Annotated in this window: 56 protein-coding genes (2 of these 56 running past the window's edge); 28 read left to right on the top strand and 28 right to left on the bottom strand. The window is 62.2% G+C overall.

From position 1 onward, the window contains the following. The 15 genes from napA to ACRCYW_RS09495 all read left to right on the top strand — a co-directional run. Positions 1-954, top strand: the final stretch of a protein-coding gene (gene napA, locus ACRCYW_RS09565; protein WP_438549887.1) for a nitrate reductase catalytic subunit NapA. It extends 1,536 nt beyond the left edge of the window; 954 of the gene's 2,490 nt are visible here — the last part of the coding sequence; its start codon lies beyond the left edge, outside the window; its stop codon occupies positions 952-954. 13 nt (positions 955-967) lie between these two features. Then, positions 968-1,702, top strand: coding sequence for a ferredoxin-type protein NapG (gene napG / locus ACRCYW_RS09560; protein ID WP_438549886.1), 735 nt, complete (start codon positions 968-970; stop codon positions 1,700-1,702). Next, positions 1,699-2,574, top strand: a complete 876-nt coding sequence (gene napH / locus ACRCYW_RS09555; protein ID WP_438549885.1) for a quinol dehydrogenase ferredoxin subunit NapH — start codon at positions 1,699-1,701, stop codon at positions 2,572-2,574. The genes napG and napH overlap by 4 nt, the downstream gene beginning before the upstream one ends. Next, positions 2,574-3,029: a nitrate reductase cytochrome c-type subunit gene (locus tag ACRCYW_RS09550; RefSeq protein WP_438549884.1), complete on the top strand. Its 456-nt coding sequence runs from the start codon at positions 2,574-2,576 to the stop codon at positions 3,027-3,029. Before napH ends, ACRCYW_RS09550 begins: the two co-directional genes overlap by 1 nt. Positions 3,030-3,040: 11 nt before the next feature. Further along, entirely contained in the window at positions 3,041-3,631 is a 591-nt protein-coding gene (locus ACRCYW_RS09545) for a cytochrome c3 family protein (RefSeq protein WP_438549883.1), read from the top strand. Between the two features lie 177 nt (positions 3,632-3,808). Continuing rightward, positions 3,809-4,315, top strand: coding sequence for a molybdenum cofactor biosynthesis protein B (gene moaB / locus ACRCYW_RS09540; RefSeq protein WP_438549882.1), 507 nt, complete (start codon positions 3,809-3,811; stop codon positions 4,313-4,315). A 47-nt stretch (positions 4,316-4,362) separates the two neighbouring features. After that, the gene (gene moaC / locus ACRCYW_RS09535; RefSeq protein WP_438549881.1) at positions 4,363-4,857 is read left to right on the top strand and encodes a cyclic pyranopterin monophosphate synthase MoaC; all 495 of its coding nucleotides are present in this window, start codon (positions 4,363-4,365) and stop codon (positions 4,855-4,857) included. Further along, the gene (gene moaD, locus ACRCYW_RS09530; RefSeq protein ID WP_438549880.1) at positions 4,854-5,099 is read left to right on the top strand and encodes a molybdopterin synthase sulfur carrier subunit; all 246 of its coding nucleotides are present in this window, start codon (positions 4,854-4,856) and stop codon (positions 5,097-5,099) included. The genes moaC and moaD overlap by 4 nt, the downstream gene beginning before the upstream one ends. A gap of 2 nt (positions 5,100-5,101) precedes the next feature. Further along, a complete protein-coding gene (gene moaE / locus ACRCYW_RS09525) occupies positions 5,102-5,581 on the top strand; it encodes a molybdopterin synthase catalytic subunit MoaE (RefSeq protein ID WP_438549879.1) in 480 nt (159 codons plus the stop codon). A gap of 62 nt (positions 5,582-5,643) precedes the next feature. Beyond that, entirely contained in the window at positions 5,644-6,357 is a 714-nt protein-coding gene (gene modA, locus ACRCYW_RS09520; protein ID WP_438549878.1) for a molybdate ABC transporter substrate-binding protein, read from the top strand. A 204-nt stretch (positions 6,358-6,561) separates the two neighbouring features. After that, entirely contained in the window at positions 6,562-7,242 is a 681-nt protein-coding gene (gene modB / locus ACRCYW_RS09515) for a molybdate ABC transporter permease subunit (protein WP_438549877.1), read from the top strand. Continuing rightward, the gene (gene modC / locus ACRCYW_RS09510; RefSeq protein ID WP_438549876.1) at positions 7,239-8,294 is read left to right on the top strand and encodes a molybdenum ABC transporter ATP-binding protein; all 1,056 of its coding nucleotides are present in this window, start codon (positions 7,239-7,241) and stop codon (positions 8,292-8,294) included. The genes modB and modC overlap by 4 nt, the downstream gene beginning before the upstream one ends. A 105-nt stretch (positions 8,295-8,399) precedes the next feature. Then, complete coding sequence (locus tag ACRCYW_RS09505; RefSeq protein ID WP_438549875.1) at positions 8,400-9,179, top strand: alpha/beta fold hydrolase; 780 nt, start codon at positions 8,400-8,402, stop codon at positions 9,177-9,179. Between the two features lie 128 nt (positions 9,180-9,307). After that, positions 9,308-10,333 carry a plasmid segregation protein ParM domain-containing protein gene (parM, locus tag ACRCYW_RS09500; RefSeq protein ID WP_438550482.1) on the top strand — a complete coding sequence of 342 codons (1,026 nt, stop codon included), beginning with the start codon at positions 9,308-9,310 and terminating at the stop codon, positions 10,331-10,333. Beyond that, entirely contained in the window at positions 10,326-11,147 is an 822-nt protein-coding gene (locus ACRCYW_RS09495; protein WP_438549874.1) for a hypothetical protein, read from the top strand. Before parM ends, ACRCYW_RS09495 begins: the two co-directional genes overlap by 8 nt. A gap of 80 nt (positions 11,148-11,227) precedes the next feature. Here the strand turns inward: ACRCYW_RS09495 and moeB are convergent, their stop codons facing one another. Both moeB and moeA read right to left on the bottom strand, forming a co-directional pair. Continuing rightward, positions 11,228-11,983 (bottom strand): molybdopterin-synthase adenylyltransferase MoeB, encoded by a 756-nt coding sequence (gene moeB, locus ACRCYW_RS09490; RefSeq protein WP_438549873.1) that lies wholly within the window; start codon positions 11,981-11,983, stop codon positions 11,228-11,230. After that, positions 11,980-13,206, bottom strand: coding sequence for a molybdopterin molybdotransferase MoeA (gene moeA, locus ACRCYW_RS09485; RefSeq protein WP_438550481.1), 1,227 nt, complete (start codon positions 13,204-13,206; stop codon positions 11,980-11,982). Before moeA ends, moeB begins: the two co-directional genes overlap by 4 nt. A 318-nt stretch (positions 13,207-13,524) precedes the next feature. Between moeA and folE the strand changes: the two genes are divergently transcribed. The 3 genes from folE (at position 13,525) to ACRCYW_RS09470 (ending at position 18,516) form a co-directional block, all read left to right on the top strand. Beyond that, positions 13,525-14,181, top strand: coding sequence for a GTP cyclohydrolase I FolE (gene folE / locus ACRCYW_RS09480; protein ID WP_438549872.1), 657 nt, complete (start codon positions 13,525-13,527; stop codon positions 14,179-14,181). A gap of 328 nt (positions 14,182-14,509) precedes the next feature. Next, complete coding sequence (locus tag ACRCYW_RS09475; protein WP_438549871.1) at positions 14,510-16,165, top strand: methyl-accepting chemotaxis protein; 1,656 nt, start codon at positions 14,510-14,512, stop codon at positions 16,163-16,165. Between the two features lie 263 nt (positions 16,166-16,428). Beyond that, positions 16,429-18,516: a methyl-accepting chemotaxis protein gene (locus ACRCYW_RS09470; RefSeq protein ID WP_438549870.1), complete on the top strand. Its 2,088-nt coding sequence runs from the start codon at positions 16,429-16,431 to the stop codon at positions 18,514-18,516. Between the two features lie 310 nt (positions 18,517-18,826). Here the strand turns inward: ACRCYW_RS09470 and ACRCYW_RS09465 are convergent, their stop codons facing one another. Further along, positions 18,827-20,557 carry a formate--tetrahydrofolate ligase gene (locus tag ACRCYW_RS09465; RefSeq protein ID WP_438549869.1) on the bottom strand — a complete coding sequence of 577 codons (1,731 nt, stop codon included), beginning with the start codon at positions 20,555-20,557 and terminating at the stop codon, positions 18,827-18,829. Between the two features lie 66 nt (positions 20,558-20,623). On the opposite strand from ACRCYW_RS09465, the gene ACRCYW_RS09460 reads away from it, so the two are divergent. After that, positions 20,624-21,055: a hypothetical protein gene (locus tag ACRCYW_RS09460; RefSeq protein ID WP_438549868.1), complete on the top strand. Its 432-nt coding sequence runs from the start codon at positions 20,624-20,626 to the stop codon at positions 21,053-21,055. Between the two features lie 27 nt (positions 21,056-21,082). Here the strand turns inward: ACRCYW_RS09460 and ACRCYW_RS09455 are convergent, their stop codons facing one another. Further along, on the bottom strand, positions 21,083-21,985 hold the full coding sequence (locus ACRCYW_RS09455) for a LysR family transcriptional regulator (RefSeq protein ID WP_438549867.1): 903 nt from the start codon (positions 21,983-21,985) through the stop codon (positions 21,083-21,085). A 109-nt stretch (positions 21,986-22,094) separates the two neighbouring features. Here ACRCYW_RS09455 and ACRCYW_RS09450 point away from each other — a divergent pair, with 109 nt between their 5' ends. The 4 genes from ACRCYW_RS09450 (at position 22,095) to ACRCYW_RS09435 (ending at position 25,001) form a co-directional block, all read left to right on the top strand. Continuing rightward, entirely contained in the window at positions 22,095-22,655 is a 561-nt protein-coding gene (locus ACRCYW_RS09450) for a YceI family protein (RefSeq protein WP_438549866.1), read from the top strand. Then, entirely contained in the window at positions 22,655-23,392 is a 738-nt protein-coding gene (locus ACRCYW_RS09445) for a hypothetical protein (protein ID WP_438549865.1), read from the top strand. Before ACRCYW_RS09450 ends, ACRCYW_RS09445 begins: the two co-directional genes overlap by 1 nt. A 185-nt stretch (positions 23,393-23,577) precedes the next feature. Next, entirely contained in the window at positions 23,578-24,699 is a 1,122-nt protein-coding gene (locus ACRCYW_RS09440; RefSeq protein WP_438549864.1) for an adenosylhomocysteinase, read from the top strand. Further along, the gene (locus ACRCYW_RS09435) at positions 24,696-25,001 is read left to right on the top strand and encodes a SelT/SelW/SelH family protein (protein WP_438549863.1); all 306 of its coding nucleotides are present in this window, start codon (positions 24,696-24,698) and stop codon (positions 24,999-25,001) included. The genes ACRCYW_RS09440 and ACRCYW_RS09435 overlap by 4 nt, the downstream gene beginning before the upstream one ends. Before the next feature lie 83 nt (positions 25,002-25,084). Here the strand turns inward: ACRCYW_RS09435 and ACRCYW_RS09430 are convergent, their stop codons facing one another. Beyond that, on the bottom strand, positions 25,085-26,788 hold the full coding sequence (locus ACRCYW_RS09430) for a lysophospholipid acyltransferase family protein (protein ID WP_438549862.1): 1,704 nt from the start codon (positions 26,786-26,788) through the stop codon (positions 25,085-25,087). A gap of 118 nt (positions 26,789-26,906) precedes the next feature. After that, on the bottom strand, positions 26,907-28,130 hold the full coding sequence (gene pepT, locus ACRCYW_RS09425) for a peptidase T (RefSeq protein WP_438549861.1): 1,224 nt from the start codon (positions 28,128-28,130) through the stop codon (positions 26,907-26,909). Positions 28,131-29,198: 1,068 nt separating this feature from the next. Between pepT and speA the strand changes: the two genes are divergently transcribed. After that, on the top strand, positions 29,199-31,100 hold the full coding sequence (gene speA, locus ACRCYW_RS09420; RefSeq protein ID WP_438549860.1) for a biosynthetic arginine decarboxylase: 1,902 nt from the start codon (positions 29,199-29,201) through the stop codon (positions 31,098-31,100). A 112-nt stretch (positions 31,101-31,212) separates the two neighbouring features. Here the strand turns inward: speA and ACRCYW_RS09415 are convergent, their stop codons facing one another. Then, a complete protein-coding gene (locus ACRCYW_RS09415; RefSeq protein ID WP_438549859.1) occupies positions 31,213-32,319 on the bottom strand; it encodes an LPS O-antigen chain length determinant protein WzzB in 1,107 nt (368 codons plus the stop codon). Between the two features lie 564 nt (positions 32,320-32,883). Between ACRCYW_RS09415 and ACRCYW_RS09410 the strand changes: the two genes are divergently transcribed. Beyond that, positions 32,884-33,471 carry a histidine phosphatase family protein gene (locus ACRCYW_RS09410; RefSeq protein WP_438549858.1) on the top strand — a complete coding sequence of 196 codons (588 nt, stop codon included), beginning with the start codon at positions 32,884-32,886 and terminating at the stop codon, positions 33,469-33,471. Positions 33,472-33,568: 97 nt separating this feature from the next. Here the strand turns inward: ACRCYW_RS09410 and ACRCYW_RS09405 are convergent, their stop codons facing one another. Both ACRCYW_RS09405 and ACRCYW_RS09400 read right to left on the bottom strand, forming a co-directional pair. Continuing rightward, entirely contained in the window at positions 33,569-35,662 is a 2,094-nt protein-coding gene (locus ACRCYW_RS09405) for a putative bifunctional diguanylate cyclase/phosphodiesterase (protein ID WP_438549857.1), read from the bottom strand. 375 nt (positions 35,663-36,037) lie between these two features. Next, complete coding sequence (locus ACRCYW_RS09400; RefSeq protein WP_438549856.1) at positions 36,038-36,721, bottom strand: HNH endonuclease; 684 nt, start codon at positions 36,719-36,721, stop codon at positions 36,038-36,040. Positions 36,722-36,980: 259 nt separating this feature from the next. On the opposite strand from ACRCYW_RS09400, the gene ACRCYW_RS09395 reads away from it, so the two are divergent. Next, positions 36,981-37,349, top strand: coding sequence for a VOC family protein (locus tag ACRCYW_RS09395; protein ID WP_438549855.1), 369 nt, complete (start codon positions 36,981-36,983; stop codon positions 37,347-37,349). Positions 37,350-37,458: 109 nt separating this feature from the next. Here the strand turns inward: ACRCYW_RS09395 and ACRCYW_RS09390 are convergent, their stop codons facing one another. Both ACRCYW_RS09390 and gdhA read right to left on the bottom strand, forming a co-directional pair. After that, on the bottom strand, positions 37,459-37,674 hold the full coding sequence (locus ACRCYW_RS09390) for a DUF3955 domain-containing protein (protein WP_438549854.1): 216 nt from the start codon (positions 37,672-37,674) through the stop codon (positions 37,459-37,461). 175 nt (positions 37,675-37,849) lie between these two features. Further along, positions 37,850-39,196, bottom strand: a complete 1,347-nt coding sequence (gdhA, locus tag ACRCYW_RS09385) for an NADP-specific glutamate dehydrogenase (protein ID WP_438549853.1) — start codon at positions 39,194-39,196, stop codon at positions 37,850-37,852. A gap of 594 nt (positions 39,197-39,790) precedes the next feature. Between gdhA and rluF the strand changes: the two genes are divergently transcribed. Then, complete coding sequence (gene rluF / locus ACRCYW_RS09380; protein ID WP_438549852.1) at positions 39,791-40,822, top strand: 23S rRNA pseudouridine(2604) synthase RluF; 1,032 nt, start codon at positions 39,791-39,793, stop codon at positions 40,820-40,822. 43 nt (positions 40,823-40,865) lie between these two features. Here the strand turns inward: rluF and ACRCYW_RS09375 are convergent, their stop codons facing one another. Both ACRCYW_RS09375 and ACRCYW_RS09370 read right to left on the bottom strand, forming a co-directional pair. Then, the gene (locus ACRCYW_RS09375) at positions 40,866-42,092 is read right to left on the bottom strand and encodes an MFS transporter (RefSeq protein WP_438549851.1); all 1,227 of its coding nucleotides are present in this window, start codon (positions 42,090-42,092) and stop codon (positions 40,866-40,868) included. Then, positions 42,085-42,585, bottom strand: coding sequence for a nucleoside deaminase (locus tag ACRCYW_RS09370; RefSeq protein ID WP_438549850.1), 501 nt, complete (start codon positions 42,583-42,585; stop codon positions 42,085-42,087). Before ACRCYW_RS09370 ends, ACRCYW_RS09375 begins: the two co-directional genes overlap by 8 nt. Positions 42,586-42,711: 126 nt before the next feature. Here ACRCYW_RS09370 and ACRCYW_RS09365 point away from each other — a divergent pair, with 126 nt between their 5' ends. Next, the gene (locus ACRCYW_RS09365) at positions 42,712-43,551 is read left to right on the top strand and encodes a LysR family transcriptional regulator (RefSeq protein ID WP_438550480.1); all 840 of its coding nucleotides are present in this window, start codon (positions 42,712-42,714) and stop codon (positions 43,549-43,551) included. 25 nt (positions 43,552-43,576) lie between these two features. On the opposite strand, the gene ACRCYW_RS09360 is transcribed toward ACRCYW_RS09365, so the two are convergent. The 15 genes from ACRCYW_RS09360 to ACRCYW_RS09290 all read right to left on the bottom strand — a co-directional run. Then, entirely contained in the window at positions 43,577-44,044 is a 468-nt protein-coding gene (locus tag ACRCYW_RS09360) for a GyrI-like domain-containing protein (RefSeq protein WP_438549849.1), read from the bottom strand. Between the two features lie 84 nt (positions 44,045-44,128). Continuing rightward, positions 44,129-44,308 carry a pleiotropic regulatory protein RsmS gene (rsmS, locus tag ACRCYW_RS09355; RefSeq protein ID WP_438549848.1) on the bottom strand — a complete coding sequence of 60 codons (180 nt, stop codon included), beginning with the start codon at positions 44,306-44,308 and terminating at the stop codon, positions 44,129-44,131. 70 nt (positions 44,309-44,378) lie between these two features. Then, positions 44,379-44,849 (bottom strand): acyl-CoA thioesterase, encoded by a 471-nt coding sequence (locus ACRCYW_RS09350; protein WP_438549847.1) that lies wholly within the window; start codon positions 44,847-44,849, stop codon positions 44,379-44,381. Positions 44,850-44,869: 20 nt separating this feature from the next. Then, on the bottom strand, positions 44,870-45,172 hold the full coding sequence (locus tag ACRCYW_RS09345; RefSeq protein ID WP_438549846.1) for a hypothetical protein: 303 nt from the start codon (positions 45,170-45,172) through the stop codon (positions 44,870-44,872). Between the two features lie 179 nt (positions 45,173-45,351). Further along, a complete protein-coding gene (locus ACRCYW_RS09340; RefSeq protein WP_438549845.1) occupies positions 45,352-47,664 on the bottom strand; it encodes an SGNH/GDSL hydrolase family protein in 2,313 nt (770 codons plus the stop codon). A gap of 2 nt (positions 47,665-47,666) precedes the next feature. After that, positions 47,667-48,248: a YmfQ family protein gene (locus tag ACRCYW_RS09335; protein WP_438549844.1), complete on the bottom strand. Its 582-nt coding sequence runs from the start codon at positions 48,246-48,248 to the stop codon at positions 47,667-47,669. Continuing rightward, positions 48,233-49,300 (bottom strand): baseplate J/gp47 family protein, encoded by a 1,068-nt coding sequence (locus ACRCYW_RS09330; RefSeq protein WP_438549843.1) that lies wholly within the window; start codon positions 49,298-49,300, stop codon positions 48,233-48,235. The genes ACRCYW_RS09335 and ACRCYW_RS09330 overlap by 16 nt, the downstream gene beginning before the upstream one ends. Then, positions 49,290-49,742 carry a phage GP46 family protein gene (locus ACRCYW_RS09325; RefSeq protein ID WP_438549842.1) on the bottom strand — a complete coding sequence of 151 codons (453 nt, stop codon included), beginning with the start codon at positions 49,740-49,742 and terminating at the stop codon, positions 49,290-49,292. Before ACRCYW_RS09325 ends, ACRCYW_RS09330 begins: the two co-directional genes overlap by 11 nt. A gap of 6 nt (positions 49,743-49,748) precedes the next feature. Beyond that, on the bottom strand, positions 49,749-50,306 hold the full coding sequence (locus tag ACRCYW_RS09320) for a phage baseplate assembly protein V (RefSeq protein ID WP_438549841.1): 558 nt from the start codon (positions 50,304-50,306) through the stop codon (positions 49,749-49,751). After that, on the bottom strand, positions 50,297-51,379 hold the full coding sequence (locus tag ACRCYW_RS09315) for a phage baseplate assembly protein (protein ID WP_438549840.1): 1,083 nt from the start codon (positions 51,377-51,379) through the stop codon (positions 50,297-50,299). The genes ACRCYW_RS09320 and ACRCYW_RS09315 overlap by 10 nt, the downstream gene beginning before the upstream one ends. Further along, positions 51,372-52,766, bottom strand: a complete 1,395-nt coding sequence (locus ACRCYW_RS09310) for a DNA circularization protein (RefSeq protein WP_438549839.1) — start codon at positions 52,764-52,766, stop codon at positions 51,372-51,374. The genes ACRCYW_RS09315 and ACRCYW_RS09310 overlap by 8 nt, the downstream gene beginning before the upstream one ends. Positions 52,767-52,791: 25 nt before the next feature. Beyond that, positions 52,792-54,549 (bottom strand): hypothetical protein, encoded by a 1,758-nt coding sequence (locus ACRCYW_RS09305; RefSeq protein WP_438549838.1) that lies wholly within the window; start codon positions 54,547-54,549, stop codon positions 52,792-52,794. Between the two features lie 138 nt (positions 54,550-54,687). Continuing rightward, positions 54,688-55,059, bottom strand: coding sequence for a phage tail assembly protein (locus ACRCYW_RS09300; protein WP_438549837.1), 372 nt, complete (start codon positions 55,057-55,059; stop codon positions 54,688-54,690). A gap of 2 nt (positions 55,060-55,061) precedes the next feature. Further along, entirely contained in the window at positions 55,062-55,418 is a 357-nt protein-coding gene (locus ACRCYW_RS09295) for a phage tail tube protein (RefSeq protein WP_438549836.1), read from the bottom strand. A 10-nt stretch (positions 55,419-55,428) separates the two neighbouring features. Beyond that, positions 55,429-56,189, bottom strand: partial view of a phage tail sheath subtilisin-like domain-containing protein gene (locus ACRCYW_RS09290; protein WP_438549835.1) — the 3' portion only. The gene runs 730 nt beyond the window's last position; the window shows 761 of its 1,491 coding nt (coding positions 731-1,491); its start codon lies beyond the right edge, outside the window; it ends in the stop codon at positions 55,429-55,431.

Raw genomic sequence — 56,189 nt, 5'->3', positions numbered from 1 at the left:
TACCCGACCGTCACCGCCCAGGCTGCCGACCTTATCCTTCCCACCGCCATGTGGGTGGAAAAGGAGGGGGCCTACGGCAACGCCGAGCGCCGCACCCAGTTCTGGCACCAGCAGGTCAAGGCGCCGGAAGGGGCCAAGTCCGATCTGTGGCAGCTGATGGAGTTCTCCAAGCGCTTCACCGTGGAAGAGGTGTGGCCGGCTGAGCTTATCGCCAAGATGCCGGAAGTGAAGGGCAAGACCCTCTACGAGGTGCTCTACAAGAACGGCCAAGTCGACCAGTTCCCGAAAGAGCAGAGCAAGGGCGCCCTGAACGACGAGGCGGAGCACTTCGGCTTCTACGTCCAGAAGGGGCTGTTCGAGGAGTACGCGAGCTTTGGCCGCGGTCATGGCCACGATCTGGCCCCCTTCGATCAATACCACGAGGCGCGCGGCCTGCGCTGGCCCGTGGTGGACGGCAAGGAGACCCTGTGGCGCTATCGCGAAGGGTTCGACCCTTATGTGAAGGCGGGCGAGGGGGTGCGCTTCTACGGCAAGCCGGACGGCAAGGCGGTGATCTTCGCGCTGCCCTATGAACCGGCCGCCGAGGCGCCGGACAGCGAATACGACATGTGGCTCTCCACCGGCCGGGTGCTGGAGCACTGGCACACCGGCACCATGACCCGCCGCGTGCCCGAGCTCTATCGCGCCTTCCCGGATGCGGTGCTCTTCATGCACCCGGAAGACGCCAAGGCCCGCGGCGTGCGTCGTGGGGAAGAGGTGATCGTCTCCTCCCGCCGCGGCGAGGTGAAGACCCGCGTCGAGACCCGGGGTCGCAACAAGCCGCCCAAGGGCCTGGTGTTCATGCCCTTCTTCGACGCGAGCCAGCTGGTCAACAAGCTGACCCTGGACGCCACGGATCCGCTCTCCAAGGAGACGGATTACAAGAAGTGCGCCGTCAAGGTCGTGAAGGCCTGAGGCGGGTAGGGGGATGAGCCGCAGCCGTCGCCAGTTCCTGGCCGATCTCGCCAAGGGGGCCTGCTCGGTGGGCCTGTTTGGGGCAGGGCTCGGCACGGTGGCGCGCCAGCAGGCGCAGGCTGTGCCTGCCCAGGCGCTGCGTCCCCCTGCGGCGCTGGCGGAGGCCGAGTTCCTCGGCGCCTGCGTGCGCTGCGGGCTCTGCGTCGAGGCGTGCCCCTATGACACCCTGAAGCTCGCCAGGTTGCTGAGCCCTGTGACCACGGGCACCCCCTACTTCGAGGCGAGGGCCGTGCCCTGCGAGATGTGTGAAGACATCCCCTGTGTGGTGGCCTGCCCAAGCGGGGCCCTGGATCAGGGGATGACCAGCATCGATCAGGCGCGGATGGGGGTGGCGGTGCTCATCGACCACGAGACCTGCCTCAACTTCCTGGGGCTGCGCTGCGACGTCTGCTACCGGGTCTGTCCCCTCATCGATGAGGCGATCACCCTGGAGTTGCAACGCAATCCGCGCACCGGCAAACACGCCATGTTCCTGCCGACCGTGCACAGTGATGCCTGTACCGGCTGTGGCAAGTGCGAGCACGCCTGCGTGCTGGAGGAGGCGGCCATCAAGGTGGTGCCCCGCGGGCTCGCCAAGGGGGAGCTGGGTCATCACTATCGGCTCGGTTGGGAAGAGAAGCAGAAGGCCGGCAAGTCCCTCATCGGCGATCGGCTCACCCTGCCCACCCGCAAACCGGAGGGGTTATGAGCCGGTATCCTGGACAAGAGGCGAGAGAGAGGCTCGGCTGGTGGCGGTCGCACCGCTTCCTGCTGTTGCGCCGCCTGAGCCAGTTCACCGTGTTGGGGCTGTTCCTGCTGGGGCCGCTCGCCGGGGTCTGGATCCTCAAGGGCAACCTCTCCAGCTCCCTGTTGCTGGAGACGGTACCGCTCGCGGATCCCCTCACCCTGCTGCAGACGGTGGCATCGGGTCACTGGCCCATCGCTACCCTGTGGCTCGGGGCTGGCCTGGTGCTCGCCGGTTACTGGCTGGTCGGAGGGCGGGTCTTCTGCTCCTGGGTCTGTCCGGTGAACCTGGTCACGGATGCCGCCGCCTGGGCTCGGGCCCGGCTCGGTCTCAAGGGCAACGGCCAGTTCAACCGCAACAGCCGCTACTGGCTGCTGGTTATGGTGCTGGTGGGGCCCGCCATCGCGGGCGTGCTGGTGTGGGAGCTGGTCAACCCGGTGTCGCTGGCCCTGCGCGGTCTGCTGTTTGGCATGGGGGCGGGCTGGGGCCTGCTGCTGGCGCTGTTCTTGTTCGATCTGTTCGTGGTGGAGCGGGGCTGGTGCGGTCATCTCTGTCCGGTGGGGGCCTTCTACGCCCTGGTCAACCGGGTCGGGTTTATCAAGATTTCAGCCAAAGGGCGTGAGCGTTGCAGCAACTGCATGGACTGTTATGCGGTCTGCCCGGAGCGTCCCATACTGCGCGGCCCGGTGCACGGCGCCAGGCGCGGTCATGGGCCTCTGATCAGGGCTCAGGAATGTACCAATTGCGGCCGTTGCATCGATGTTTGCGCGGAGCAAGTTTTTGAAATCACTGTAGGTTTTGCCGTCAAGGCAGAGACAATGTCGGAGAACACATAATGAAAAAGCTGATTGGAGCAATGCTGGCCTGCCTGATGGCGGGTTCCTTGATGGCGGCCGTGCCTGAGATCACCAACAGCACGGGGGGGATCAAGTCGGAGCGGGGCAGCACGGATCTCGCGACCGAGGCGGAGGCGGCCCCCCTCAAGAACTTCCGCAAGGATGGGGACACCTATGACCGTCAATACATGCATCAGCCGCCGCTGATCCCCCACGACATCCGCAACTATGAAGTGGACAACAAGGTCAACAAGTGCCTGGCCTGTCACAGCTTCAAGAATGCCAGCGCCATGAAGGCCCCCAAGATCAGCCCGACTCACTTCGAGACCCGTGATGGCCTGACCCTGGGAGAAGTCTCCCCCCGTCGCTACTTCTGTCTGCAGTGCCACGTGCCGCAGGCGGACGCCAAGCCCCTGGTGGGGAATACCTTCAAACCGGTCGAAGCCCTGAACTGAGGAGTTCATCGATGAAATTACCTGGTTTTGTGCAGCGACTGTGGGTCACCTTCAAATCCCCCTCCAAGGCGGCCCTCTGGGTGCTGCTGCTGATGGGGTTCTTCGGCGGTGTCATCTTCTGGGGCGGCTTCAACACCGCCATGGAGGCTTCCAACACCGAAAAGTTCTGTACCGGCTGTCACGAGATGAAGGACAACGTCTTCATGGAATACCGTGACACCATCCACTACGCGAACCGCTCCGGGGTGCGTGCGAGCTGCCCGGATTGCCACGTGCCCCACGAATGGACCTACAAGATCATTCGCAAGGTGCAGGCCTCCAAGGAGCTGTGGGGCATGTTGACCGGCAAGGTGGATACCCGCGAGAAGTTTGAATCCCATCGCCGGGAGATGGCGGAGCGGGAGTGGAAACGGATGAAGGACACGGATTCGAGGGAGTGCCGCAACTGCCACAACTTCGAGTACATGGACTTCTCCCTGCAGGGACGGCGCGCCGCCCAGATGCACTCCACCAACCTGGCGAGCGGGGCCAACACCTGCGTCGACTGCCACAAGGGCATAGCGCATCAGTTGCCCGACATGAAGGGCGTGCCTGGATTCTAAGCCAGAGACCATGGGGCCAGCCTGGGCCCCATGGTCTTCGTTTGATCTAATCATCCCTGTCAGCCCCACTTCTTTGTTAGAATCCGCCCTCGGTAACGCTGCCAGCCAGCCTGTGGCCGGTTTTGCCCCCTGGGTGGCGGCCTTTTCTCTCTTCTCTCGTGTTACAGGACTCGCTCCATGGCACCTAAAAACAACGAATTCATTCCCCTCAAGATCGCCGTCCTGACGGTCTCCGACAGCCGCAGCGCCGCCGACGACAGCTCGGGGGACTACCTGGTCTCGGCCCTGACCGAGGCGGGCCACCTGCTAGCCGACAGAGCCCTGTGCGCCGACAATCTGTTCCGCATCCGGGCCCAGGTCAGCGACTGGATCGCCGACGAAGGGGTGCAGGTGGTTCTGGTCAATGGCGGTACCGGCTTCAACCAGCAGAACCGGGTGCCCGAGGCGGTGGGGGTGTTGTTCGAGCGCACCGTGCAGGGCTTTGGCGAGCTGTTCCGCCAACTCTCCTTCGCCGAGATAAAGGGCTCGGCCATGCAGAGCCGGGCCCTGGCCGGGCTCGCCAATCGCACCCTGATCTGCTGCCTGCCGGGCTCCACCGGCGCCTGCAAGCTCGGCTGGGAGCAGCTCATCCGGGATCAGCTCGATGCCCGCACCAAGCCGTGCAACTTCGTGACCCATCTGTGATCCCGGGCGTTTTCCCGGATCATCCATTTTCCTGATAGGGGGCATAGATGAACCTGACCCATCTCAACCAGAGCGGTGAGGCCCACATGGTGGACGTCACCGACAAGCGGGTGACCGAGCGGGAGGCCCGTGCCGAAGCCTTCGTGCGCATGGCCCCCGCCACCCTGGCCCTGATCCTCGGCGGTCAGCACCACAAGGGGGACGTGTTCGCCACCGCCCGCATCGCCGGCATCATGGCGGCCAAGAAGACCGCCGATCTCATCCCCCTCTGCCATCCCCTGGCCCTCACCAAGGTGGAGGTAGAGATAGAACCCCAGCCCGCGCACAATAGGGTCCATATTCGCACCCTCTGCAAGCTTTCCGGCAAGACAGGGGTGGAGATGGAAGCCCTGACCGCCGCCTCGGTGGCGGCGCTGACCATCTACGACATGTGCAAGGCGGTGCAAAAGGACATGGTGATCGAGCACGTCAGGCTGGTGGAGAAGAAGGGCGGCAAGTCCGGTCACTTCCAGTTGACCCCGAATGCAGGAGAGCCCGCATGATCAAGGTGCTGTTTTTTGCCCAGGTCAGGGAGCTGGTTGGCTGCGACGAGCTGAGTCTCTCCCCTGACTACGATAACGCCGAGGCGCTTCGCGCCGCCCTGTGCGAGCGCGGCGACAAGTGGGCCCTGGCCCTGGAGTCCGGCAAGCTGCTGGTGGCGATCAACCAGACCCTGGTGCCGCTGGACACGCCCCTGACCGATGGGGACGAGGTCGCCTTCTTCCCCCCGGTGACCGGAGGCTGATGATGAGCGAGCCAATCATGACGGATCGCATTCTGGTACAGCGGGCCGACTTTTCGCTGGCCGAGGAGTACGAGCGACTCGCCTGCCGCCACGACACCGGCGCCATCGTCACCTTCGTGGGCAAGGTGCGCGACTTCAATCAGGGGGAGGAGGTGAAAGGGCTGGCCCTCGAGCACTACCCCGGCATGACGGAGAAGGCGCTGGCGGACATAGTGGCCGAGGCCCGCAGCCGCTGGCCCCTGCAGGAGTGCACCCTTATTCACCGCATCGGCGAGCTGCTGCTCGGCGATCAAATCGTGCTGGTGGCGGTGAGCAGTGCCCACCGCGAGGCGGCCTTCGAGGCCTGCCATTTCATCATGGATTTTCTGAAAACCCGGGCGCCGTTCTGGAAGAAAGAGCTGACGGCGGCAGGGCAACAACGCTGGGTAGAGGCCAAGGAGAGCGATGACGCCGCCGCGGCCCGCTGGCAACAAGGGGAATAGATCCGCCAGGATCCCCCACGACAGAGCCGCAAACAGGCTCAGGCTTGAACAGGAGTAAGGGAATGAAAAAGCTGTTATCCGTGGTGTTGCTGAGTGCTTGCGCCACCGCCGTGCAGGCCGATGAGGTCAAGGTGGCCGTGGCGGCCAACTTCAAGGGCACCATAGAGCGCATCGGCAAGGAGTTCACCGCCAAGACCGGCCATACCCTGGCCATCTCCTCCGCCGCGACCGGGGTGCTCTATACCCAGATCACCCACGGCGCCCCCTTCGATCTCTTCCTCTCCGCCGATGTGAAGACCCCTGAGAAGCTTGAGAAAGAGGGCAAGGGCAGCGATCGCTTCACCTATGCCATCGGCCAGCTGGGCCTGTGGAAGAAGGGTGGGCCGGCCCCTGACGAGGCGACCCTGCGCGACTGGAAGGGCAACCTCGCCATCGCCAACCCGAAAACCGCCCCCTATGGCACCGCCGCCATGGCGACCCTCGCGCACCTCAAGATCGATCCCAAGCAGTATCGGGTGCTGACCGGTACAAACATCGGCCAGACCTGGCAGTTCGTGGATACCGGCAACGCCGAGATGGGCTTCGTCGCCTGGGCCAACCTGGTGGAAGCGGGCAAGACAGGCGAAGCCTGGGCCGTGCCTAACCAGTACTATCCTGCCATCGAGCAGCAAGCTCTGGTGCTGAAGAAGGGTGAGGCGGTGGATGCCCTGGTGGCCTGGATAAAGGGCCCGGGTCAGGAGCAGATCAAGGCCGCGGGTTACGCCCTGCCGCAATGATGGCGAGCCTGTGACCCCCTGATGACTGGCCGGCCCTGTGCCGGCCAGTTTGTTGACTCAAGGAGGAAAGCCATGAATATGCGCATCCCCATAGAAGGAGATGGCGATGAATGACGCGGATCTGCTGATAGCGTTTTGCCAGGCCCTGAGCGGGGGTTCCTCATTTCGGGGCCTGTGTGTCGTGCAATCCCGGGAGAAAACGCCATGAGTGAGGGTGATCTGCTGGCGGTCTGGTTGACCCTGAAGCTGGCGGCCAGCACCACCGGCATACTGCTGCTGCTGTCACCGCCGCTCGCCTGGTGGCTGTCACGTAGCCAGCACAGGCTCAGGCCCGTGGTGGAGGCCATGGTGGCCCTGCCCCTGGTGTTGCCCCCCACCGTGCTCGGTTTCTATCTGCTGCTCGCCTTCTCCCCCGAATATGGCTTCGGCGGTTGGTGGCGGGAGACCTTCGGTACCCCGCTCGCCTTCAGCTTCCTCGGCCTGCTGCTCGCCTCCGTCATCTACTCGCTGCCCTTCGTGGTGCAGCCCCTCACCTCAGCCTTCGTCAACATGGGTAACAAGGAGCTGGAGGCGGCCGCCACCCTGGGGCTCGGACCCCTCGAGCGCTTCTTTCAGATCATCTTGCCTATGACGCTGCCGAGCTTCGTGATGGCGGCGGCCCTGGGCTTCGCCCACACCCTGGGGGAGTTCGGGGTGGTGCTGATGATTGGCGGCAACATCCCCGGGGAGACGCAAGTGCTCTCCATCGCCCTGTTCGATCACGTGGAAACCATGGATTACCAGAGTGCCCACTACCTGGCGGGCGGCCTGATGGGCTTCTCCCTCGTCATGCTGGTGCTGGTCTACGGCGTGCTGCAACGCCGGCAACGGAGGCTGTTCGGATGAAGCTGGATCTGAGAGCGAGGCGTCAATTCGGGGGCTTCACCCTGGATTGCGATCTCAAGCTCCCGCTGGGGGGCATACTCGGGCTGTTCGGCCCCTCCGGCTGTGGCAAGAGCACCCTGCTGCGGATCCTGGCGGGGCTGGATCGCCAGCCGACCGATGGCCTGCACTGGCAAGGGAGGGCGCTGGCCGACCTGCTGCCCGAGCAGCGCCGTATCGGCCTGGTGTTTCAGGACTCGCGCCTGTTCCCGCACATGACGGTGCTGGCCAACCTGCAACTGGCCGCCAGGAAGGGCAGGGGGCGCTGGCAACCCGAGCCCTTGGCCGAGCGCCTCGGTTTCAGTGAGCTGCTCGGGCAGCCGGCCCACGGCCTCTCCGGCGGTCAACGTCAGCGGGTGGCCCTCGGCCGGGCCCTGCTGGCGGAGCCGGATCTGCTGCTGTTGGACGAGCCCTTCTCGGCGCTCGACAGGCGCAGCCGCATCCACCAGGCCCATGTGCTCAAGGGATTGCAGCGCGAGAGCGGCATGCCGATGATCTTCGTCAGCCACGCCATGGAGGAGGTGAGCCTGCTCTGCGATCAGCTGGTGCTGCTGGCACAGGGCAAGGTGGAGGCGCAGGGGCGGCCGAGCGAGATCTTCGCCCGCACCGATCTCTCCTTGGCCAGCCGGGACGACGCCGGCGTCATGCTGGAGGCGACCCTGGATCACTATGATCCGGGTGAGCAGATGGCGAGCCTGCGCCTCGGGGATCAGCTGCTGATGGTCACCATGGAACACGCCCCCGACGAGACCGGCCCCTTGCTGATCAAGGTGGCGGGGCGGGATGTGGTGATCGCCACGGCCCCCATCACCGACTCCAGCCTCTCCAACTGCCTGGAGACCCGGCTGCTCCATGCCCAGGAGGTGCGGCCCGGGCAAACCCTGTTGCAGTTGGCGCTGGGGCAGCAGATACTGCTGGCCCGGATCACCAGCCGCTCCGCCAAGCGACTCGCCCTCGCGCCGGCGCAGCGCCTCTATGCCTATATCAAGGCGGTGAGCCTGGTGGGGGAAGGCTGAGAGAGCGATATGGTACGGGATCACTCCCTGCGCCATGGGGTGCGCTTCGCAGGGTGATCCCGTGATTTGACTGGGAGCCGGCATAAACCGGGAGGGAGAGGGGAAGTGCGTCGTAATCAGGTAATGAAATCCCACGGTCTGGCCCTGCGCAGTGCAGGGGAGGGGCCCCTGCTGGTGCTGCTGCACGGGCTCGGCTCCTCCAGCCTCGACTGGCAGGCCCAGCTCGAGCACTTCTCCGATCACTATCGGGTGGTGGCCCTCGATCTGCGCGGTCACGGCCAGAGCCTGCAGGAGGGGCCCTTCGACGTGACGACCCTGACCCGGGACGTGGCGCGCTGGCTCGATGAACAGCCCGAGCCCGCCTGGGTAGTGGGGCTCTCCCTGGGCGCCATGGTGGCGCTGGAGCTGGCCCTGCAACGGCCGGAGAAGGTGCGTGGCCTGGTGCTGGTCAACGGCTTCAGCGAGTTTCTGCTGGAGAGCCCAAAGGATCGGGAGCGCTACGCCCAGCGGCTCAAGTGGCTGCGCTGGTTTGGCCTGCGTCCGCTCGCCTGGTGGCTCGGCCGTGAGCTGTTCCCCGGCCCCGAGCTCGCCCAGGTACGCCACGCCTTCCGCCAGCGCTTCGTGCGCAGCAACAAGAAGAAGACCTATAGAGCGCTGCTGGGAGATCTTCCCGGCTGGTCGGCCCGGGCACGGCTCGGTCAGATAGTGCAGCCGGTGGCCATCATCTCCACCACCCAGGACTATCTGCCGCTGGCCAAACGGGTGGAACAATTCGCCGCCCTGCCGAACGCCAGCATCCACACCCCGCCGGGGCACCATGCCTGGCCGGCGGAAGATCCCGCCGGATTCAATCATTTGCTTCACCGGATTTTAGAAACTCATTAAACTTGTCGCCCCTTAGCCTTATTCACCGTGTATGTATTGGTCCGATCGCCTTGCCAAGGGCATAAGGCAAGGCAATCGGACCCATTTGCCCTCTCAACAGGTATTTCCTCATGTCTGAAGTAATAAAAATGGCCATCGACGATGGCTCGACCAACGTCAAGGTGAGCTGGATCGAGAACAAGGTGCTCAAGACCATCATCTCTCCCAACTCTTTTCGCAAAGACTGGAAGAGCGCTGCCTTGCGCAAGGACAAGAAGATCTACAACTACGAGATAGGCAACACCAAGTACACCTATGACGCCACCTCGGACAAGTCCCTGGCGACCACCCATGTGGAGTACCAGTACGACGATCTGAACCTGCTGTCCGTGCACCACGCCCTGCTGCAGACCGGCGTCACTCCCGGGGATGTGACCATCACCGTCACCCTGCCCATCACAGAGTTCTACAACCCGGACGACTGCCAGCGCAACGAAGAGAAGATCGAGAAGAAGCGCCGCAACCTGATGCGGGCCATCACCCTCAACAAGGGCGAGCTGTTCAACATCGTCAGCGTCGAGGTGATGCCGGAGAGCCTGCCTGCGGCCCTCTCCCGTCTGGTTGGCTCCGGTTGCAACGAGTTCACCAAGACCCTGGTGATCGACTGCGGCGGTACCACCCTGGACATGGGGATCATCGTCGGCGAGTTTGACGATGTCTCCGACGTCTACGGCAACAACGAGATCGGTGTCTCCATGGTGACTGACGCCACCCGCAAGGCCCTGGCGGCGGCGGACAGCGACTCCAGCTACCTGGTGGCGAACGAGTTCATCAAACGTCGCCACGACATGAGCTTCGTGCGCGACGTGGTCAACGACGAGAGCCAGATCCCGCGCATCCTCGAGAAGATGCAGAACAAGATCGACGAGCTGGGCTCCCAGGTGGCCCACGAGGCGAAGAAGTTCGCCAAGAACCCGAACCGGGTCTATCTGGTCGGTGGCGGTGCCTCCCTCATCCATGAGGCGATCAAGAGCGCCTACCCGACCCTGGGTGAGCGGGTCGAGCTGCTGGAGGATGCCCAGTCCGCCCTGGCCCGGGAGATCTGCCTCTACACCACGGAAGAGGAAGAAGTGTACCGGGAAGCGGCCGTGATGGCCGAGGTGGCGGATGAGTAGTCAACTCAAGCGCATGACCTTCTCCATCTACATGGATCCGGGTGCGCTGGAGTCTGACCGCTACGCGGCCGGGGTACTGCAGAGCTGGTACCAGCGCGCCCGCAAGATCCAGGATGGGGTCGAGGAGTTCGACTTCTCCAAGAGCCGCTTCCACAAGGACATCTACCTCTCCGGCATGTTCATGTACGTGTTGGCCCCCAGCCTGTGCAAGGCGGTGGCCAATGCCTTCGGCCCGGAGCAGGTGAGCCTCGCCACCCTGCGCCACGCCTTTGCAAGCTGCGGCTTCGATCTGGGGCAGGGGGCAGCTGCTCCGGCCCTGACCGACACCATGATCGATCAGATAGTGGCCAAGCTCGCCCCCCAGCTGGATCAGGACAAGGGTGCCCCGGCCGTGAACGAGCGGCTGGAGGCGATCATGCAGCGCCTGGGGCAGCCCCAGCCGACAGATCACTTGGTGGACGAGATAGTGAGCCGTCTCGGCGAACAGCAACCCACGGATCTCTGGGATGAACTGCGCCAGGGACTGCCGGGGGCCGTGGATCACGATCAGCTGGCGGACGCCATCGCCGGCAAGTTGCCGGCCGCCGGGGGGGAGACGGATCTGGCGCCACTGCAGAGCAGCCTGACGCTGCTCTCCCGCCAGCTGGAGGAGCAATCCAAACTCATCCGGGAGCAGCACAGGCTGATCCAGCGCCTGGCCAGTCAGCCGGGCCGGCAGGTCGGTGGGGATGAGGCGAGTGCCGAGCCGCTGATCGAGGATCTCTCGAGCCAGGTGGCCAGCATGAAGAAGGTCAAGGCGAAGGGCATTTTCTAAGCCCGGAGCCAGTAAAAAAGCCGAACCCAGGGGTTCGGCTTTTTTGTGGATGCAAGCTGGGCTCAGTGCCCTCAACGCCCTCAGGGCTGGGCGCAGACCGGGCAGTCGGGGCGCTTGGGCAGCTTCAGCTCCCGAAAACCGCCGCCGAAGCCGTCTATCATCAGCAATCGACCGCTGTATGTTTTGCCCATGCCGGACAGCAGCTTGATGGCTTCCAGCGCCTGCAGGCTGCCCACCACGCCCACCATGGGGGCCAGCACCCCGGCCTCGACGCAGGTGAGGGACTGCTCCCCGAACAGGGAGCTGAGACAGGCGTAGCAGGGCTCGTCCTCCCGCCAGGTGAAGCTGCAGAGCTGCCCCTCCAGCCGGATGGCGGCGCCGGACACCAGCGGCACACGATGCTGTCTCGCCTTCTGGTTGAGCAGGTTGCGGATGGCGACGTTGTCGGTGCAATCGAGCACCAGCTGATGGCTCGGCAGCAGGGCATCGAGCAGCGCCTCGTCCGCGACGGCGGCGTGGGTCTCTACCTCGAGCCAGGGGTTGAGGGCGAGCAGGGACTGGGCGGCGGAGTCCACCTTGTACTGGCCGATGCGCGCATCGCTGTGCAGCACCTGGCGCTGCAGGTTTGAGAGCTCCACCTTGTCGAAATCCACCAGGGTCAGCCGGCCGACCCCGGCCACCGCCAGATACTGGGTGGCGGCACAGCCAAGGCCCCCGGCGCCTATCACCAGTACATGGGCCTGCTTGAGCGCCTCCTGCCCCTCGAAGTCGAAGGATTTCAGGATGATCTGGCGGTTGTAGCGAAGGAGCTCCACATCCGAGAGGATCTCGCTCACAGCAGCAGCCCCGCGAAGGGCTCGACGGTGACGGTTTCCCCCGCCGCCACTCTGCCCCGCTCCTGCTCGAGGACGATGTAGCAGTTCGCCCTGGAGAGGGAGCTGAACACCCCGGAGTCCTGGGAGCCTGTGCTGCGCACTTCGAGGCCGTTCGGGCCCGCGCTCAGTATGCCGCGCTGGAAGTCGAGCCGCCCCGGCGCCTTTTTCAAGGGCTCGCCCGCGACGGCGCCGATGCGAAGTGGCGGCACCCAGGTCTGGCCGGCGAGTCTGGCGAGCGCCGGGCGCACCAGCTGATCGAAGGTGACCATGGCGGAGACGGGGTTACCCGGCAGGCCGAAGAACCAGGCGTTCGGCAAGCGGCCGAAGGCGAACGGCTTGCCCGGCTTGATGGCGAGCTTCCAGAAGCCGATCTCCCCCTGCTCTTCCAGCAGCTGCTTGGTGAAGTCCGCCTCGCCGACCGAGACGCCGCCCGTGGTGATGAGGGCATCCGCCTCGCGGTCCGCCTGGATAAAGGCGGCGCGAAGTTGGGCTGGATCGTCCGGTATGATGCCAAGGTCGAGGCACTCACAGCCGAGGCGCGTCAGCATGGCCTTGACGCCGTAGCGGTTGGAGTCGTAGATGTCGCCGTGCTCAAGGGGCGTGCCCACCGGCTTGAGTTCATCCCCTGTGCTGAAGATGGCCACTTTCAGCGGGCGGCGCGCGGTGACGCTGGCGATGCCGAGGGACGCCAGCAGCGGCAGCTCCCGGGGGCTCAGGCGCAGGCCGCTCGCCAGCACCCGGGAGCCTTCGGCCATGTCCTCGCCGCGGCGGCGGATATTCTGCCCCGCCCTAGGTTGACTCAGGAAGCGCACCCGCTCCCCTTCGAGCTCAGTCTCTTCCTGCATGACCACGGCCTCGGTGCCGGCAGGGACGGGGGCGCCCGTCATGATGCGGATGCAGTGGCCGGCGGGCCATTCTCCTTCATAGGGCTGACCAGCGAACGCCTTGCCCGCCACTGTCAGCGGGGCGCCGGCGGCGAGATCGGTCAGGCGCACGGCGTAACCGTCCATGGCGGAGTTATCGAAGGGGGGCACAGAGAGGGGGGAGGCGATATCCTCGGCCAGGATCCGGTCCAGCGCCTGGGGCAGCGGCAACTGCTCGGTGTCGCAGCAGCAGGCCAGTTGGTCCAGCATCCCTTGCAGGGCATCGCTTAGGGGGAGGAGTGTGCCGGTATCGAATCCCATCATCATGACCTCTTTATTGTGGTGAGGGCGGATTATCCCAAAAAAGTGGCCCCTTGGGCAGGTCGGCGTCGGGATTAAGGGCCCTGGCGTGATCCCGTGGGGTGACGGCCCGCGAGGTTGGGGCGGTATTCACGGCCGGCCTCCCCATCCGGGCAGGGTGACAGGCGGGTAAAACACGACGGATTGACATAAAGTCAGGTACCGGGCTTGAGTTAGTTCGAATTATGACAATAATCGCCCTGTAAGATTGCGCCACAGTAGAATGCCGCCGCAACAGACGGCGACCATCACAGTCCCTGAGCGTGGGAGAGAAAGACGATGACGAATTTGAGTCAGGAAGCCCTGTTGGTCAGGGCTGCTCTTGAGGCCGAGGGTCTCGAGACACCGCTAGTGGCCAATACACTGGACAGCCAACAGAAGAGAGAGAATATCGAAGGCCACATGCGTGCCATCATGGAGACGCTGGGGCTGGATCTTGCCGATGACAGCCTGGCGGAGACGCCGCACCGCATCGCCAAGATGTACGTGAACGAGATCTTCTCCGGCCTCGACTACGCCACCTTCCCCAAGGTGACGGTGATCGAGAACAAGATGAAGGTGGACGAGATGATCATGGTGCGGGACATCAGCCTCACCAGCACCTGCGAACACCACTTCGTCACCATAGACGGGCTGGCCCACGTGGCCTATATCCCCCGTGGCAAGGTGATCGGCCTGTCGAAGATCAACCGCATCGTCCAGTTCTTCGCCCGCCGTCCCCAGGTGCAGGAGCGTCTCACCCAGCAGATCCTGCTGGCGCTGCAGACCCTGCTCGGCACCCGGGATGTGGCCATCAGCATCAAGGCGACCCACTACTGCGTGAAGGCGCGCGGCGTGATGGACTCCACCTCCTATACCACCACCACCTCCCTCGGTGGGGTATTCAAGACCCAGCCGGACACTCGCGCCGAGTTTCTGGGCGGTCTGAAAGGCTGATCAGCCAGAGGCATGCCATCACGGCATGCCTCATCTTTATTCCCCTTCGCTATTTTGTGCTGAATTTTAATCAAAAAACGCCTAAAGGCATGGCTGCATCGGGTCGATATAGCTCTCCATGCCGGCGAGTGATCTCTGCCAAGCACAGGATGCTCTCGCGGCGATGACCCGTTTCGACCAGGACCTGCGAGCCCAAGGTCCTGGTGCCCCCGTTTCAGCGAGGCGGGGCGCTTTATCTACTGCAATGGATGGCAGCTATCGTGTTTCGTGCCAGGAGGGCACAACCCAGAAGACGGATGCCAGTTAATCACCCATTGCAGGACATGCCATGAACCCCAGTACCATGACGATAGGTAAGAAACTCACCGCCGGTTTTGCGGTGCTCGGCCTGATGATGGCCTTCATCGGCGGCTTCTCGCTGCTGCAGTTTGGCAACATGAACCGGGCCGCCACCGGTTTCACCGACAGCATCCTGCCTGCCGTGGTGCGCACCAGCACCCTGGGGGAGACCATCAATGCCCTGCGCCGCTATGAACTGGATGTGTTCCTGGTGGCGGATGACCCCCAGCAGAAGGCCCATTATCGCGATGCCAGCGAGCAGAGCCTGCGGGAAGCCGATCGGCAGGTCGCGGCCCACGATGCCACCATCTGGGCGGAGGATGTGGAAGAGCGCCGCGCCTTCGACATCGTCAAGGCGGACTGGAGCAAGTACGTCGCCCTGCACCAGCGCATCAAGCAGATGCAGGACAGCGGCCAGATGGCAGAGGCCCAGCGCATCTTCATGAGCGAGGGGGTCAATCTCTACATCACCTTGTCCAAGTCGGTGGCCGAGCTCATCCGCATCAACCACGGTTACTCCGTCAACTCCCGCGCCGAGGTGGTGGGAGCCTTTGACAGCGCCAGGCTGAGCATCATCCTCTCCCTGGTGCTGGGCCTTGGCCTGGTCACCGTGCTCTCCGTGGTGCTGACCCGCCAGATCCGGGATCCCCTGGTGATGCTGGCCCGTCAGGCCCAGCGCATCGCCGGCGGCGATCTCGGCAAGGGTGAGCTGCAGGAGTGGATCCGCGGCAACCGCTTCAAACGTGACGAACTGGGTCAGCTCGGCACCGCCATCGATCGCATGCAGGGATCCCTCGCGGATCTGGTGAGCGAGATAGCCGGCTCGGTGAGCCAGCTCAGCAGCGCGGTGGAGGAGGTGAGCGCCATCTCCGAGCAGTCCGCCAAGGGCATGGCCAGCCAGCAGAACGAGGTCTCCCAGGTGGCGACCGCCATGAACGAGATGCAGTCCACCGTGCACGAGGTGGCCCGCAACACCACGGACGCCATGAGCGCCGCCAAGGCTGCCTCCCAGACCTCGGGTGAGGGTCATCGGGTGGTGGGCCGCGCCATCGGCAGCATAGAGCAGGTCTCCCTGCAGATTGAGCAGGCGGGCAGCGTGGTGCAACAGCTGGAGCAGGACAGCACCAACATCAGCATGGTGCTGGACGTCATTCGCGGCATCGCCGAGCAGACCAACCTGCTGGCGCTGAACGCCGCCATCGAGGCGGCCCGTGCCGGCGAGCAGGGTCGCGGTTTCGCGGTGGTCGCCGATGAGGTTCGCTCCCTGGCCCAGCGCACCCAGAATTCCACCGCCGAGATCAGCAAGATGATCGAGGTGCTGCAGGAGCGCACCGCCGAGGCGGGCAACGCCATGCAGCTGAGCCGACAGCAGATGCAGAACAGCGTCGGGCTGGCGCGTGAAGCGGGCAACAGCATCGACAGCATCAATGGTGCCGTCACCCAGATCACCGACATGAACACCCTGATCGCCACCGCGACCGAGGAGCAGAATGCGGTGACGGAGGAGCTCAACCGCAGCATCGTCAACATCCACAACGCCGCGGACGAGAACGCCCTGGGGGCCCAGCAGACCGCCCAGGCCTGCATCGAGCTCAGCAAGCTGGCGACCTCCTTGCACCACATGACCCAGCGCTTCAGCCTCTGACGGGCGCCTGGTACAACCTATAAGGGAGGCCCCGCCCGTTGGCGGGGCCTCCTCGTCTGCGGGCTTCCCTTCCGGTGCGGCGGCTCAATGTGCTGCACGGGTCGTATTTGACCTTGTTCTTTATCTGTCTATTCCCACTCTTTGCCACATCTCATTTGGCGCCGCTCACAAAACGGCGATGAAATTCACCGTGGTGAGTTCACGCCGCCCGGATCAGCCCTTATGATGCCTGCCTTTTTTGGCCCTGGAGACGCTCCTTCGTCATGTTTCGTTCCATCAAATATCAAGTCATGTTCTTCGCCGGCTGCATCCTGCTGGCTACCGTCCTCAGCGTGGTGGGATACGGCTACCTCTCCCTGTCCGGCATGCAGGCTCGGATCCAGCAGGAGAGCCATGACAGCGCCCGCCAGCAGTCGGGGCAGTGGCTGCTGACCCTGGCGGACGGTCAGGCGAGCGAGGTGGCGCGCTCCTTCGAGCTGGCGCTGGATGCGGCCGAAACCCTGGCAGCCCTGCTGGCGGGCAACGTCCATCAGAGCAAGCCCCTGGATCGGGAGGCGGTGACCGCCCTGCTCAAGGACATAGGCGATCGCAACCCTGACTTCCTCAGCATCTACAGCGGCTGGGAGGCGAATCGCTTCGACGGCCTGGATGAGCTCTATCAGGGGGGCAGCCAGCACAGCCAGGCCTCCGGCAACTTCGCCCCCTACTGGAGCCGCGGGGCGGCGGGCTTTGCCCTCAAGCCCCTCGGGGACTTCTACAGCAAGACGCCGAGCGCCACCGGGATCCGGGCCTCCGAGTGGTACCTCTGCCCCCAGGAGAGCAAGGCGAGCTGTGCGGTCGACCCCTCCGTCTATCAGGTCAACGGCCAGCCGACCCTGCTCACCTCCTTCGTGGTGCCCGTGCTGGACGGAGGCAACTACCTCGGCATGGTGGGGGTCGACTACTCCCTGAACTATCTGCAGCGCCTCGCCGACGGCATCAGCCAGCGGGTATTCGACGGCCAGGGGAGGGTGCGCATCATCAGCCCCATGGGGATCATCGCCGCCGACTCCGGTGACGGCGACCACGTGGGGAAACGGCTGCAGGATGCGGATCTGCTGGCTCAACTGCGGCGTGCCGAAGCCGGGATGGCGGAGAGCGACGCGGGGTTGAGCGTCTTCTCCCCCATCCGCCTCAACAAGGTGAAGCAGGCCTGGGGGATCGCCATTGAGGTGCCAAGCAGCGCCCTCTATGCCCAGTATGAACAGCTGGCCCAGGCCAGGGCCAGTGACTTCAGTCGCGGGCTCTGGACCCAGTTGCTGGTGGGCATGCTGGTGGCGGGGGCGGGCCTCGTCGGTATCGCCCTGGCGGCGGGCTCCATCTCCCGGCCGGTGCAGCAGACGGCGCGTATGGTGTCCCGCCTCTCCAGCGCGGGGGGGGATCTCACTCAGCGCCTGGATCAGAACCGACGGGACGAGACCGGAGCCTTGGCCAAGGGGATCAACCAGTTCGTCGCCACCGTGCAGGGCATAGTGAGTGACACCGCCACCAGTGTGCACGAGTTGCAGCAGGCGGCGGTGGCCTCGACCCGCCAGGCCCAGCAGGGGCTGGCCAGCAGTCAGCAGCAGCTGGAGCAGGTGGAGCTGGTGGCCACGGCGGTGCATCAGATGTCCTCGACGGCGGACTCGGTCGCCAGCAGCGCCCAGATCACGGCGGAGGCGGTAGACGAGACGCGCCACGCGGTGCACAAGGGGCAGCAGGTGGTGAGCGCCTCCGCCAACGGCATTCGTCAGCTCAGCAGCCAGGTGAGCGAGGTGTCGGACAAGATCACCGCCCTGCAGCAGCAGGGGTTGCAGATAGGCAGCATCCTGGATGTGATCCGGACCATCTCGGAGCAGACCAATCTGCTGGCACTGAACGCCGCCATCGAGGCCGCCCGGGCCGGTGAGCACGGGCGTGGCTTTGCGGTGGTGGCGGACGAGGTGAGGGCGCTCGCCTCCAAGACCCAGATCTCGACCCAGGAGATCCAGCAGATGATCGACAGGCTGAGGGACACCACCAGCGAGGCGGTGGACACCATGGCCGAGGGGCGCCATCTGAGCAGTGTGGCGCTCGAGGATGCGGAGCAGGCGGTGCGGGAGCTTGCGACCATAGTGCAGGCCGCCGATCGCATCGGCGACATGGCGACCCAGATAGCGAGCGCCGCCGAGCAGCAGTCCAAGGTGAGCGAGGAGATCAACCACAACGTCAGCAACATCCACGAGGCGGCCAGCGCCTCGACCCGGGTCGCCCGGGAGCTGGATGCCCAGAGCCAGCAGATGCACGGCCTGACCGAGGCGGTGATGAGCAAGCTGGGGCGCTTCCACTACTGATATCGTTCTGCTTGTCATAGTAAAGACCCCGCCAATCGGCGGGGTCTTTTGTTTTGTGAGCCGGCAGCACGGCAGGCCGTTATGGGCTCAGCCCCACGATGTCGCCATCGTCGTCGATATCGATATGGTGGGTAACCGGGGGCAGGCTGCTGAAACTCAGCTCAACCCCACTATCTCACCGTCGTCGTCGATATCGATATGGTGGGTAACCGGGGGCAGGCTGATGAAACTCAGCTCAACCCCACTATCTCACCGTCGTCGTCGATATCGATATGACGGGTAACCGGGGGCAGGCTGCTGAAGCCATGACTCAGCTCAGTCCGACGATATCGCCGTCGTCGTCGATATCGATATGACGGTAGGCGGGCAGGCTGCCGAGCCCCGGCATGGTCATGATAGGGCCGGCCAGGGCGTAGACGAAGCCGGCGCCGGCGCAGAGCCGCACCTCCTCGATGGGTACCTCGAAGTCCGTGGGCACCCCCTTGAGGGCGGGGTCGTGACTCAGCGACAGCGGCGTCTTGGCCATGCAGACCGGCAGATGGTCCCAACCCGCTTTGGAGAGGGCCGCCAGCTGTGTCCGGGCCTTGTCAGAGAGGGTGACGCCACGGCCGCCATAGCCGCACTCCACCAGGGTGGCGAGCTTGGCGTCCAGGCTCATGGCATCGGGGTAGAGCAGTTGAACCTCGCTAGGTTGCGCGCAGGCTTCGACCACGGCGCGGGCCAGCTCGCTTGCCCCGGCGCCGCCTCGGGTGAAGGCCTCCGACAGGGCCACGCCACAGGCACCCGCACGTCGCGCCTCCTCCTCCAGCAGGGCCAGCTCGGCCGGGCTGTCGCTCGGGAAGCGGTTGATGGCCACCACCACGGGCACCCCGTAGCGGCGGGCGTTGCGAATGTGCCAGGCGAGGTTGGCACAGCCCTGGCGCAGGGTCGGCAGATCCTCATCCTGCAGGCTCGTCGGCAGGGGCTGGCCCGGACGGATGTCGAGCAGGCCGCTGTTGGCCTTGAGGCTGCGCACCGTCGCCACCAGCACCACGCAGGAGGGGGGAATGCCGGACTGGCGATGCTTGATGTTGAAGAACTTCTCCAGTCCCATGTCGGAGCCAAAGCCCGCCTCCGTCACCACGTAATCGGTGAGCGCCAGCGCCATGCGATCGGCGATGACCGAGGAGTTGCCATGGGCGATGTTGGCGAAGGGGCCGGCGTGCACCAGCACCGGGGTCTGCTCCGTGGTCTGCATCAGGGTGGGTTGCAGGGCATCCTTGAGCAGCACCGTCATGGCCCCCGCCACTTCAAGCTGTTCGGCGGTAATGGGATTGCCGCGCAGATCCAGGGCGAGCTGGATGCGGCCGATGCGCTCGCGCAGATCCTTGAGATCCCTGGCCAGCGCCAGTATGGCCATCAGCTCGGAGGCGGCGGTGATGACGAAGCTATCCTGGCGCTCGACGCCATCGGCCGGGCCGCCCTGGCCTATGGTCAGGTGGCGCAGGGCGCGGTCGTTCATGTCCAGGGTGCGCGGCCAGAGGATGTGGGTGGCATCGATATCGAGGCGGGCCAGCCCGGTTCTGGGGGTAAACTCATCGCCGAGCTTCTGCTCGTGGAACAGGCGGGCGTCCAGAGCGGCGGCGGCCAGGTTGTGGGCGGCGGCCAGGGCGTGGAAGTCCCCGGTCAGGTGCAGGTTCATCTCCTCCATGGGCACCACCTGGGCGTGACCACCGCCGGCGGCTCCCCCCTTGACCCCGAACACGGGGCCGAGACTCGGCTGGCGTATGGTGGCTATGCTGGGCTGACCGATGTGGTTGAGCCCCATGGAGAGGCCGATCGTGGTCACCGTCTTGCCCTCCCCGAGGGGCGTCGGGGTGATGGCGCTCACCAGCACCAGCTTGCCATGCTTCTTCGGGGGCTCTTTGAGCAGGGCCAGGCTGAGTTTGGCCTTGTGGTGGCCATGGGGGTGGATCAGGTGCGGCGGGATGGCGAGCCGCCGGGTCAGTTCGTCGATGTGCAGGCGGGGGGACTGGCGGGAGATCTCGATATCGCTTAGCATCAGCACCTCGTTGGCATGTCGGGTCAAAGATGCGGCGAAGTCTAGAGGAATCAACAAGGTTATCCAATGAGTAATAATATTTTATCCGGTAGTCGTGAGCGGCATCTAAGCCCCATACTGCTGGATCTCAACGCCCTCTATCATCCCCCCAAGCAGCCGCTCACCGCCCTTGGCATCGTCAGCGCCTTCATTCCGCTGTTCGGCTACGGCTGGCAGGCGATGACCCAGGATCCCGAGACTCACTTTCGCCACGAGCTCGGCAAGCGCATCAACAAACACAAGACGGATGAGGCCAACCTTGTCCTGACCCTGCAACTGGCGGGCATGCTGGACTGCCACTGCCTGCACATCAGCCTGCCCTATGTGCTGGAGGGCGATCAGTTCGCCGCCTTGCAGCGCCGCCTGCCGCGCTGGCAACTGACCCTGAGCGAGCAGTTGCTGGTGGCCGAACTGCCCGTGCCGGCCGCAGCTCAGAGCGACTCCCAAACCAAGTCCTGAACATCGGCCTCGCTGCCATTTGATCCCTTATTCCTCCCGGTCCCAATAGTGGGGGGCGAGGTAGCGCTCCTGCACGAACTCGATGAAGCAGCGCACCTTGGCGGAGACGAAGCGGCGGTGGGGGTAGAGGGCATAGAGCCCGATCTGCCCCTTGTTCCACTCGGGCAGGAGCGACACCAGCTCCCCCGAGCGCAGGGCATCCCCGACGATGAAGGTGGGCTGCCAGATGATCCCCATGTGATTGCAGGCGGCCCGGGTCAGCACCACCCCGTTGTTGGCCCGAAGGGGTCCCTGCGGGCGCACGTTGACTTGCTCCCCATCCCGTTTGAATACCCAGTCTGGTTGGGTCAGGGTGTAGATGAGGCAGTCGTGCTGCTTGAGATCCTCTGGGGTCCTGGGAGTGCCGCGTCTTGCCAGGTAGTCCGGGCTGGCGCACAGCTCCAGCTTCATCATGGCGAGCGGCTTGGCCACCAGGGAGGAGTCCGGCAGGTTGCCGATGCGCAGCGCGAGATCGAAGCCCTCTTCCACCAGGGCCACCCGCCGGTCGCTGTACTCAATGTCCAGCTTGAGCTCGGGGAAGCGCTCATGGAAGAGCGGCAGGGCGGGGGAGAGGTGCAAATAGCCGAAGTCCATGGGCACCGACAGCTTGAGGGTGCCCTGGGGCTGCTGGTTGTTGTGGGTGAGCTGGCTGTGGGTCTCTTCCAGCTCCGCCAGCAGGGCCAGGGAGCGCTGGTAGTAGAACTGGCCCGCCTCGGTCGGGTTGACCTGGCGGGTGGTGCGGGACAGCAGCCGGGTGGAGAGGGACTCCTCGAGCTGCTGCATCAGCTTGGAAGTCATGGCCACCGAGATGCCGAGCTGGTGGGCGGCCTTGGTAAAACTCTGACACTCCACCACCTTGATGAAGGTGCGCATGGCGGCTATCTGGTCCATATTCCACTCTCGGTTGATAATTATTTTAATAAATCGGTGATTATCCATTCCTGTTCGGAGGTTAGCATGTCGGGTACCAATGTGAACCCTAATTGAAGGAACGACTGGAATGAAAATGACCAAGGCCCTGCTGGCTTCCTGCCTGTTTATGACGGCACCCCTGATGGCGGCCGATTACGACGTGGATGCGGCGCATACCACAGTCCAGTTCAAGGTGGGCCACCTGGGCTTCTCCGAACTGGTGGGCCGTTTCAACACCTTCAGCGGCACCTTCAGCATGGACGAGGCCAACCCGGCCGCGGCCAAGGCGAGCTTCGAGATCGATGCCGCCAGCGTGGACTCCAACCACGAGGCCCGTGACAAGCACCTGCGCAGCCCGGACTTCCTGGACGTGAAACAGTACCCCAAGATGACCTTCGTCAGCACCGGCTATGAAGGCACCAAGGACAAGGGCGTGCTCAAGGGCACCCTGACCCTGCACGGCGTCGCTAAGCCGGTGGCGTTCGAGCTGGTCCACATCGGTGAGGGCAAGGATCCCTGGGGCGGCTACCGCAGCGGCTTCAACGCCACCACCACCATCAAGCGCAGTGACTTTGGCGTGAACTACATGCTGCCCGGCATCCCTGACGAGATGGGCATCAACCTGTTCGTCGAAGGTGTGCGCAAGTAATGGGCGCAGCACTCCTGTTGCAAACCCTGGCGGCTCCCTTGGGGGCCGCTTTGCTGTCATGGCGCTGGCCACGGCTGGGGTATCTGTGGGGTGCCCTGGCCCTCTGGCTGGTGGGCTGCCTGCTCGGCGGCGCCTACGGGTTGCCGGTCAAGGCGTGGCAATGGCTGCCCCTGACCCTGCTGGTGCCCGCCATCGCGGCCCAGGTTGAGGACAAGCGCGCCGCCCTGCTGCTGTTTGCGGCTCTGGGGGCCCTGGTATGGTGGCAGGGGTTGGCGACGGTTATCGCCAGCGAGCCGCGCATCTGGTTGGCGCTCTTGCCCGCCATCGCCTGGTTTGGCTGGGCGGGGTGGCGGGGTGATGGCGCAGAGGGGCTTGGCTTTGCCCTCGGCTTCATCTGGCTGGCGCTGGTCATCGGCATCGATGGCAGCCTGCTCATCGCCCAGCTCGCCGGGGCCCTGGCGGCGTTCGCCGGCTTCCGCGCCCTGCTCGGGGTCTTCGCCGGTGTCACCACGTCCCCGGCGGCCCTGGGGTTGGCGCTCGCCTTCGTGCAGATGCTGGCCTGGCAATACGTGGAAGTGCCTCTCGTGGTGCTGCTGCCGGTCTGGCTGCTGCCCCTGCTGGAGTGGGCATTGCGCAGCAAGCCCTGGCTGGCCCGCTGGGGTCTGCTGATCCTGGTGGCGGGAGTCGGTGCCGGACTGAGTCTGTGGTGGGTCTGGCCCGAGGCCTCACTCTACTGATTTTTGCATGAAAAACAGTCTATTACCCCTTAATTTGCATGGCCGGTCATAGTCTGCACAGATAAAGATTGAGCCCCATAGTGGTTTCGGATAAAAAGGATTTTCAATTATCTGGACACACACAGAACCCGGCTTGGCCGGGTTCTGTTTGCCTGCATGCTTGCGGCACACTAAGGAGGCCACAGTTGCGCAGTCAAGGATCTGAGCATCTGTTTTTTCGCCATTTCATCGAGCAGCCGCGCCTCGAGGATCTCTGTATCCTGCTGGTGACCCATCTGCTGCCCGATCGCCCCCATTTCATTCAGGTGCTGGACCGGGTCGGGCGGGTCGGCGCCATCTTGCCCAAACCCAAGTCGGTACACGGAGCGACCCTGAGCTGGGCCCAGCAGCACTACCCCGTCCTTCCCCTCAACCGCCACTGGACCTCGGATCCGGACGAGGTGATCGCCCAGATAGCCCCCCTGATCCAGGATCATGAGCGGCTCATCATTCTGGACATCGGCGGCTACTTCGCCAGGACCCAGTCCATCCTGGCAGAGCACTTCGGTGAACGTTTCATCGGGGTGGTGGAGATGACCGAGAACGGCCATCAGCGCTACGAGCAGGAGCCCCTGGCCGCTCCCGTGGTATCGGTGGCCCGCAGTCCCCTCAAGCAGGCGGAAGATATCCAGATTGGCCTCAGCGTGGTCTACTCCGCCGAATCCCTGGCCCGCACCCTGAGGCGCACCTTCAACGTCTGCCAGGCCGCCCTGTTTGGCTATGGCAAGGTGGGGCGCAGCATCGCCCGCGAGCTGCGCTGTCGCAACCTGCACCTGGAGCTGGTGGAGACGGATGCCCTGCGCCAGGTGGAGGCGCTCTCCCACGGCTTCAAGCTGGTGAACAAGGCCGAGGCCCTCAGCCGGGCCGAGCTGGTGATCTGCTCCACCGGCAACGGCTCCCTCGATATCGAGGATCTGCTGGCCCTGCGCCCCGGCGCCATGCTGGCCTCGGTCACCTCGGCCGACGACGAGTTCGCGTTCTGCCTCTCCCAGCTCTCCTGGCCGAGCGCCGAGGTGTGCCCCCACGTGTTGGCCCTGACCCGGCCGGATGGCAGCACCATCTTCCTGCTCAACCGGGGGGAGGCGGTCAACTTCGTCCATGGCGCCGTCATCGGCGAATACGTCTACCTGGTGCTGGCGGAGATCATCGAGGGGGTGCATCAACTGGCTCGCCAGACGCCGCCCCCGGGCCTGTTCGAGCTGCCCCAGACCACCATGAATGCCATCGCCTGCCACTGGCTGGCGGATTTTCACGGAGTGACCCAATGACAGATCCCCTCATCCTCAAGCCCCGCATCGAGATCCGCTACTGCACCCTCTGCCGCTGGATGCTGCGGGCGGCCTGGCTGGCCCAGGAGCTGCTCTCCACCTTCGATAGCGATCTCGGCGAGGTGGCCCTGGTGCCCGCCAGCAAGGGGGAGTTCAAGATCCTGGTCAACGGGATCCAGGTGTGGGACAGGGTGGCGGACGAGGGCTTCCCCGAGGCCAAGGAGATCAAGCAGCGGGTGCGGGACATCATAGCCCCCGAGCGGGATCTCGGGCACTCGGACCGCAAACCCGCCGCAGAGTGAGCCGCGGCAACATGACGACACAAGGGAGGCTGATGCCTCCCTTGGTGTTTTTGGACGTTCACGTCGGCTGCAGGGCCGAGAGGTCATGGCGCGGTGGACGGCTGATCGATGTAGCGGGCCCGCTTGTGGGGCTTGATGCGGCTCACATCCACCCACACCAGGCCGTCGATGCAGTGGTTGAAGGCCGGATCTATGCCAAAGTCCATGAACTGGACGCCCCCCGGCTCGCACAGCTCCGAATACTGCTTGTAGAGGGTGGGGATGGCGCAGCCCAGGTTGTCGAGGCGGGCCTTGAGCACCTTGAGATCGGCGCCGTAATCCTGCCCCTCAAACAAGGGGGGCGTGGCCGGGTAGGGGCGCCGGGAGGGGGCCTGCGCCAGCTCGGGGGCGAAGTGCTGGCGATAGAAGCTCACCAGCAGATCCTTGGCCTGGGGCGGCAGGCTGCCGGAGAGTGACACTGGCCCGAACAGGTAGCGGTAGCGAGGGTAGCGGGCCAGGTAGGCACCGATGCCGAACCAGAGGTAATCGAGCCCCCTCTTGCCCCAGTAGGCGGGCTGGATGAAGCTGCGGCCGAGCTCGATGGCCTGCTCCAGCCGGGGCAGCAACTTGTCCTCGAAGCCGAACAGGCTGTGACTGTAGAGGCCGGGAAGGCCTTTGCGCTCCAGCAGCTCGGCCACCGGAATGAAGCGGTAGGCCCCGACTATGTCGAGCCGGGCGGGGTCCCAGAGGATGAGGTGATGGTAGTCATCGTCGAAGGCGTCGAGGTCCCGCCGCCGCCCCGAGCCTTCCCCCACCGCCCGAAAGGCGATCTCCCGCAGGCGCCCGAGTTCGCGCAGGATCACCGAGTGGCTCTGCTCGTGGCGGCGATAGAGCAGGATCCGCTGGCCATCCGGGGTCTGCCCCAGCACCTCGCAGCCATCGATGGCATCTTTCAGCTGGCGGCGCTCCTCCGGCAAGGCGATGGGGGCCTCGGTCTGCAGGCGGCCGGACTTGCCCCGGCCGATGCGATAGAGGTGGCTGCGCACCAGGCTCGCCGCCGTCCTGGCCGGCAACTCGCCGAGACTCGCCGGCGGAATGCGCTCCCCTATGGTGAGGGGGATACGCCCCCCTTGCTGGCGAAACAGCTGCTTCACCAGCAAGAGCCCCGCCAGCTCTTTGTTGAACCAGGAAGTGAGATAGAAGCCCGCACCGTTGCGCCCGCTGAGATGGACGGGCACCAGGGGGCTATGGGTGCGTCTGGCCAGCTTGATGAAGCCCCCCTGCCAGGGGCCGTCTTTCACCCCCTTGGGGCCGAGGCGGGAGACTTCCCCCGCCGGGAAGATGATGAGGGCGCCGCCCTGGGTTAGATACTCCCCCATGGCCAGGATGGCCTGCTTGTCTGTCTTGCCACCCAGGTTGTCCACCGGCAGCAGCAGCGGGCGCAGGGGCGCGATCTGGGCCAGCAGCCGGTTGGCCACTATCTTCACGTCCGGCCGGATCCGGCCTATGAGCCGCAGCAGGGAGAGCCCGTCCAGGGATCCGATGGGGTGGTTCGCCACCAGGATGACCCGGCCGCTGGCGGGGATGTTTTCCAGCTCCTTCTCGCTCACTCTGTAGTCAAAATCGAGCTGCGCCAGGGCCTGCTCAATGAAGTCGAGGCCGCGCAGGTGTGGGTAGTGTTCGGCAAAGTGCTGGAAGGCCTGCTCGTGCAGCAGCCAGCCGAGCCCTCGTCTGAACAGGGGTCGGAGCAGAGGCTGGCGGCTGAGTTGGGGCAGGTGCTGTTGCAGCAGGGTATCGACGTTGAACATGGGGCGGCTCCACTGATCCTTTGCCCCAGCGTGCGCCCCTTCTGTGCCTGCCTCGTGGCAGTGAGATGACAGTTTGATGGCAGGGCGACGGACTCGCCCTGCCATCAGCGTGCCGGTTTCAGCCTCGCCAGGCGGCGGTGAGTCGCACCAGCTCCACCAGGGTGCTGACCGCTTTCTCCATGGATTGCAGCGGGATGAACTCGTGCTTGCCGTGGAAGTTGTGGCCACCGGTGAAGAGGTTGGGGCAGGGCAGACCCATAAAGGAGAGGCGGGCGCCGTCGGTGCCGCCGCGGATGGGTTTGATCCTGGGCACCACGTCGGCGGCCTCCATGGCGGCCTTGGCCAACTCGACGATGTGCATGTGCGGCTCTATCTGGCTGCGCATGTTGCGGTAGCTGTCGGTGATCTCGAGCTGGATGCGCGCCTTGGGGTTGTCCAGTTGCAAGGAGGCGACCCGCTCCTTGAGCTGGGCCTTGCGGGCAGCGAAGCCGTCGTCGTCGAAGTCGCGGAGTATGTAGTGCAGTGTGCTCTCCTCCACGGTGCCGTTCATCTGGGCCAGGTGGAAGAAGCCCTCATAACCCTCGGTGCACTCCGGGGTCTGTGCCTGCGGCATGTCGGCGTGGAAGCGGGCGGCCAGGGTCTGGCTGTTGATCATGCCCCCCTTGGCGGTGCCGGGGTGCACGTTGTTGCCGACAAAACGCACCGTGGCGCTGGCGGCGTTGAAGTTCTCGTATTCCAGCTCGCCGAGCTCACCGCCGTCGACCGTATAGGCCCACCTGGCGGGGAATCTGTCAAGCGGGAAGAGATCGGCGCCCCGTCCGAGCTCCTCGTCCGGGGTGAAGCCGACCCAGAGATCCCCGCGGGGGATCTCTGGGTGGTTCTGCAGGTGGTCGATGGCGGTCAGGATCTCGGCGATCCCCGCCTTGTCGTCGGCGCCGAGCAAGGTGGTGCCGTCCGTGGTGATGAGATCCTGGCCGAGGTAGTTCTTCAGGAAGCGGTATTGGCGGATGGCCAGCACCTCGTCCCCCTTGCCGAGGCAGATATCCCCCCCCTGATAGTTCTCGACTATTTGGGGGACCACGAACTCGGCCTCGTAGTCGGCGGTGTCCATGTGGGCGATCAAGCCGATGGCCGGCGCCTCCGGCTGGTTGCCCGGCAGGCAGGCGGTGAGATAGCCGTTGTCATCCAGGATCACCTGGCTCAGACCAAGCTGCTGCAGCTCCCCCTGCAGGGCGCGGGCGAAGAGGCGCTGCCCCTCGCTGCTCGGGCAGGCGGGATTGCACGCATCGGAGCGGGTATGGAAAGTCAGGTAACGCAGAAAACGCTCAAGCAGGGTATCCATTGGCAGGCCTCAGACAGATGATGAGGGGTTATTGTGGCCAAAGCGGCCCCGCGGCTTTTTGCGTCAGCGCAGTTTTTGGCGCATTTGTGAAAATGGATGCAGAAATGTTTCCCCGGGGGCGCGGGCGAGGGGAAAGCGTCATGTTTGAATAAAAATTCCAAATTAAAGGAGGAATAAGCGGTTCTGATGTGGCCGGATATGACCTCGTCCCAGCACTGGCAAGGCATCGGGGAAAAAAGGCTGTTCACTCGTTATTTTCAGGGGAAATCATGAAGGGGGTCATGATGCGCCATCCCAGAGCCCGCGTGGCTGACAGCCGGATCTGAACGAGCGGCAAACACCGATTTTTTTACGCGATTTTTTATTGTCACTGGCCGCGGTAAATGTGTACACTCCGCGCCGATCCAAGGGTAACCCTGCGCAGGCAAGAGGCCGCCAGAACCCGGAGGATCACGCGCCTATAGGGCGAGGCACGCAGAAACGACAGACACTGCTAGGGCATGGTTTCTTTAATACCGGTTAGGCTCCGGTATCAGGGAGAACAACGGACTCTCATCATTTCGCAGACCGAGTGGGCCAATGGCTCATCATCTTCCCTTGTCATGGGCGGTCGTCGATGTTGAGTTGGCTGTGGTGGTTGTCGTCTAACAACACGGTTGCGTGCAGATGCCTTCCCTCTCTTCCTGGACACCTCCCTACGTCGTCGCGACGGCTGCCGAATGATGAACAAACGGCGTGGCTGATGCCGCTTGTCATCAAAGTACCGCGGTGCCTCCTTACAGTGGCGCCGTATACCGTTGAGCTTGATGTAAAGCCACCAGCCCCACATCAAGACTCGTTACTTCCCCAAGATCCACCAGGCAGCCTTGGCTTGCCGCGATTTGCAGATGGTCTGGATGTGATGGCAGGAAACCCCTGATCAGAGGATGGCGAACGTCGCCACCCTGGCGCGGACCCTGACCGGTTCCAGCAGGCAGCTTTGGCTTGCCGCGATTTGCAATAGATGGTCTGGATGTGATTGAGGGTAACGAAGGCGGCCACTGGCCGCTCATTTGCGAGGCATAGCCCATGACTAACTGGTCCAGCAAGGACTCCTTGAAGGTCTACAACGTTCCCTACTGGGGTGCGGGTTTTTTCAATATCAATGACGCCGGTCATGTGACCGTCTCCCCCGACAAGTCTCGTCCCGAGGCGCAGATCGTGCTGTCCGATGCCATCGAACAGCTGCGCCAGTCCGGGCTGACCACCCCGGTACTGCTGCGTTTCCCCGACATCCTCAAGAGCCGGGTCGATGCGCTGTTCAACGCCTTCGGTCAGGCCATCGAGAAGTCCGCCTATGAGGGGGACTACCTGTGCGTTTACCCCATCAAGGTGAACCAGCAGCGCCGCGTCATCGAGACCATCAGTCAGTCCTACAGCGACAAGCCGAGGCTTGGGCTGGAAGCGGGCTCCAAGCCGGAGCTCTTGGCCGTGTTGTCCCATCACCATGAGCAAGGCTCGGTGATCGTCTGCAACGGCTATAAGGACCGTGAATACATCCGCCACGCCCTCTTGGGCAACCTGATGGGCCACAAGGTCTACATAGTGGTGGAAAAGCCCTCCGAGCTGGAAATGGTGCTGGACGAGTCGGCTCGTCTGAACATCAAGCCCAACATCGGGGTGCGTGCCAAGCTGGCTTCTACCGGCTCCGGCATGTGGGAATCGAGCGGCGGCTCCATGTCCAAGTTCGGCCTCTCCGCCTCCCAGATCCTGGCGCTGGTGGAGCGTCTGCGCGGCCTCGGCAAGCTGGACTGCCTGCAACTGCTGCACTTCCACCTGGGCTCCCAGATCGCCAACATCCGCGACATCCAGGGCGGCATCCGCGAGTGCGGCCGCTTCTACGCCGAGCTGCGCCGTCTCGGCGTGCCCATCGACGTGGTCGATGTGGGCGGCGGCCTGGGCGTGGACTATGAGGGCACCCGCTCCCAGAGCCACTGCTCCGCGAACTACAGCCTGTCCGAATACGCCAACAACGTGGTTTGGGGCATCGGCGATGTGTGCCGCGAGTTCGACTTGCCGCACCCGACCATCATCAGCGAGTCCGGCCGAGCCCTGACCGCCCACCACGCCGTGCTGGTCACCGATATCATCGGGGCCGAAGGGGTGGAGATGAACGACATCAGCGAGCCGGACGAAGACGCACCCACCATCTTGCAGAACATGTGGAAGGGCTGGCTGGATCTGCGCACCGAGGATCCCTCCCTGCTGGAGATCTACCACGACTCGGTGGCAGACCTTGGGGATGTGAACGCCCAGTACACCATGGGTCTCTTGAACCTCGAGCAGCGCGCCTGGGCCGAGATGCTGCACCAGAACACCTGTCTGGCGCTCAAAGAATTGCTCAACCCGGTCAACCGCAACCACCGTGCCCTGGCCGACGAGCTGAACGAGAAGCTGGCAGACAAGTGCTTCGCGAACTTCTCCCTGTTCCAGTCCCTGCCGGATGCCTGGGGTATCGGTCAGGTGTTCCCCGTGATGCCCCTTGCCGGCCTCGAGCGCCCGCTCAGCCGTCGCGGCATCCTGATGGACATCACCTGTGACTCAGACGGTCAGGTAGAGCACTACGTCGACGGCCTCGGCGTCGAGAAGACTCTGCCGATGCCGGAGTACGGTGCGAACGAAGCGTGCCACATCGGCTTCTTCCTGGTGGGCGCCTATCAGGAGATCCTCGGCGATCTGCACAACCTGTTCGGTGACACTCACTGTGCGGAAGTGTGGCTGGATGAAGAGGGCAAGATGGACATTCGCAACGTGGTGCGCGGCGACACCGTTGACCAGCTGCTGCGTTACGTCAACATCGATCCCTCCGTCATCCGCGAGAACTACCAGCGGATCGCCTCCCACCCGGCGCTGGACGACGCGACCCGCAAGGCTCTGCTCGACGAGCTGGAGCTGGGTCTGCAAGGCTACGCCTATCTGGAAGAGGAATAAGCCGCGGCTTGTTCATCCGTTCCGCGAGAACATTCCGTAAGAACAAAAGCGGAGCGGAAAAAAGAAACGGCGCCTTAGGGCGCCGTTTTTATTCGTTGATGGAAGGTTCGTATTAGCTCGCCTTGGCATACTTAGGTTGATAATCATAACCTGCAGCCAGTGGTCTCTTCTCTTGGCGAAAAGCATGCTGAACCAACACCATTCCAACCCCCAACATGCCACCCAGCATTGTCGCCAAGATGACGATCAGCGGGCGTTTGGGCTTGTCACGCCGCAATGGTGAACTCGGTGTGTCCAGGTAGGAGAAGGGTACCAGCTTCATATTATTGAAGCTGATGTTCTCCAGTCTATTTAGTTGTACTTTTAACTCCATAATTTCTGGCATGTAGTCTTCAATTTTTAATGACTTGAGTATGGCTAGCTTTCTTTCCAGCGCATTCTTCCCAAGCGTGATGGGGAAACGATCACCATAGTTGAAGTTTTCCAATGGCTTGCTGACTCCAGCAGCATTGGCAATGCTCATGCTGTATTCAATACCTTCGATCTCTCTTGCCAGGTTGCGTTTGGCATCCTCTGTACGCAGTTTTATTTTTAAACGAAGGTTTTCAATTTGACTATTTCTGTTGTTCTCCAAAATTTCAAATAGCTCTTTGCTCTGGAGCCCAACAATATAGTCAATATAACCGGTCAACATTGGTAGCGTATCTGACTTATCAAAGAAAGAGAAAGAGAGATGAATACCCGGTTGCTCCCCTTTCTTATCTTCTGGAGATATCTTCATCCAATCGGACCAAGTTCTCAAAAGTCTTTGTTTCTCTACATCATTCAAATTATTGTTCTTGACATAGCTTTCAAACTGAGCTGTCGTTTGCAGATAGTCACTTACGTTATTGTAAGATTTAAACTCCAACAAAAAATCATCATAAATAGCAGTATTGCTCTTTGTGCCAGCCAGACCTTGTATATTCAAAATGGCTCTGAGTCGATCCAATTCCAGAGTATCTCGAGGTTTGGGTTGATAAATAGTCGCGTTGGCAGTCCATTGTTCGGACGCCGTCATGGCATAGAATAGCCCTAAGCAGCTACACATACATGTCACGAGTAAAATACGGAATTTCTTCTTCCATACTAGTGAGATTAACTCATAGAGGTCTATCTCATTCTCGCGATACGTTATCTCATGTCTGGCACTGAGCTTGTTGTCTATTCTATCATTCATGGCTGGCTCGGTCACAAATTGTCGCAGGCTTTCGTTTATACTGCATTTGAGACCTATTTTCACCTATTCATTCACTGTTTTTAGATATCAAACCATGCTTGGTATTCTTATGAATACCTTTCGGCCACTCTCAATTGTTTGCATTTATGAATGATTGTTAATTTTTATGAGGTCTCGCGAATGACAAAAAACATGGGTGTTTAATAACCAGTTTGTTAATTAAAGTCCACGTGAAAACGCTGATGTGTAATATCCGTCAATGTTATTAAGGCTATCTATTGAAGCTAAATCACCTCCCGGTTACCACCAGCAGGAGATGGAGAGAGATATAGATACCGTTGGCGTGAGTATATTCCTGCGCCACCTAGGTGAAGTTGGAGCTGTACTTCTCGATGTTCTCAATAGGTGGGTCGACATAGATAAAGTCGTCCTATCCTCGGGTTTCTGAGTCAGCAGAGCGTGATGCTTCAGCAGGAAAATGAAGGGCATCGCACATCCTCCCCCTTGGCTGATATCTGCTATCCTGCCCCTTTGTTTTATCTCGTTGAACCTGTTGGAGAAATCATGTCTCGCATCATCTATCTGCTGCGCCACGGCCAGACCCGTTACAACGCCGAGCAACGCTTGCAGGGACGCTGCAACTCGGATCTGACCGCCAAGGGGGAGGCACAGGCCATTGCCATGGGGGATCGCCTGTGCGAGATCCTGGATGAGCCGGCGCGCTGGACCCTCTACGCCAGCCCGTTGGGGCGCGCCCGCCAGACGGCGGAGTTCGTCTGTCAGCGACTGGGGCTGGATAGTGAACGCATCGTCTGGGATGAGCGGTTGGTGGAGCTCGGCATGGGGGAGTGGGAGAGCTGCCGGGTGCCGGATCTGCTGGAAGAGTATCCCAGTCTCGATATCAGCCAGCCGGACTGGTATCTGCAAGCCCCGGCGGGGGAGAGTGTCGAGAGCATCCAGCACCGCGCCCGGGGCTGGCTGATGGATCCGACCATCGCCGAGCGTGCCATCGTGGTCTCCCACGGCCTGCTCGGCGCCATGCTGCGCGGTGACTACGCGGATTTAGACTACAGCACCACCTGGCGTCAGGAACTGCCCCAGGATGCCTTCTTCAAGCTAAGCGGTGGCCGCATCGAGCGGATCCCGTGCTAAGGGGCTGCTCGCTCCCTTATTAGTGTGACAGGGCTCTTGTGAGAGATTGCCAGCGCCATCTTCGTCCTGCCCCAGGCAACCCCCGAATGGCGCCTGGCTATGCCTGGCATAACGAGGGCGCCTGGTTTAGGGAACAGTGGGCCAGCAGCTGCTCCGCAGGCATGGGTCTGCCGAGCAGATAGCCCTGCAGGGTGTCGCAACCCAGGGCGGTCAGCAGGGCGCGCTGGCAATCCGTCTCCACCCCCTCCGCCACTATGCGCATCCCCAGGGCCTGTCCCAGGGCGATGATGGCACTGATGATGGTGGCATCCTCATTTGTCTGCTCAAGGGTGGTGACGAAGCCCTTGTCTATCTTGAGCTCGCTGGCAGGGAAGCGCTTGAGATAGAGCAGGCTGGAGTAGCCGGTACCGAAGTCATCGATGGAGATCCCTATGCCCAGCTGTGCCAAGCGATTGAGGATGATGAGGCTCTCCTCCGCATTCTCCATGGCGGTGGACTCCGTGATCTCCAGGGTCAGGTGACGGGCCTCCAGCCGATGGCGGCGCAGGCTGGCCTCCACCTCCTCCAACAAGCCCGGGCTGGCGAGCTGAATGGTGGAGAGGTTGACCGCCACGCTCCAGTCGTGGTGGCCCGCGGCGCGCCAGTGGCTCATCTGGCGGCAGGCTTCGTCGAGCACCCAGTTGCCGATGGCGATGATGAGTCGGCTCTTCTCCGCCAGCGGCAGAAAGCTGGCCGGGGAGATGGCGCCATGGAGCGGGTGGTGCCAGCGCAGCAGCGCCTCGGCACCGACCACCTTGCCCTCTTGGGCGTCATATTTGGGTTGGTAGTGCAGGGAAAATTCCCCCCGCTCCAGCGCATGGCACAGCTCCTGTTGCAGCAAGAACTGCTGGTGAGCGTTGGCGTTCATGGCGCTGTCGAAGAAGTCGTAGTCGTTGCGTCCCCGCTTCTTGGCATGATACATGGCGGCATCGGCGTTCAGGGTCAGCTCATGCAGGCTGGTGCCATCCTGGGGATAGACGGCGATGCCTATGCTGGCGGTCACGTGCAGGCTGTGGTGCTCCCAGGCATAGGGCTGGGCCAGGCTCGCCAATAGGCGCTCGGCAAACGCACTGGTTTGCGCTTGCTCCCCAGGCGCCAGGGCCAGCACAAACTCATCTCCCCCAAAACGGGAGGCGCAGTCGTTGGCGCCGAGCAACCCCTTGATCCGCTGTGCGACCTGCGCCAGCAGCCGATCCCCGGTGTGATGACCATGGGCATCGTTGATGATCTTGAAGCCATCCAGGTCGAGAAACAGCAGGGCGAAGCTGTCTTGGCTATGCCGGCACTCCGAGATGCGCTGCTCCAGCCGATCGGCAAACAGCAGGCGGTTGGGCAACTGGGTCAGGCTGTCGTGCAGCGCCAGCTTGAGCAGCTCGTCGTGCGCCTGATGCAGAGAATCGGAGAGCCGGGCCGCGTGGGCATCCAGCATGGAGAGCACCAGGGCGATGGTAAACACGGCCAGGGTGACGATGATGACCACGGTGGCCAGCCACTGGGTATTGAGCCCGGTGTAGAGGGCGCCGCACAGGCTGTGTTCCGGAAACTCGGCGGCGGCCATGCCGGTGTAGTGCATGCCTATGATGGCGCACCCCATCACCAGGGACGCCAGGGCCTTGCTGAAGAAGGCGCGCTGATGACTGTCGCGCAGGCGAAAGGCTATCCAGAGCGCGGCGCCGGAGGCGAGCACGGCGATGACGATGGAGAGTATGACGAGGCCGACATGGTAATGAATGCCGGGCATGATCTTCATGGCGGCCATGCCGATGTAGTGCATGCTGGCGATGCCGGCCCCCATCAGCAGGGCGCCGATGACAATATGGCGCCAGGGCAACTGGGGCCTGCTCACCAGCCAGAGCGCGAAGGCCGATGAGACGATGGCGGCCACCAGAGAGAGCCCGGTCAGCACCAGATCGTAGCCCAGGGCGATGGGCAGATTGAAGGCGAGCATGCCGATGAAATGCATGGACCAGATGCCGAGCCCCATGGCGAAGGCGCCACCGGCGAGCCAGAGCGCGGCGGCGCGGCCCTTGCTTTGGCTCACCCTGCTCGTCATGTTCAAGGCCGTATAGGAGGCGAGGACGGCCACCAGAATGGAGAAGAAGACCAGATCCTGGCTGTAAGAGCTGTCGAGCATGGTGTGGGTCGCGGTCACGTTCATTCACTCAGGAATAGGGCGGTTTGACAGGGCGGGTTGGGTGGTCAGGCTGGGGTGCCGATTGTACATGAGGACCATGAAAAAATGGCCAGGGGTAAGTGCCAAAATGGGTGTCGGCGCTGGGATTTAGTGCTGATTTCTCTCCTTTTGATGCACTTTGCATCCATGAACTCTTTTCTTGGACCCAAACATTCCCACTTAAAAATCATGGGGATAGCTAAAGGCGCTCGATCTTATGCCCTGCCCATCTCCATGGGGTACTCAATAAACGCCCGGCGAGCGAGGTGAGAAATGCGTGTTGCCTGCAGCAGGCGCTGGGCATTCGCTAAGGGCCCGTCTGGGGGCATAGTGGGGAGATAGAAAGTGGTTCCCCTATTCTCGAACCAGTCGTACCAGCTTTTGATAAAGCGCCTCTCTCAACACCCCCTGGTCGGCGCCATAGTGCAAGGCTCGGTGACAGTTGGGGCAGAGGGCCACCGTATTGCCGATGGTGTCTGAGCCTCCGTCCGCCAGGGTGCGCAGGTGGTGGACCTCCAGGAAGGGGGCTCCTGTGGTTGTGGTGAAGGGGGCTGGCTTATCGCAGCATTCACACAGACCCGCCGCTGTCATCAAGACCCAGGCCTTGACCTTAGGGTCGCGTACATAGCTAGTTGCAGCGCTATAGAGCGGTTTGGGATCTTGAATACCTGCTGGGGGTAGGGGGTCGGGTCTTGCCTGATAGGCGATGACCTTGTGCTCAAACTCGGCGAGCCCGGTATAGGGCAGGCCTTCCAGCTCACAGATGAGGCACTCCAGAATGGGGGTATGCTGAGGGCCAATATTTTTGAGAGGATTTAACCCAGAGACCCAGGTCAGGCCCAGCAAGGCGTAGAGGTAGGAGATATTCTGCATCCGAAACTCGAAAGCTTTCTCGGTGCGCCCGAATCGCTCGGCCAACTCGGCGTAATAGTGCCGCTTTGTATAAGGCTCGCCTGCGCGCTCTTTCTTGCGCATCTCGCTGTAAGCCGCAATCGCCGCCCTCAACTCTTCTTCTGTCCAAGGCTTTCCTAACGCCACCCCATGCCTCCGCGTGGTGATGTCGACCCTGGTTTCCCCCTATTGTCTGGTCATCTGGGTTGGCAATAAGGGTCATGGTCGACTCCGATCATCTGGGATGCAACCTTACCTCAAACGACACCGTAATGCAGCGGATGATCACCATAAGATTAAGATTTTAAAAGCATTTAATGAAATTTAGAGAGCCTGCGCTTTCGCACAGTTCTGCCGATTATTCTGGCGTAGGATGAGAAAGGATATTCGGCGCCAAGGAGGCAGCATGATCAGCCATATCGACCATCTGGTGTTGACGGTGAGCGACATAGAGCGCTCGGTCGCGTTTTATAGCTCGGTGCTGGAGATGGAGGTCATCACCTTCGGGGCCGGGCGGCGGGCCCTGCGTTTTGGCAACCAGAAGATCAATCTGCAACTGCTGGGGCAGGAGCCGCGCAACCTGGCCCAGGTGGGGGCGGGGGACATCTGCCTTATCACCCACTGGACGCTTGAGCAGGTGGTGGCGCAACTCCATCATCACGGAGTCGAGATAGTGGAGGGCCCCGTGACCAAGAGCGGTGCCTGCGGACCCATTGAATCCGTCTATTTCCTGGACCCGGATCAGCACCTTATCGAGATAAGTCGCTACCTCTAAGGCGGCTTATGTTGATTTAGAAGACAAAGGCAGTGCAGACAGCCTGTGATGTCGATAGTCGTCGAGCCTCTGATACCCAGGGCAGGTTCGGAGAATGACGACAACTGGTTCAGCTTGCCTGTGAGCGCCCTTGCTGGCGTCTCGCCCTGATCACGCCGAGGATAGCCACACCCGCCCCCGCCAGCAACAACAGATAGCCGAGGGGGAGCAGGGGAAAGGGCTCATGCAAGAACCCCTCTTCATCCAGGGTGGAGCCGATCAGGCTGAACGCCATAAAGCTGACGACCCCCAACCCCATCAGAAAAACGCCGCACTTGACCATCATATTGTCCTCGCTCCGTGTAAAGAGCGGGCACTCTGTCATGGCCGGGTGAAGGGAGTGTGAAGTGGGATGCGAAAGGCACAGGTATGAAGTTGCTGAAAACGCATGTGAAGAGGGCAGCCATGGGCTGCCCTTCGTGATCGGAGGCCGTGGAGCCTTCCCCGCTATGGCGCCGGGATCAGCAGACCCCTTGCGCCAGCATGGCGTCGGCGACCTTGACGAAGCCGGCGATGTTGGCGCCGCTCTCGTAGTTCACATGATGCTCCCCGTCCTGACCATAGCGCACGCAGGTGCCGTGGATGCTGGTCATGATCCCCTTGAGGCGAGCGTCCACCTCCTCCCGGGTCCAGGAGAGGCGCTGGGCGTTCTGGCTCATCTCGAGGCCAGAGGTGGCGACCCCACCGGCGTTGGCGGCCTTGCCCGGGGCGAACAGCACCCGGGCCTGATGGAACGCCTGGATGGCGGCGGCGCTGGAGGGCATATTGGCCCCCTCCGCCACCAGTTGCACGCCGTTGGCGATCAGCAGAGCGGCATCTTCGGCGTCCAGCTCGTTCTGGGTGGCGCAGGGCAGGGCGACCTGGGTCGGCAAGTGCCAGGGGGTGCGACCGGTGAAGAACTCGAGCCCCAGCTCGTGGGCGTAATCCGCCACCCGCTTGCGCTGCTCGTTCTTGAGTTCCATCAATCGAGCCAGCTTCTCGGGGGTGAAGCCGTCCGGATCATAGACGGTGCCGCCGGAGTCGGAGGCGGTCACGACCTTGGCGCCGAGGGCCATCGCCTTCTCGATGGCGTACTGGGCCACGTTGCCGGAGCCCGACACGGACACCGTCATTCCCGCGAGAGACTGGCCGCGGTGGGCCAGCATGGCTTCGACGAAGTAGAGCAAGCCGTAACCGGTGGCCTCCGGGCGAATGAGGCTGCCGCCGAAGGAGAGTCCCTTGCCGGTGAAGACGCACTCGGCGCTGTTGGTGAGCTTCTTCATCATGCCCGCCATGTAGCTCACCTCGCGCCCGCCGACACCGATGTCGCCGGCCGGCACGTCGGTGTTGGCACCCAGGTGGCGATAGAGCTCCAGCATCAGCGCCTGGCAGAAGCGCATCACCTCTCCCTCGCTCTTGCCCTTGGGATCAAAGTCACTGCCCCCCTTGCCGCCGCCCATGGGCAGGGTGGTGAGGGCGTTCTTGAAGGTCTGCTCGAAGGCGAGGAATTTCAATACGGAGAGATCCACCGAGGGGTGGAAGCGCATGCCGCCCTTGAAGGGACCGATGGCGGAGCTGTGCTGGATGCGATAACCGCGGTTTACCTGCACCTGGCCCTGATCATCGACCCAGCTGACTCTGAATTGCACTAGCCGCTCCGGCTCCACCAGGCGCTCGAGCAGGCCGTGTTGCAGGTAGCGGGGATGACGCTCGATAAAGGGCCAGATGGAGGCGACCACCTCGCTCACCGCCTGGATGAACTCGGGTTGATGGGGGTTGCGCTTGGCCACCTGGGCCAGAAAGTCGGCCTGGGAGAGGGAATGACTCATCGATAACTCCTGTCGTGAATGATGCATTTGGCTTCTTGCCGGAGACGATCATGCCCCGCACCCACATGGCTGCGCGATGGCGGGAATGAGCGGTGATCGCAGGGTTGCGATCTTTGCCGACCCCGGTGGCGCCGAGGCGGCCGGGCGGGCAAGATAATCCGTGCTGGCGAAAATCTTTTTATGCATTTTTGATTAATAAATAGCAAGCAATAGTTCTGCTGTTTTGCACCGGTGTGGTGCGAGTCGCGCCGCTACTGCGCCCTCACAGGGCGAGTCGTGGCGATTTCCTCGGGTGAGCCGGCCTGGGTAAAAATTGTGTCAAATATGCATGAATGGAAGAGGGATGGTCTTGGTGATCCCGAGGGGGCTTGAGCGGTGACCGAGGCGCTCGTGGGGATGGCGATCCTCCCCTTGGGGAGACGGATGCCAAGTATCCGGGGAAGGATGCGGGGCAATATGCTACTGTAGCGGCGTTTTTTGATGATGCAGGCTTCTTGCCTCCTTGAAGATGGAATTCTATGCAGACTAACCCGACGACGTGCTGGTCAGCCCAGCCGACCCCTTTCTCGACCCTTCAGCACAGGCAGGTGACCCATGCTGGCCGATGAATCCATGCGCCTGAACAAGTACATCAGCGAGAGCGGCATCTGCTCGCGCCGCGAGGCGGATCGCTTCATCGAGCAGGGCAACGTCTTCATCAACGGCAAGCGCGCCGGCATAGGTGATCAGGTGTTTGCCGGGGATCTGGTCAAGGTCAACGGTCAGGTGATCGAGGCGCGGGAGGCGGACAGCCTGGTGTTCATCGTGCTGAACAAGCCGGTGGGCATAGTCTCCACCACGGAGGCGGGGGAGAAGGACAACATAGTCGACTTCGTCAACCACAGCACCCGCATCTTCCCCATAGGCCGGCTCGACAAGGACTCCCAGGGGCTCATCTTCCTCACCAACCACGGGGATCTGGTGAACAAGATCCTGCGGGCGGGCAACGATCACGAGAAAGAGTACCTGGTGACCGTCGACAAGCCGGTGACCGATGAATTCATCCGCGGCATGGGGGCCGGGGTGCCCATCCTCGGCGCCGTCACCAAGAAGTGCAAGGTGAAGAAGGAAGCCCCCTTCGTATTCCGCATAACCCTGGTGCAGGGGTTGAACCGCCAGATCCGCCGCATGTGTGAGCACTTCGGCTTCGAGGTCACCAAGCTCGAGCGCATCCGCATCATGAACGTCAGCCTCAAGGGGCTGCCGGTGGGGGAGTGGCGCGACCTCACCGACGACGAGCTGATCGAGCTGTTCAAGCTCATCGAAGACTCCTCCTCCGAGGTGAAACCGGCCAAGGGGGCGGCGCCTGCCAACAAGCCGGCGGCCAAGGCCCCAAGCGGTGCGGGCGGCAAGACGGTGCAGGGCAAGAAGCCGCGCCGGGACGACGATCACGAGATTGGCGGGCGTCCCAACGTGCCGGGTCCGGCGGCGTTCGAGAACAAGAGCCCGGCGGGCAAGGGCGGTGCAGGCAAGGGAGCTGCCGCCAAAGGCGCCGCTGGCAAGGGCGCCCCGGCCAAGGGGGGCAAACCAGCCGCCGCGGGCAAGCCGCGCACCAACCAGGGCGGACGGCAGAAGAAGGGGCGCTAAGGCGCCCCGTCATTCGCTTTGCAACCTTCTCAATACACCGGCCCTAGGCCGGTGTATTGCTTTGGGTGGGCAAGGATATGGCCGTCTTGCCAGTCACGGACAGGCGCATGGCGCTCGGGTAGTGCAAGGGGTTGAGCCGCAGCACCAGCAGGCTCATCAGCACCAATCCGCCCAGTTGCCACTGCCAGGCGCTGGCAAAGTCGCCGCTCAGGTGATGCAGGCGTGCCGCCACCCAGGGGCCGGTGGCCGCCACCATGAAGCCAAACCCCTGCATCAGGGCGCTCAGGCTGCCGGCCCGACGTGGATCCGGCAGGTGATCGAGCGCGATGACCATGATGAGGGAGAAGCTGCCGCCAAGCCCTGCGCCGCACAGCAGGCACCAGAGGATGGGGGCGGCTTGCGGGGCCAGCCAGAGGCCGCCAAAGCCCAGCACCTGCAGCGCGATGGCGAGCCCCATCCAGGGGCGCCTGTCCAGCTTGCGGGCCGCCAGCAGCGGCAGCCCCAGGCCGCTCAGGGTCTGGGCCAGGGCCAGCCAGGCCACCAGCTCTCCCCCCGCCTGGGCGCTCCAGCCCTGGGCCATGTACGAGGGTGCCAGCCAGGCCACGACGATGCCGTAGCCGCTGTTGATGATGCCAAAGCAGGCGATCAGCAGCCAGCTGCGGGGCAGGGCGACGAGGCGCTGCTCCGTCTGTGACTGAGGGTTCGGCGCCGGGCGTGGCAGCCGTACCCGCCAGGCGAGCCAAGCCAGGGCCAGCAGCACCGGCAGGCTCCAGAGCGCCAGCACCCGCGACCAGTCGATGACGGCGGCGAGGCGCGGGCTCAGGATGGCGCCCAGCGCCCCGCCCCCCATCATGCAGGCGGAGAAGATCCCCATCACCAGTGGCACCCGTTGGGCGAAGACCCCCTTGATAAGGCCGGGCAGCACCCCCTGTACCAGGGCCGAGCCCAGGCCGCAGAGGGCGGCGCTGGCAATCAGCAGGACGCCGCTCGCGAGATCGAAGCGCAGGGCGCTGCCGAGTGCGAGCAGCAGCAAGGCCGCCCCGAGCAGGGCTCCGGCACTGCTGCGGCGAAGCAGAGCCGGGGTGCAGAGCACGCCGACGCCGATAAGCAGCAGGGGCAGCAGGGTGACCCAGGCGAGCTGATCCATGCCCATGGCGAGGCGGGCATCTATGCGCCCCGCGAGGGGGCCTATGGCGGTGAGGAAGGGGCGCAGGTTGATACCGATCAGCACCACCAGCACCAGCAGGGCCCGGTTGCCGCCCTTACTCATGCTGGTTGCCGTAGAGGGCAGAGGCCGGGATGGGGCTCTTCAGCTTGATGAGGGGCAGGGGCGGCGGGGATAGCGGCAGTCGCAGCCTGTCGTAGCTGGCGCTGCTGTCAAAACCGAAGGGGGCCGCGTCGGCATTATCGAAGGCGTAGTAGACGGCGCTGATGCCGTTCATCACCAGGGCGCACAGGCACATGGGGCAGGGGTGGCCGCTGGCGTAGACCACGGCATCCTTGAGCGGCCCCTGCTGGCTCGCCTCCCGCAGCGCCTCCATCTCGGCATGACGGGTGGGATCCCCCGCCTCCAGCATGCGGTTCACCGCGCTCGCCACCAGCTTGCCCTCTTTCACCAGCAGGGCGGCGAAGGGGCGCCCCCCTTGTTGGCGATGGGTCAGGGCCAGGTGCAGCGCCTGCTCCAGCCACTCCTGATGGCTGGGGCCGGTGAGGGCGGTGAGGGAGTTGACGAGGCTGGTACCGGATTGGGGGTGGGGCGACATGGGGTCATCCTGGGCAGAGAAGGGGATGGAGGGAGCCTAGCGGGTCGCCAATTCATTTTGAAATTAAATGATAGAATGACTATCAGTGATTTTATAAATGGATATTGAGGCCAAATGGAGAGACCCATTCTGGATCCCCAGCTGCTGCGCAGCTTTGTCGCCATCGTCGAGAGTGGCAGTTTCACCCGGGCTGGTGAGCGGGTGCACCTGACCCAGTCGACCATCAGCCAGCAGATGCGGCGCCTCGAAGAGCAGCTCGGCTGCCCCCTGCTCGACCGCAGCGGCCGCACCGTGGTGACCACGGTGGCCGGGGAGAAGCTGCTCGGGCTGGCGCGGCGCATTCTGGCGCTGCTGGAGGAGGCCCGGGACAGGATAAGCGAGGCGAGTCTGCCCCTGCGCCTCGGGGTGCCGGAGGATTTCGCCGCCGGTGCAATGGCCCCCGTACTGGCGGCCTTCGCTCGGGATTACCCCGCCGTGCGACTGGAGGTGCGCAGCGGCCTCAGTCACGAGATCTGGCGGGACTTCGAGGCCGGCGAGCTGGATCTCGCCCTGGTCAAGCAGGCGCGGGGACAGGGGGATCCCGTCGCCCGCTGGCGCGAGCCGCTGGCCTGGGTCGACAGCCGCGACTGGCCCGCCCGCGAGCGGGATCCCGTGCCTCTGGTGGTGTTCCCGAGCGAGGGGCTCTACCGGCGGCAGATGACGGAGGCGCTGGATGAGCGGGGGCTGCGCTGGCGCATCGCCTACGTCAGCGCCAGCCTCGCCAGCCTGCAGGGGGCGGTGAGCGCCGGCATAGGGGTCAGTCTGTTGCCGAGTCGACTCATGTTGGGGGATCAGGTCGAGCTGACAGATTGGCCCCCCATGGGGGCGGTGGAGCTGGCCCTGCACCTTGGGGGCGAGAGGGAGGCCCTTCACAGCCTGAGCCAGGCCCTCATAGCCCTGTGCGATGAAGTGATGGGGCCGCGCTGATCAAGTTTGGAGCGTGTGTGGTGGTTCAGGCGATGGCCTGTTTGGGCAAGACTGCGAGCCAGACTTCCACTTCGCCGTTGCCGCTTTCGGCGTCAAACTCGGGGCCGTAGCGCTCGAAATCCGGCTTGTGGGCGGATTCGTAATCGGATTGCACGAGCCAGTCCAGCGCCCCCTGCCAGGTCCGGGGCAGGGTGGATACGTGGCCCTGATGCAGGAAGACGGCGTAAGTCTGGGGAGTGATGCGCATCCGGCCCAGGGTGGGGGGCAGGACTTCCTGGGCGCTCACTTCCACCGCACACATATATTCGCAGCCCTGCTCGTCGGCGCCGCAGATGACGCCGTAGGCGTGCTCACCAAGCTGGCCAGGCAGGGGCGCGAGCGCACCGAAGTCCCGCCACTGGCCGCCGAAATCTCCCTGCGAGAACAGGTGGTGACGACGCAGGCCCCCCAGCAACATGGGCCGACCCTGCTCGAATCTGATGGGTGCTGTCATGACGTCTCCTCTCTGCCGCTTGGATAAATGAGATCTGCCAGTGTTCGGCCACCAGCGCGGCCTGCTCAGCCTTGCACTTTCCCTTCAGTCGGGGTCAGTGCCATCTGCTTGGGTGTGCGCCGCCTGCTGGATTTTGCGCTCATAGTCTCTTTGCACTATGGCGAGCGCCGCCAAGGCCAGGGCCGGGTCTATCTCGTTGGTTTCCAGCAGCTCGATAAGATCCACCGCGAGTTTGATCTCGGGGGGGGCGTTTTCCAGTGACATCTCTTCTCCACGTCTCGTCTGATCCTGGCGGCCAGTATACAGGGCCGCGCCCGGGTTGAGGGGCGCGACCTCACAGATGTTGACGCATCTCCTTGTCTATCTCCTCGCGCAAAGCCATGAGCTTCAGGGCGTACTGCTGCAACTGCAGATCCCCCTCGCTCACCGGCTGCCACTGGGGCACCTTGCCCGGTTTGCCGTGCTCGTCCATGGCGACGAAGATGATGATGCAGTGGGTGGTCTTGTGGCGATCCCGACTGGTCGGGTGGCGGCTGTAGACATCCACCGCCAGGTGCATGCTGGTGGTGCCCGTGTGGATCACCTGGGCGTGCACCTCCACCAACTGGCCTATCTGGATGGGGCGCAGGAAGCGGATGCCCCCCACGTAGACGGTGACGGCATAACCACCGCACCAGCCAGCGGCGCAGGCGTAGCCCGCCTGATCGATCCACTTCATCACCATGCCGCCGTGCACCTTGCCGCCGAAGTTGACGTCGGCGGGCTCGGCCAGGAACTGCAGGGTCAGCTCGCGGGGTGGGGTCATGCTCTCTCCTTGTCTTCGGCTCATTGCCGGTTGCTCTTGCGGTAAGCCTCGGCCTGCTGGCAGGGGGCCAGGGGCGACACATAGGGGCGCTCGTTGCCGGTGCGCTGGCCGACGCTGGCGTATTGCTGCTGACATCGGCTCGCCTTGCCCCCCGCCCTGACGCAGGCATCGATGAGTTGCTGCTTGTCCTGCACCGTCTGCTGTTGGCGGGCGTTGATACAGGCTCTGTCCAGTCCGGCCTTATGGGTCTGTTTGTCCGGATTGGCGGCGAGCAGGCCGCCGCAGAGGGTGCAACCGAGCAGCAGTATGACCATCTTTATCATGATTTGTCTCCTTGCGGGGGGCGCCCCGCTATGACCAGGGCTATCCCCCCGAGTATGCCGAGGGACGACAGCAACAGCCGCTGTAGCCGCGCTGGTGAATTGATCAATAGAGGCTGGTGAATTGATCAGCAGGGGGAGTGATCAATTCACCAGTAATTGCGGGAGGGGTTGGGGGCAGATTAGAAGTTTATGGTGCCATTATCAGTGGGAATTTCTACACGATAGCCATGTATCCGAACACGAGATGGCGCGGATGTTGTATTAGCCAGACCGATACTGCCACCACGACAATTTGCAACAGGTATAGAGTGGGAAGCCAGGGATGAATCCTCTATCTGAACCAATCCACCTGATAGTGTTTGCACAAAATGAACAGAAAAGACGCCTGAAAAATCACCAGAAACAGACTGAATGACAGTCATTACAATGCCACTTGTAACAGAGCAGACATGTACTTCAGTGGCACTTACCTTAAGGACTGCGTAGGCAGTACCGGCATAAATATCAAACCAACCAAGCAGTGCCACACCGGAAGGGATCTGCTCACAAAGCACTGTAACAAGCCAATCAGCGCCAAGGCTTGGAAGCCTTACATCTTGCTGAGACAAGCGTTCTAGCTCAGTAGACTGACGACACAGTCTGGCAGTAGATGCAGGGATGTTGATTGCAAACGGCCCGACAGAAAGATCTGTGTAACGAGAGCAAGAAAACTCCATGATTGGGGCATAAACGTTTATGACGTTATGATAAACAACATCAATAATGTTCATTCCCATAGGGAGCTTTTTGACCACGGTTGATAAATATGAAGGTATGTCATTACCAGTCGATGCAAGTGGCTCAGAAGAGACTGAAGATTCATCATATGAACCACGCATAATATTAATGATGGAGGTCTTCGATGCGCCGGATGGCCACAATGGGGTTTTAGGCTCGATAAGCCTTAAATCAAGTTCTTCATTGCACCATAAAAAGTGCCTGATAGTGACATCCAGCCCGGAAGATCCTGGGTTGGTTTGATAGATAGGCCAACCAAGTTCAGGGAGAAGCCAAGGGTCAGAAACAGTTACACCAAATGGGGTTAATTGATCATTTGGAGCGGTCCACGCCTGAACGCGACCAGCTTGAGCAGCAACGAATCTAGAACCATCTGAAACGACAGAAAACCGATCGTTCATCAATTCAAATGCAACTGCGCCTGCAAGAATTTTATGGCCATCAGTCGATGGGTGTACTGGGTCAAAACCACCGCCAATAGCAGGAACCTTCTGCCAAGAACTGGTGTAACTGCCTTCTGAGGCGTTACTGTAATCCTCCAAATATTTGGCTGCATTGATAAAATCCACTGTTGGTTTCACAGAAGATATGTGCTTGAAAGTAGCTTCATAAAAACTTGAAGCAAGTGAGTGCCAATGAGTCATAGCGACAAAGCATACAGCCTTGCAACCATAACCAGCAGCCTTAGCAACCAAAGCATCACACTGATCCAAAAAAACATCCTGTTGAGATGGGGTTCTGAATGCCTCTACATCATTTGTCCCCATGCTAATAAACAGAACATCTGGAGCCTTCTTTCCATAGGCTTGATTTTGGAAAAAACCAAAATCAAAATTACGATATGCCCATCCTGTAGCAAGAGACTTACCACTGGATGCAGCATTGCAAGGGGTAAACATAGCTCGCGGATGTTCAAGATTATGACCTGCCAAGCCGATCATATTGTTGATAAGCAATGAAAACCAGGATTTGCTTCCAGTAGCCTCACTTGCTCCATGCGTATAGTTACTTGAAGAAAGGTCTCCATTAGCATCAGTAGGATTTGGCGATGTAAACGCCCCAGCCCATGCTCCGTCACTGATGCTGTCTCCAATGCAACCGACCCTTAAAGCGGCCATAGTTCCCAAAGCAACATTTGCACGAGAAAGCATCTGTTTTGCAGTCAAGGTAGGACCTTGATTTACTGCAGAGATGCTCAATGCGTGTTCGTTACCCCATTGATCAGTAGTGATTACAGTTCCGAAACCAACAAACTTTCTAACATCGTCATCAGGATTAAGATTACAACGAACAACAACATCACGTGGAACGAAGACCTTACCAACGTGATTGAAAATCGCATTTCTATTATTAGCATCAAGATCAGACACAATGTGTCTTACATCTACACCACCATGAATATCATCAAGCACATGCTGAACATTATCACCACCATGAGTACCAACCCTTGATGCACCAGCGCTAACTCCGAACCAGTTGGTTTGCAGAGCATAGATAGACTGAGTTAGTTGGCTATCATCGCTTTTACTTGGATCTATACCGGCCTCTGCCAGTACATTTAAAAGCTCATTTGTTACCTGATTAAACCAGTCTGCTCCAGGTATGGTTGGTGCTTGACCAAGCCCACCCTCAGTGAAATATTGACGAATCAAAGAAGCCACAGGACGACGGGCAGGTTCATCAGGCACACCACTTCCACGATCAGGCCAATACATAGCTACACCTCATAGTTAAAGTCATAGTAAAAACCGGCCAATTTCAGGCGGTTAAGAACACACTCAAGAATCAGTGATGCCTGACCCCGCAACGGAGTAAGCACATCATCGAGAACGGTAAAAAGGTCTTCTGGGATGCCAATGACATCGACGCGAAGAACAAAACGGGTGGAGTCCGGATAAATTGGGTAGGTAACATCGCGCAGCACGTTATGCGGCCACTGCTCATACACCTTGACTTCATACCCAAGCGCTGCGGCAATAAACTCGATTTGCCATGTAGCAAGGCCGCCTTTGCGGTGATACTTCTCCACCACGGCGGCGCGACGTTGTTCGAATGTCTGATAGGTAATGTTGCACTCAGGCAGGCCAAGATAGACCTCCCACTCAGGCAATAGCTGCACCGTGGTTTCAGGGCGCATTTCAAGCAGCAACTGCTCGCCACTCAGCTCAAGCTCTGCCAATCGCTTGGCAAAGCCGAGCGCATACTTTGGCAAGAACGCCTCAGGATCGCGCGGCCAAGCGCGGCCGCGTGGCATCTGCTTGAGGAGGGTATCTCCCCACTCTTCTACAGAGTGGGCCATGTGATCACCCCGATAACGTTCAGTTCTTCCGCAGTCGCCGGCACGTCGGCGGCCAGATCCAGGGTGTAATCATCAACACCTGCAGCCGAGCCGATGGCCGTTCTCACACCACTTACCAGCAAGGTCTCCCCGGGCTGTAGCGTGCGCTCATAGCCATTCAGGTTGGCCTCGATAGCGGCACGGATATCGACGTTGTCAGGGGTTGGCGTGATGGCCAGATTGGTCGTCTTGAGCACTGGGCCGACCGGAATTGGTTCGATGCCGCCCGGGCGGCCGACATCGACGCCAGTCGCCGGGTCGGGGTGACGGAACAGGTAATCCAACATTTCTGCTTGGTCGGTTGGGGTCGGCACGATATCGACTCGGTCATCATAAACCCAGCCGATCCCGACGGTGCCTCCGCCCTGCCAGGCGTCATAGGCCCAAGCACGAGTCACCCCTGGGACTTCTCTCATCCAGGCCACGTAGTCGGTCACGGTGCCGCCCATGGGCGGGTTGCGCTTGCGGAACAACAGCCGTTCCAAAAGCTGATCGATAGGCTCGATATCGGCACCACCGATGATATCGCCGCTGGTGCCATTGGATTGCAGGCCAGAAACCGGCGTGACCAGGGTTAGCTGTTCGCCAGCGGCCAGGTTGCCAGCAGCTCCCACCAGGGTGGCCTGCATCTGTACGGCCACGGTGCCACCACTGGGAAGACTGCTTCCGGTAACCGCGTACTGGCGGCCATCCTTGTGCTGCAGTACGGTGCCGACTGGCGCAGGCACGGTGCCACTAAGCGTGGCCGGGCCGGAGGCATAGGTTGCCTGCTTACGGATCACCCCTTCGAACTGGGCCATCTCGATGATGGTTTGGTCTTCCGATTCGGTGGTGGGGATGATCTGGCGCACGATCCACATCTGGTGATCGTAAACATCGCGGATGGCCGCCGAAACGGCACTGTTGATGGCCTGCTCGATGCCGAACTTGGGCAGCACGGTATCCAGGCTGGATTCGAGATCCAGCAGGCCGCTGGCGATGAGCTGGCGCAGAGTGGGGACGCTATACGGCATTGGCCTGCGCCTCCCAGCGTTGCTTGATGTTCATGGTCATGGTGCTCTCGTCGGGGCGGATGATGGCGATATCGAGCTGCAGCATCTGGAGCTGAGGAATGGCGCCGGCGACGACGATCTGCTTGGCGTAATCGGGCTTTAAATGGCGGTCGAGGGCCGTTTGTGCGTAGGTCACGGCCTTGTTGCGCACATCGGTGGTGAGTTTGGAACGTGCCAATAGCCAGAGCTTGCTGCCCCAGGGCTCGTCGACGAAGGTGTCGCCTGGCCAGCCACGGCGATCGCCGCTGGCATCGGGTAGTTCGTCCGACTCGTCGGCGCGGGCATCGGTGAAGAGCACTTGCAGCACCAGGGTCTGCAGCCCGTCATCCTGACGCAAACCGGCCGAGGTGATCTCGATATCCCCTCGGCCGGTTTCGTTGTTCCAGATGATGGCTGTGGTCATCGCCCCTCACACAGGGGGAGATGTTTGGCCTCCACCCGATTCGTTGTGCTTGTGGCCCTTGAGCGATGTGGTGCCGGTCTTCACATCGGTATCGGATGTGATCTCACCGGTGACATGCAGCGGGCCCTGAATTTCGGTATCAGGGGACATGATGGTGAGTTTCTCGGAGGCATTGATAATGACGGTTTTCGCTTCGACTTCGAGCAGGCCGTCCTTGCGTAGGATGATGCGGTGACCCTCCAGATGGTATAGGCAGTTGTCACCCGCCTCCAAGTCTTTCGGCCGTACCGTCTTGTCTTCCACTGCGATGGCGACCATCCCGGCACGAGCGCCACCGACGCCCAGCACGATGGCCTCAGACCCTGCGGGCGGCACGCTGGAATGGCCGTAGTTCTGGAAACGCTCCACGTCATCGGCGCCTTCATCTGCCAGCACCTTGAGCTGCAGGTTCTGGCGCTGCAGGGCATCGTTTACCAGGGTGACGATGGCGCGATCGGCAATCAGGCGGACCCGGCGCTTGATGGGCTCCACAATTTTCATCACATCGCGGATAGTTATTGCCATGTCGTCACCTCTTTGGTCTGTTTCTTGGCGACCTCGGCCGGGATCAACATGGCCTCCCTGGGCATCAGATTGATGATGGCCTCACGGCCGTTCTTGTCGTCCTCCATCAGGCTGACGGTGACGATGAGCCAGCGATCATCCAGCCCCTGGATCTCGTCCTTGATGGGGCACATGCGGTTGATGCGCCAGAGTGCACCACTGTCGCCCTGCAGCCCCTGAATGCGCCAGCCGGCCACGGTGATCTCGGTCTGAGTGCCTTCGCCGATGCTGCGCTGCTTCTGCCACTGGCCACGCTTGCTGGCGCCGGCCACAGTGGTGACGTCCTCGGCGATAATGATGCGGGGGCGATAGCGGGTGACGGCTGGATCGGTGACGGTGGCCTTCTGGCCGCCGAGGGTAGATGGCGCCGTAGCGTCCCAGGTCGAGCCGCCGCCGTAGCTGGAGCCCTTCACGATCCACTCAGAGGCCCGATCCCGCATGCTGAAGTTGCCCCGGGCGGCCAGGATGTTCTCACCCAGGATGAAGCTGGCACCCATGTCCTGATCGCTGGCCTGCGTCAGCACAAGCTGGCCCTTCTCGTTGGTGGTCAGCAGCACGGCCCGCTGCTTGGCCAAGCGGTCGAGCAGCTCGAAGCAGCTCTCACCCTGCTCGATGGTGACACGGGGGAAGGCATCCCCCAGATCGCACTCCACCACCACCTCTATCTTGAACGGGGTGCAGATGTCCCTGGCTACTCGATCCAGCGCTGCGTTCTGCCACTGGCCGCTCTTGTAGATGGCCGAGCAGTCCACTAGGTCGCTGGTCTTGCTGCGCCCGCTCACTACCCACTCCACCTCGCGGGCGTCGTAGCTGGGGATGAAATCGTCGATATAGCCGGTCAGTACCAGGTCACTGCCGATGGAGACGGTGCAGGCACTCAGCGGCTTGATGGCCATGGCCTTGGCATCGTCCCACTTACGGGTCAGGCGGAGCTCAAAGTCGCCGGCGATATCGCGCAGGCTGCGGGTGATCCGCACCTTCTGCCAACCACTATAGAGCTGGCCATCGACGCGCAGGGTAATGGGTTCAGCCATCGATCACCTCCACCTTGGTAGTGGGCGTGATGAAGGCCGGATCACGCAGGTTGTTGCTGCTGACCAGCCGATCACGGTACTCGGTGTTGCCGTACTCCTGCCAGGCGAGCAGCGCAGAGGGAGTCGTGGTGGCCAGCACCAGAGCGCGACGACGCGGCAACTGCGCAGCACGCTCGCGGCTGTCGTTCAGCACGGCCAGGCGCAAGTCACGCAGGGAGCGCCACACAGTGCTCTCATCCGCTTCGACCGCCGCCATGGCCAACTCAGCCAGCCGGGCGGCCAGCTTGTTGGCAATCGCCTCCAGATCATCTGCAGTGAGCAGCAGGTTGCGGTCAGCACCCACCACACCATCCATCACCACCGGGCGGCTCAGCGGGTTGTTGACCTGGTCACCGGTCAGCGACTTGCCGATGGTGACGGCGCCGGCGGGATCGGCGGTGAAGGCGCGATCCGTGCCAAGGTTGGTACTGGCCAGAGCACTGGCGGAAGATGCGGCGGTGGCCCGGTCAATCAGCCGGGTGAAGGCCTCACCATTGGCCAAGGCTGCGCTCTGCTCGGTCGGGGTATCGATGGTGGGCACCGATGATGCGGTACCGGTGGTGACGTCGCTGATGATGCCGCTCGGCAGCCCGCCGGTGATCGCCAACTCGGCGCGCATCCCTTCCCAGCGCCGGCTCACCTGGTCATAGACAGAGAGCGCCCGGATCGGGTCTGTCACCACGCCCTTTACGTCTTCGACGATGCCGGTGATCTCGCGGGCCAGTTCACCAGGATAAGCCAGCAACGAGCCGACACTGTCCTTAGTACGCAGCAGGCGATCGGTCCATTCGCGGAACTGGTCAGGCAGGGTCGGCAGCCCTCTAGTGAGTTCGTCCAGGTCATCCAGGAAGGTGTCAACCATGGGACCCATGTTGTCGATGCCGGTGAGGAACTGATCGACAAAGGATTGCTCGGTCGCCGCTTGGGCCACGCCGGCGGCATTGCCCATGGTCGCCGCCGTATCGACGGCCGCGCTCGGGAACAAACGGGAGCCAGCCTCCCACACCGTGAAGGTGACATAGGCCACCCCGTCTTCTTCGTTGTCGAGACGGTGGCTGACTTCACCGACCTGGACGGTGCGCACGCCCCACCAGGGGTGGATCATCTCGCAGGTGCCTGGCTGGTTCAGCGCATCGAGCAGAGTGCGCAGTTCTTCCAGGTAATTGCGGCCGACCACCTTGCCGGTGATCTGCTCGTTGGTCAGCACGGCACCGTTGTCTTCGGTCCAGCCGTTCTCGCGCTTGGGGTATTCGCGGGGGATTGCACGACGGCCGCCCTTGCCATCGACCGTGTTTAGCAGGAATTCGACACCCCGAATCGAGGCGGTTAAACGGTCTATAAAGCTCATTCATCCCTCCGTTAAAGGAACGCCATTAAGGCATCAGTGAGGGGCCGGTATCGATGTTCACCTTGAGACCGGGGGCGGTGTCGCGGGTGCGCACGGTGACGCGATCATCGCTGACCTTGATATCGAGAGAGGCGGCCAAGTTGTCAGGGCGAGGAGAGGCCTGTACACCTTCACGGCTCAGCATATTGAAGGCTGAATTACCCAGATCACCCAGGGTGGTGTTCTTGGCCCATTGTCCGAAGGCGGTGTCACCGATGGCCAAGTCGGCAGCATAATCAACAGCGGGATAGAGCAGCGAGCCGGCCAGCACACTGGCAAAGCCAGACTTGATCTTGCTGCCCTTGCCGCCTTTGCCCGGCTCGGTACCAGGAACATCCCCTGGACCCATGCCGCCCCCCATCCCACCACCGGGCATGTTCACTACATAGACAGGGGTTGCCCCTAGATCCGCCATGGCGCCGCCCATACCACCGGCACCGCCTCCCTTGCTGGGCTTGGCTGCATCCCAGATGCCCTTGGTCCATTTGACGGCATCGACCCCCTTCTTAACGGCCACCAGGCCGCCCACTACCAGGGCGATATTCTTGCCGGTCTCCAGCCAGTTCTGCACCGCATCCGGTTCCAGGCTGTTGATGGCCTCGGCCAGTTCGGCGATCGGGCCAGCCAGCTGCTGGTTGGCAAACTGGTTCCAGCTATTGCTGATCAGCTGCAGGCTGCCGGCGAAATCGTTGGCGGCAATGGATGCATCGTTCAGGGTGGTAGTGCCGTCGCCAGCTACATTCATAAACTGGTCAAACAATGTGACATCCCCAGTCTGAACGAATTCGGTAATGACTGGCTTGAGGGCCCGCTTGGCCTCATCTGTCAGGTTCAGAGCGGCAAGATTGGTGGAGAGCCCCTTCGACTTGGTGACGATCTCCTCGATCAGCACCGGCAGGGAACGCATCACCTCCTTGCCCTGCTTGAGTTGCTCAGGGTCAAATACATTGATACCACCCAAATCCCGCAGCTTCTTGACGGTCTCTGGCCGGGTGATATCGCGGATGAGGGACTCGAAAGCGGTAACAGCCTCAGCATCAGATCCGATACCACCACGGATGATTTGCAAGGCAGCACCCAGCTCGGTGACGGCACTCGCGCCTTGGCGGCCGGTAGCAGCATAGGCAGCGAAGATCTTGGGCCCCTCTTTGGCCATGCTGGCCAGGGTGAACGCTCCGCTCTTGCCCTGCAGGTTGAGGGTATCGATGGCGCGCATGGCCGCTTCACTGGAGTCGATGGCGAGCTTCTTGAACTCGGTGAAGATGCCGCCGACTTCCAAGCCGCCGGCACCGGTGGCTTGGATCACGGCGGCGATATTGGGCAGGTTGCTGATGGCGTAATCGAGATCGCCGGTCTTGGTCAGGATTTCCTCCACCGCAGCCGTCGCCTCGGTGGGGTCGATGCGGATGCCCTTGAGATTGGATACCCGCTGGATCTCGTCATAGAGCTCGGCCGACTTCTCGCGGCTGATATCGGCGGCGATGGCGATGCGGGAGATCCGCCGGTCGAGTTGAGAGTAACCCCGTACCGCCGCGCCGCCCGCCAAGGTTGCCCCCAGGGCGACGTAACGACTACCCACCGAATCGATGCCACGACCAGCAGCCTCGATAGACATTCTGGTCAGGTTCATGGCGCGCTGATTATTGGCCGCGAATTGGCTCATGCTCTGGCTATATTGCCGCGACTTGGTCGCCAGATTGCCGGCCAAGTTGATGACAATATCGGTGACGAGTTGCTTGGCCATGTTATTTCCTATTTCTTTCTCGGCGTGATGGCTTGCTTTAATTGGTCAAAGCGGCGCAGCAAGTGGCGTATTGGTAAATATTTCAGCTCGGTTGAGGGGATATATTTGCTCATCGCCAACATGACCCCCATGACCGGTTCAACCAGCTGATTTAGATCGCCCCCGCTCAGCCAGCGCCTCGGCCAGCGCCATATCCAACTCCTGGGCTTTGGCTTGCAGCAGGCCGAAATCATCCACATGCAACTTCTTGATCATATTGATCGTGAGCGGGCCTTTTATCTGCCCGATATATTCCACCTGGCGGCAGAGCAGGTTCAGGCCATAGAGCACATCGCTGGTATAGGCAACGGCCTTGCCGTTCTGTACCACCACCTTTTCTGCGGCAAGCTGAGCATCGATCAGATCGGCGGCGGTCAGCTCTCGCAGGCCGACTTCACGATAGAGGAGGGTTTCCCCCTCCTCAGCCGTACCCTTGAGACCATGTTCTAGCTCGAAGGTCATTGAGGCCATCGTCAGATCCTCACCACACGATCACCGATAAAGGTGGCGGCGATGTCGCCACTCTCTTCCCGCAGGGTGGCCGGCTCGCCAACGGCAGCACCGGTCATCATGTAGCTGACCCCGTTATCCCCATCCCACACCATGGCGGCGTTCTCGATGGCGTTGATCAACATCACATCCACATCTTCATCAGCGGCGATGACGACCTCGATGCTGGGGGCGGCAAAGCGCCGGCTGACGCCCCGCACTCGACCACCACCTGTATGCTGGGTGCGGGTAAAGCCGCCGGGATTGAGCACGGCGCCGGTCTTGGTTTTCAGTTCTTGGCCATTGGCACGGATGATGACCTCACCCAGGACTTGTCCCATGGGGCGCTCCTTACAGTTTGAATTGGATCAGGGCCGCGAACACACGCAGCTGGTTGACGACGTCCGGGTGGCACACGCAGTTGAGGCGGTTGCGATCGGCGGTGTCGCGGTAGACCTCCAGGGTCTCCTTGAACTGGTCGTAGTTCTCCATCAGACCGGCAGATACCCAGTCCAGCGCTACTTCCAGCAAGGCCTCGCGCATGATCTTGGGCGTGACCACCGGCTGCGCAGGGTCGATTTGGCCGAGCACGTTGTCATCGGCCAGCTTGTGGCGCGGGAAGCGGTTGGTGACCATCACCTTCACGTCGTAACGCAGCTTGCCCAGGGTGGCCGGGGTGGTGATGTCCAGGTAACTCGGGTCCGGGTCGCCATAGGCGTTCTCCTGGTACATGGAGATCTCGCGTTCGATGGCCACCACGTCGCCGGGCTGGATCTGACAGGTGGCGATGCCGGACTTGAGCAGGTTGTTGCGTTCAGTCCAGCCGAAGCGATCGGCCTTGGCCGGCGGCAAGATACCTGGAAGCACCAGGGTCTGCAGCGGCCGTGCCGGATCGATGGCCAGGTAGTAGGACGCGATGCCGGCATAGCTGGCCGCGAACTCCCAGGTGGGGCTGGGGGATTTGCTGGTGCCCAGGCAAGAGATCAGGAAATCGTTGCGCAGCTCGCCGAAGGTGATGGTCTCGCCGTAGGTGCCCCGGAACGCGGCATAGGCGATACCCTCGATCATCTTGAGCGGCCCCCAACGTTCGAGCAGCTCGTCACGCAGGGTGT

It is taken from the genome of Aeromonas sp., from assembly GCF_051657805.1.
In the GTDB taxonomy this organism is placed as follows: Bacteria; Pseudomonadota; Gammaproteobacteria; order Enterobacterales; family Aeromonadaceae; genus Aeromonas.
Note: the sequence above shows the minus strand (reverse complement) of the source record. Positions and strands in the feature narration are given on the sequence as shown.

Coding starts and splice junctions, on each gene's coding strand:
- napG (WP_438549886.1), top strand. CDS start 968: ATGAGCCGCAGCCGTCGCCAGTTCCTGGCCGATCTCGCCAAGGGGGCC.
- napH (WP_438549885.1), top strand. CDS start 1,699: ATGAGCCGGTATCCTGGACAAGAGGCGAGAGAGAGGCTCGGCTGGTGG.
- ACRCYW_RS09550 (WP_438549884.1), top strand. CDS start 2,574: ATGAAAAAGCTGATTGGAGCAATGCTGGCCTGCCTGATGGCGGGTTCC.
- ACRCYW_RS09545 (WP_438549883.1), top strand. CDS start 3,041: ATGAAATTACCTGGTTTTGTGCAGCGACTGTGGGTCACCTTCAAATCC.
- moaB (WP_438549882.1), top strand. CDS start 3,809: ATGGCACCTAAAAACAACGAATTCATTCCCCTCAAGATCGCCGTCCTG.
- moaC (WP_438549881.1), top strand. CDS start 4,363: ATGAACCTGACCCATCTCAACCAGAGCGGTGAGGCCCACATGGTGGAC.
- moaD (WP_438549880.1), top strand. CDS start 4,854: ATGATCAAGGTGCTGTTTTTTGCCCAGGTCAGGGAGCTGGTTGGCTGC.
- moaE (WP_438549879.1), top strand. CDS start 5,102: ATGAGCGAGCCAATCATGACGGATCGCATTCTGGTACAGCGGGCCGAC.
- modA (WP_438549878.1), top strand. CDS start 5,644: ATGAAAAAGCTGTTATCCGTGGTGTTGCTGAGTGCTTGCGCCACCGCC.
- modB (WP_438549877.1), top strand. CDS start 6,562: ATGAGTGAGGGTGATCTGCTGGCGGTCTGGTTGACCCTGAAGCTGGCG.
- modC (WP_438549876.1), top strand. CDS start 7,239: ATGAAGCTGGATCTGAGAGCGAGGCGTCAATTCGGGGGCTTCACCCTG.
- parM (WP_438550482.1), top strand. CDS start 9,308: ATGGCCATCGACGATGGCTCGACCAACGTCAAGGTGAGCTGGATCGAG.
- ACRCYW_RS09495 (WP_438549874.1), top strand. CDS start 10,326: ATGAGTAGTCAACTCAAGCGCATGACCTTCTCCATCTACATGGATCCG.
- moeA (WP_438550481.1), bottom strand. CDS start 13,206: ATGGGATTCGATACCGGCACACTCCTCCCCCTAAGCGATGCCCTGCAA.
- folE (WP_438549872.1), top strand. CDS start 13,525: ATGACGAATTTGAGTCAGGAAGCCCTGTTGGTCAGGGCTGCTCTTGAG.
- ACRCYW_RS09475 (WP_438549871.1), top strand. CDS start 14,510: ATGAACCCCAGTACCATGACGATAGGTAAGAAACTCACCGCCGGTTTT.
- ACRCYW_RS09470 (WP_438549870.1), top strand. CDS start 16,429: ATGTTTCGTTCCATCAAATATCAAGTCATGTTCTTCGCCGGCTGCATC.
- ACRCYW_RS09465 (WP_438549869.1), bottom strand. CDS start 20,557: ATGCTAAGCGATATCGAGATCTCCCGCCAGTCCCCCCGCCTGCACATC.
- ACRCYW_RS09460 (WP_438549868.1), top strand. CDS start 20,624: ATGAGTAATAATATTTTATCCGGTAGTCGTGAGCGGCATCTAAGCCCC.
- ACRCYW_RS09455 (WP_438549867.1), bottom strand. CDS start 21,985: ATGGACCAGATAGCCGCCATGCGCACCTTCATCAAGGTGGTGGAGTGT.
- ACRCYW_RS09450 (WP_438549866.1), top strand. CDS start 22,095: ATGAAAATGACCAAGGCCCTGCTGGCTTCCTGCCTGTTTATGACGGCA.
- ACRCYW_RS09445 (WP_438549865.1), top strand. CDS start 22,655: ATGGGCGCAGCACTCCTGTTGCAAACCCTGGCGGCTCCCTTGGGGGCC.
- ACRCYW_RS09435 (WP_438549863.1), top strand. CDS start 24,696: ATGACAGATCCCCTCATCCTCAAGCCCCGCATCGAGATCCGCTACTGC.
- ACRCYW_RS09430 (WP_438549862.1), bottom strand. CDS start 26,788: ATGTTCAACGTCGATACCCTGCTGCAACAGCACCTGCCCCAACTCAGC.
- pepT (WP_438549861.1), bottom strand. CDS start 28,130: ATGGATACCCTGCTTGAGCGTTTTCTGCGTTACCTGACTTTCCATACC.
- speA (WP_438549860.1), top strand. CDS start 29,199: ATGACTAACTGGTCCAGCAAGGACTCCTTGAAGGTCTACAACGTTCCC.
- ACRCYW_RS09415 (WP_438549859.1), bottom strand. CDS start 32,319: ATGAATGATAGAATAGACAACAAGCTCAGTGCCAGACATGAGATAACG.
- ACRCYW_RS09410 (WP_438549858.1), top strand. CDS start 32,884: ATGTCTCGCATCATCTATCTGCTGCGCCACGGCCAGACCCGTTACAAC.
- ACRCYW_RS09395 (WP_438549855.1), top strand. CDS start 36,981: ATGATCAGCCATATCGACCATCTGGTGTTGACGGTGAGCGACATAGAG.
- ACRCYW_RS09390 (WP_438549854.1), bottom strand. CDS start 37,674: ATGATGGTCAAGTGCGGCGTTTTTCTGATGGGGTTGGGGGTCGTCAGC.
- gdhA (WP_438549853.1), bottom strand. CDS start 39,196: ATGAGTCATTCCCTCTCCCAGGCCGACTTTCTGGCCCAGGTGGCCAAG.
- rluF (WP_438549852.1), top strand. CDS start 39,791: ATGCTGGCCGATGAATCCATGCGCCTGAACAAGTACATCAGCGAGAGC.
- ACRCYW_RS09375 (WP_438549851.1), bottom strand. CDS start 42,092: ATGAGTAAGGGCGGCAACCGGGCCCTGCTGGTGCTGGTGGTGCTGATC.
- ACRCYW_RS09370 (WP_438549850.1), bottom strand. CDS start 42,585: ATGTCGCCCCACCCCCAATCCGGTACCAGCCTCGTCAACTCCCTCACC.
- ACRCYW_RS09360 (WP_438549849.1), bottom strand. CDS start 44,044: ATGACAGCACCCATCAGATTCGAGCAGGGTCGGCCCATGTTGCTGGGG.
- rsmS (WP_438549848.1), bottom strand. CDS start 44,308: ATGTCACTGGAAAACGCCCCCCCCGAGATCAAACTCGCGGTGGATCTT.
- ACRCYW_RS09350 (WP_438549847.1), bottom strand. CDS start 44,849: ATGACCCCACCCCGCGAGCTGACCCTGCAGTTCCTGGCCGAGCCCGCC.
- ACRCYW_RS09345 (WP_438549846.1), bottom strand. CDS start 45,172: ATGATAAAGATGGTCATACTGCTGCTCGGTTGCACCCTCTGCGGCGGC.
- ACRCYW_RS09340 (WP_438549845.1), bottom strand. CDS start 47,664: ATGTATTGGCCTGATCGTGGAAGTGGTGTGCCTGATGAACCTGCCCGT.
- ACRCYW_RS09335 (WP_438549844.1), bottom strand. CDS start 48,248: ATGGCCCACTCTGTAGAAGAGTGGGGAGATACCCTCCTCAAGCAGATG.
- ACRCYW_RS09330 (WP_438549843.1), bottom strand. CDS start 49,300: ATGCCGTATAGCGTCCCCACTCTGCGCCAGCTCATCGCCAGCGGCCTG.
- ACRCYW_RS09325 (WP_438549842.1), bottom strand. CDS start 49,742: ATGACCACAGCCATCATCTGGAACAACGAAACCGGCCGAGGGGATATC.
- ACRCYW_RS09320 (WP_438549841.1), bottom strand. CDS start 50,306: ATGGCAATAACTATCCGCGATGTGATGAAAATTGTGGAGCCCATCAAG.
- ACRCYW_RS09315 (WP_438549840.1), bottom strand. CDS start 51,379: ATGGCTGAACCCATTACCCTGCGCGTCGATGGCCAGCTCTATAGTGGT.
- ACRCYW_RS09310 (WP_438549839.1), bottom strand. CDS start 52,766: ATGAGCTTTATAGACCGTTTAACCGCCTCGATTCGGGGTGTCGAATTC.
- ACRCYW_RS09305 (WP_438549838.1), bottom strand. CDS start 54,549: ATGGCCAAGCAACTCGTCACCGATATTGTCATCAACTTGGCCGGCAAT.
- ACRCYW_RS09300 (WP_438549837.1), bottom strand. CDS start 55,059: ATGGCCTCAATGACCTTCGAGCTAGAACATGGTCTCAAGGGTACGGCT.
- ACRCYW_RS09295 (WP_438549836.1), bottom strand. CDS start 55,418: ATGGGACAAGTCCTGGGTGAGGTCATCATCCGTGCCAATGGCCAAGAA.